Raw genomic sequence first — 55426 nt, 5'->3', positions numbered from 1 at the left:
CGCTGCCGCAGGGGCAGGGGTCGTTGCGGCCGACCTTGGGGCCGCTGCGCGGGCGGGCGCCCAGCTGGCCGTCGACATAGTACCAGCGGCCGTCCTGGTGGGTGAAACGGCTGGTCTCGTGGTGGGTCATCGGCTTGCCGTTCATGCTGAACCGGGCGACGAACTCCACGATGCCGTCGCTGTCGCCGGGCTGGCCGGCCTCGGTCGAGCGGATCTCCACGCCGGTCCACACGCTGTTCTTGGCCCAGGTCTCGATCTCTTCACGGTTGAAGTCGTCGCGGGTGCTGGGCAGCAGCGTGTCGTGCAGGTAGTCGATGTTGCCGGTGGCGAAGGCCGAATAGCGCGAGCGCATCAGCGCCTCGGCCGTCGGGGCGGGCATGCCGGCCAGATAGGGTCCGCAGCAGGCGTCCAGCGGCTTGCCGGAACGGCAGGGGCATTCGGCGGCGGTCTGGGTCGTTTCGGTCATGGCCTGCTTCTCGGGTGATGGCGTGGCGGGTTATGGCGTGGTCCGGCTTTCACTGATCCGGCAAATCGGGGCGCATCCATAGCGCAGCCGCGCTTCGCTTCTCAAGTGCTTGGTTGAGGCAGATCGGCGCGGCCTTGCGCCCGGACTCCGCCGCCGCTATCAAGCGGCCCCATCCCGTCCCCTATCCGGAAGGCCGCCCGCCGATGCCTGCCAAAGCGCCCCGCAAAGCAGCCGTTCCCCGGCAGCGGCCCGACCTGTCGCTGGAGGCCGGCTTCGGCCCCGGCCGCCGCGTCTGCGGCATCGACGAGGTCGGGCGCGGCCCGCTCTGCGGCCCGGTGGTCGCCGCCGCCGTGGTTTTGGCCCCCGAAGGGCTGCCGCCGGAGATCGCCGCCCAGATCGACGACAGCAAGGCGGTCACCCGCCGCCTGCGCGAGGAGATCGAACCGGCGATCCGCGCCCATGCGCTTGCCTTCGCCATCGCCGAGGCGTCGGCCGCCGAGATCGACGAGCTGAACATCCACAAGGCGACGCTGCTGGCGATGAAGCGGGCCTATCTGGCGCTGCCCGGCCCGGCCCCTGACGCGGCGCTGGTGGATGGCAAATTCACCCCCGACATCGCGTGCGAGCGGGTGGCGGTCGTCAAGGGCGACAGCCGCAGCCAGTCCATCGCCGCCGCCTCTATTCTCGCCAAAGTGGCGCGCGACAGCGAGATGTTGCGGTTGTCGGTGCTGTATCCACACTATGGATGGGACCGAAACGCCGGCTATCCAACGCCCGAGCATCTGGAAGCGCTGACCCGCCATGGTGTCACGCCGCATCACCGAGTCAGTTTTGCACCAGTGAAACGGCAAAAGGCACTAAGCGGCTGACCCGCCGTCACTTGGCAAAGAAAGCTGTTGACGGCGACTCGGCCGCGACTCATTGTCCGGCCGAGTCCCAGTTCTTTGCCGGTCGTAAAATGCTCCCTGAAAACCGTATCCTGGTCGGCGATTGCATCGCTCTCATGAACGATCTGCCGCCCGCTTCGGTCGATCTCGTCTTCGCCGATCCGCCCTACAACTTGCAGTTGGGCGGTGAATTGCTGCGGCCGAACCACACCCGCGTCGCCGGGGTGGATGACGAATGGGACAAGTTCGACGATTTCGAAGCTTATGACCGCTTCACCCAGGACTGGATGACGGCCGCCCGCCGCATCCTGAAGCCGGAAGGCTCGCTGTGGGTGATCGGCAGCTATCACAACATCTTCCGCGTCGGCGCCACGCTGCAGAATCTGGGCTTCTGGATTCTGAACGACATCGTCTGGCGCAAGACCAACCCGATGCCGAACTTCCGCGGCACCCGCTTCGCCAACGCCCATGAGACGATGATCTGGGCGGCCCGCGACAAGGACGCGCGCTATCGCTTCAATTACGAGGCGATGAAGAACCTCAATGAGGATCTTCAGATGCGCAGCGACTGGCTGCTGCCGATCTGCAGCGGCGGCGAACGCCTGCGCGACGAGGAGGGCAAGAAGACCCACCCGACGCAGAAGCCGGAATCCCTGCTGTACCGGGTGATCCTGTCCTCCTCCCGTCCCGGCGACGTGGTTCTCGACCCCTTCTTCGGCACCGGCACCACCGGCGCAGTCGCCAAGCGGCTCGGCCGCAAATGGATCGGGCTGGAGCGCGACGACACCTATGTCAAGGCGGCCCAGGCCCGCATCGACGCGGTGGAGGAGGCGCCGGAGGCTGCCATCCTCGACACGCCGCCCAAGCGCAGCGCGCCGCGCATTCCCTTCGGCTGGGTGGTGGAACGCGGGCTGCTGCGCCCGGGCTCGACCCTGTTCGACCAGCGCCGCCGCGTCGCCGCCCGCGTGCGCGCCGACGGCACGCTGATCGGCTCCGGCCCGCGCGGCGACCATCGCGGCTCGATCCATCAGGTGGGTGCGGCGTTGGCCGGGCTGCCGGCCTGCAACGGCTGGACCTTCTGGCATTATGAAGAGGGCGAGGATCTGCGCCCGATCGACGTGCTGCGCGAGCGCATCCGCTCGGAAATGCACTGACTCCGCCCCTGACCTGTCCGTCCGGCATAGGCGTTGGCGGGGACGGCGGCTTGGCAGCGGTGGCGCCGCCGTGTTAGGGCTGTCGCCCATGAACAAGCTCTTCGCCACCGTCACCGCCCCGGTGCCGCGTTCGGCCCCGGCGGCGCTGTCCACACGTTGTTTCGTCCGCGATCTGGTGATGGACGCGCTGATCGGCGTCTATGCCCATGAACGGCTGAAGCCCCAGCGCATCCGCCTGAACCTCGACCTCGACGTGATCGCCCCCGGCGTCACCGGCGAGGACATGGCGACCATCGTCAAGGGCGTGGTCACCCAGGGCCATGTCACGCTGGTGGAAACGCTGGCCGAGCGCATCGCCGAGCGCTGCCTCGCCGACGCGCGGGTGACGATGGCCAAGGTGCGGGTGGAAAAGCTGGACGTCTTCCCCGACGCCGCCAGCGTCGGCGTGGAGATCGAGCGCGCCCGCGCCTGACCGTTTTCCAACTCATCGAAGAGGAAGCCGCCTCCCGTGTCGTCTCTCGCCGTCCTCACCGCCGAACAGACCGCCGCCCGCCTTCCTTTTCCCGCGCTGTGCGACGCGGTGGCAGCCGCCGCCCGCGACTATACCGCCGGGCGCATCACCAGCCCGGAGCGGCAGGTGCTGCCGCTGCCCGACGGCGGCGTACTGCTGTCGATGCCGGCCACTGCGGCGGACATCGCCATCCACAAGCTGGTCAACGTCAATCCCGGCAACGGCGCCCGCGGGCTGCCGACCATCCATGGCGTGGTCAGCGCCTTCGACGCCCTGACCGGCGCGCCGCAGGTGATCCTGGACGGCCCCACCGTCACCGCCCGCCGCACCGCCGCCGTGTCGATGCTGGCGATCCGCACGCTGGCCCCGGCGCCGCGCCACGTCGCGCTGCTCGGCGCCGGCACCCAGTCGGCCGGCCATGTGGCGGCGCTGGCATCGCTCTATCCCGGCATCCGCATCGACATCCACAGCCGCAGCCTGGAGACGGCCACGGCATTCTGCACCAAGCAGGACGGGCAGGGGGTGGAGTTGCGGCCGATGACCGGCCCGGTCGATCCGGCGGCCGAGGTGGTGATCGCGCTGACCACCAGCCTATCGCCCATCTATGACGAGACGCCGCGCCCGGACCGCCTGCTGGTCGGCGTCGGCGCCTTCAAGCCGGAGATGGTGGAGTTCGGCCCGACCGCCGTCCATGGCAGCGAGCTGTTCGTCGACGATCCCGCCGGCGCCCGCCACGAGGCCGGCGATTTCATCCAGGCCGGAGTGGAATGGGGCACCGTCAAGTCGCTGGTCGATGCGCTGGATGGCCGCGCCACGCCGGGTCGCCCGCGCCTGTTCAAGAGCGTCGGCTGCGCGGCGTGGGATTTGGCGGCGGCGCGCTGTGCGCTGGGTCAGGGCGCTTAACCGCGCCCCTCACCGCCGCCCCAATCACCGCCGCAGCGGCACTGCCCGCTTGACCAGCCGGCGATCCATGTCGGCGGCGGCCACCGTCGGCTCGCCCAGGCTGCGCATGACGAAGGCGAAGGTGTCCATCACCCGGTCCAGCACGATCTCGTTGTCGTCCGGGCGGCGGCTGACCGACACCACGGCATAGCCGGCGGCGCGCGCCACCGCCGGTTCGCCGCGCAGGCCGCGCACGCCCCAGCCGGCCAGCGCATCCTTGCAGCGGAACAGCTCTGCGGCGAAGCCGTCGGCCGACTGGGTGCGGCCGACCACATAGGCGGCGGCGACCGCCAGCGGCGCCAGCAGCCCGTCCCAGTCCAGGCAATCCTCCCGGCCGACCCACACCCCGCCGACCGAGCAGGCGGCGGCGCCGATCGCCTCGCCAAGCCCGGCGCGGAAGGCACGCAGCGATTCAACCGCCTCGGCCGCCGGCATCGGTTCCACCCGGCGCCCCTCCGGCATCAGCATCAGCCGGCCCGCCCATTCCGACGAGGGCGGCAGCTGTTCGGTCAGGCGCGCGAGCAGCGCCTCGCGGGCGGCGGCGAAGGGGACGACCTCGGACATCGGGGCCTGCGGCAATGGTGGGGTGGGGAGGCGAGAAGAAGCCTGAGAAGCCCCGAACTGTCAAGAGCAAGCCTGCGCGTCGGCAACCCATGGCTGCGATCCGTGCGCGTTGTCACAGGCCAGGGGCGCGAAATCGGCCTCTTCGGGAAAAAATGCGGAGCTTTGCGTTTTTCCGCTTGCCAGGATTCGTCATCGGCCATATAAGGCGGGCCTCCGTTCCCGGTTAGCTCAGTTGGTAGAGCAGCGGACTGTTAATCCGCTTGTCGCTGGTTCGAGTCCAGCACCGGGAGCCATCGCGCGGGTGTAGCTCAGTTGGTTAGAGCGCCGGCCTGTCACGCCGGAGGCCGCGGGTTCAAGTCCCGTCACTCGCGCCATTTTCTCCTATATCTCCCCAATTCGATGTAGCGGATGATGGCGACTGCCCCACCGGGCGGCTTCGCGCTATCATGCGTTCTTCGCCGCGTCCACGATGCGGCCGATGGCGCCGGTTCCCTGTTGAACGGAGTCCGCGCGCCGAACGGCCGCGCGCATCTCGGACCGCGAATTGCCGGGGAGGAACCGCTCATGCGTTTGTCTGACAAGGTCGCCGTCGTCACCGGCGGGGGATCGGGCTTCGGCGAGGGCATCGCCCGCCGCTTCGCCGCCGAAGGGGCTCGCGTCATCGTCGCCGATCTGGACGAGGCGGCCGCCGGCCGCGTCGCCGACAGCCTGGGCGAGACGGCGCTCGCCGTCCGCGCCGACGTCGCGGTGGGGGAGGATTACGAGGCCATCGTCTCGGCGGCGCTCGGCGAGTTCGGCCGGCTCGACATCCTGGTCAACAATGCCGGCTACACCCACCGCTATGGCTCGATGCTGGACGTGGACGAGGCCACCTTCGACCGCATCTATGCCGTCAACGTGAAGTCGATCTATCACAGCGCCATCCACGCCGTGCCGGTGTTCCGCAACCAGGGCGGCGGCGTGATCCTGAACATCGCCTCCACCGCCGGGCTGCGGCCGCGGCCGAACCTGACCTGGTACAACGGCTCCAAGGGCGCGGTCATCACCCTGACCAAGTCGATGGCGGCGGAACTGGCGGCGGACAATGTCCGCGTCTGCGCCATCGCGCCCGTGGCCGGCGAGACCGGCATGCTCCACCGCTTCATGGGCCAGGACACGCCGGAACGCCGCGAACAGTTCCGCAGCAGCATCCCGCTGGGCCGCCTGTCGACGCCGTCCGACATCGCCAACGCGGCGCTCTACCTGTGCTCCGACGAGGGGAACTTCCTGACCGGCGTGTGCCTGGAGGTGGATGGCGGGCGGTGTATTTGAGGGGACGCTCTTTTGCCCCCTCCCTAACCCTCCCCCGCTTCGCGGGAGAGGGGACTGCCGCCGCCCTGCACCTCACTCCCTCTCCCGCCAACGGCGGGGGAGGGTTGGGGAGGGGGCAATGTCGGCAAATCCCCCGCTTCCACGGACTGCTGAGCCTCCACCACCACCTCCTCCTCCTCACCCACCTCCTCCTCCTCCCGCTTCTCGTCGGGCAGCACGGCGTCCAGCAGGCGGGCGATGTCGTCGGTGGGCAGCAGGGCGCCATAGCCGGGCGCGTTGTAATCCCAGTCATACTCCGCAAAACCGCGGAAGCCGGCGATGACCGGATCGCTCGCCCATGCCTTCCGCAACGCCTGGCGGCGCAACTCCGCCGGCACGTCGGGGCGGAGGAAGCCGGTGTAGTCGCTGCCGGAATCCAGGCTTTCCAGCGAGGGCAGCTCCGGCGCCTCTTCCTCGACGATCTCGGCCTCGGCCGCTTCCGCCGGCAGCATGGCGGGCGCCTCCGGCACCGCCGGCTCGACCGCCGGCTCCTCCGTCCGCGCCTCGCGCTTCAGCCGCGACCAGCGACCGAGGAACCCACTTTCCTCCTCCACCCGCTCAGCCATGCTGCGGACCCCCGGTGCGGCGGCGGAGCGCCAGGGCTTCCGGATCGGCGCGGTCGCGCTTGCGCTTGTGGAAGGGGCGCTCGACATAGTGGCGGGCGACGAAGCCGTCCATCCACAGCACCAGCGGGATCGGCAACGGCAGCGCCTCGATCACGTCGTCGCCGGCTTCGGCATGGGCATCGATCTCGCCGGGGTCGGCGGTGACGGCCAGCAGCCGGATCCCCGGCGCCGGCCCGCCCGGCCGCAGGATGACGTAGGCGCTGGGATTGCCGCCGTCGAGGTTGTGCTTGTAGTTCTCGGCCTCGGTCGGGAACAGGGCGATCTCGGCAGTGCCGGCGTAATGGCGCGTCCAGTCCGGCCCCTCGGCCAGCACACTCCAGTCCGGCAGGGTGGGGTCGGCCGGGACCAGCATCACCGGCTGCCAGCGCGCCTCGATCCAGGGATTGTCGACGCGCCGTCGCTCCACCACCACGCCGACGCTGCGCCGTTCGGCACGGTCGGACGGCGAGGCCGGCGCCGTGGGGTTGGAGATGGAGGTGGGGGAAGACGGGAACTCGCTGGGCATTGTCGGTGTTCCTGATGGGCTGGGACCGGACGGCCGAAGCCGGACTCCGTCCCCGGTACAACGCGCCAATGGCCGATTCGTGCCGCCGCACGCCGTGCTCCGACCGATTCCCCCGACGGTCGCCCAAAGGAAGGATGCGCCATGCGCAAGATCGCCGCCGCCCTGCTCCTGTCGGGGCTCTTGTCCGGCCTGCCGCTGCTCGGTGCCGCCGCGCAGCAGGCGGATCAGCAACAACCTCAATCCGGACAAGACGGGGCGGCCCCGGTGGACTCAGGCTCGAAGGAGTCGGCCGGCGATGCCCTCGCGCGCGATGCCGGGGTTCAGAAGAGCCAGGATCCCCACCCCACGCCGCAGGGCACGAGGCCGCCCAATGCGTCCAGTTCCGCCGCGACCGGCAGCAGCGAATTGCAGCAGGCGCTCGCCGCCGTGCGCAGCGCGCCGCCCGACCTGAACGGCAACCCGGTGCCGCGTCCCAACCAGTGGGCAAGCGAGCCCGATCAGCCGAGCGAGCCGACGCGGTCGCAGAACCCCTCCGACCTGACCAGCCAGGAGGTGAAATAAACGGAGGTCAGCCGGACACCCGGCGGCTGCGGATGCGGATCAGGCCGCTGCCCTCGGGGTCGGCACGGTCCGGCTTCAGCATGGCGTCCAGCAGCCGGGCGTCGCTGGTCCAATAGGGCACGTACCAGTTGCGGTCGGGGTCCATCACCAGCACGCGCTTCGTCGCGGCGTCATAGGCGCCCAGCGGCGCGACGTGGCCGACGCCGACGTCGCCGGTCAGCGTGCCCTGGTCGAAGGCCAGCAGGATGATGTCGTCGGCGCTGCGCTCGTTCCCGGCCAGGATGCGGCGCAGTTCCGCCAGCGTGGCGGGAGAGGCGTCGCGCGGGCGCCAAACCTCCACCTCGGCATCGATGTTGTAGGCGGCGAGGCTGCGGTGGACATAGTCGATCAGCTCGCCGAACGAGACGCCTTCGCCATCCTCGGCGGTGGCGGCGCGCCAATGGTCGTCGTCCAGCCGGTCGAGCAGCTGCTTGCCCGTCACCAGCCGCTCCGACGCCAGGGCGGGCAGGCCGCGCAGAGCGTTCAGCATCATCGTCACGCTGGCCAGCGAGCAGGAGGCGCCGGTCATCTGCGGCACGTAATAGGGGATGAGCGCCCAATAATCCGGCGCTGCGGCGGTGCGGACATAGTCGCTGGCGCGGGTGATCGGCACCGCGTCCGGGCCGAATTTCGGCTTCAGCTCCTCCAACGCCCAGGCAGTCGACGCCGTGGGCGGCGCCATGCAGGCGGTCCACAGCAGAAGGCCGCTTCCCAGGATTTTCGCCAAAGTTCCCGCGGTCCACGTCGCTTGCGTCATCGGAAAACGGTCTCGGTCCATCTGGTCTGAAAGGAAGAGGCGCCCCGGTCCGTCGCCGGGGCGCGGCCTGCATATGGTGCGCTGCAGTGCGGGAGCCAAGCAGCGGAAGGTTCGAAGCGGAGTCCCACAAACGCAGTTGGGCGGAGCCCGCGCCGCCCGATCATCGAGCGAAACAGGCTCCGCCCGTGGAGCGAAACAGGCCCCGCCCATGCCACGGGTCCGGCGCGTCGAAGGCGTACCTCCGATGCGCCGCATCCGGGCCTTGGTCAGACGGCGTCCCAGAAATGCTCCAGCCCGACATGGGCGACGCCCTCGGCGCCCATCTTCGCCCAGGCGAGGTCGTGGATGCCCATGGCGAAGGCCGGCGAGGACGCCTGCAGCGAATAGTCGCCCCAATAGGCGTTGGTGAACATCGGCTTGCCGACCACGTCGTGATCGCCGTATTTCGGCACGTTGTAGACGAGGTTGTTGTCGATGACGAAGTCGTTGGCGCTCAGCAGCTCGGTGTAGTCGTCGAGCGGCAGGGTGCCCATGACCACGTTCTTGGTGATCGTGTTGTTGTGCGGGTCACCGGCGGTGCCATGCACCGGCTGCCATTCGATGCGGATGAAGTCTTCCTTGTTGTTGGCGATGACGGCGAAGTTGTTGGTCACCACGTTGTTGTCGCCGCCATGGATCTGCACCGAGGCCCAGTCGGCATCCTTGATGAAGTTGTCCTTGACGGTGATGCCGCCGGCCATGTCGTCCAGATAGATGCCGAAGCCCTTCTGGCCGTACATCCAGGTATCCTGCGCGCTGGTGGCCAGACCGTTGGCGTGCTCGATCCAGTTGCCCTGGATGACCATGCCGGTGTTGGCGCTGGACCGGCCCAGGATTTCGATGGCGCCGTCGTCGGCGGTCTCCAGCCCGGTGTAGGAGATGTGGTTGTACTGGATGATGTTGTTGTGGTTCACCGTGTTGGTGGTGCCGCCGTAATCCTTGAACGAGATGCCGTAGCGCGCGCTGTGGTCGATGTCGTTGTTGGAGATCAGGTTGTTGTCCACCCCGGTGCCGATGATGCCGGCCACCGCCTTGCGCACTTCGCCGATGTTGCTGATCGTGTTGGCATAGATGCTGTTGCCGTTGCTGCGGCCATCCATCTCGATGCCGTTCTCGGCCATGTGGTTCAGCGTGTTGTGGGCGATCTGGTTGTTGGACGATCCGGCGGTCAGCTTGATCGCCGAGCCGACGTTGAGGAAGCTGTTGTCGCTGATGTGGTTGCCGTCGGCATTGGTCAGCAGCAGGGCGTCGCCGCCGGTGGTGGTGTTCTTGAAGGTCAGCCCGTCGATGGTGACGTCGCTGGCGCCGTTCAGCTTGACCAGCGTGCCCAGCCGCGGCACCTCCACCCCGCTGGAGACGAAGCCGGAACTGGCCGCCTTGTAGAGCAGCTTGCCGTCGGTCGACCGCCACGCGAACTCGCCCGCCTGATCGACGTAGGAGGCGTTGTTCAGCAGCTTGTAGGTGGTGCCTTCCGCGAAGGGCAGGGAGGCGCCGTTCTTCAGCATGATGGTGCGGGTGGAGGCGTTGAAGCTGGCGATGCTGGTCAGCGTGTCGCCCAGCCGTTCGGCGTCCATCACCTGGATCAGCGTGTTCGGCTGGATGTCGGCGCTGGTCACCTCGGTGCCGTGGGAGCGGATATACCAGCCGCTCGGCCCCCCCGAGGCCGCATCGGCGAAATGCCAGCCGCTGGTGACGTCGGCGGCGTCATAGGCGTACTTCTCCGCCAGATGCTGGCGGACGTCGCCGACGATCAGGTCGAGGTTGCTGGCGCTGGCGAGCTTGGCCGAATAGAGGCCGTTGCCCTCGCTGGTGAAGCTCTTCACCACCTCGCCGCCGCTCAGCACCGGCTTCTCGCCGGGATAGTTCTGGAAGCTGTGGCCGTTGTCGAGCGAGGTCAGCTCCAGCGTCTTGGTCAGGTGATAGGTGCCCTCGCGGACATAGGTGGTGTCGATGGTCGAGTTGGACCGCATGGCGGCCTGCGCCTTCTCCAGGCTGGCGAAGGGACCGTCGGTGCCGTCGGCGTTCGGGGCCGCCAGCTTGCCGGACCAGCTATCCTTGCCGTTGGCGGCGACATAGAAGGCCGGCTTGGTCGGAGCGGTCGGCACGGGCGTCTGGTTGATCGGGGCGTCGCCGAACAGATCGGCGCCGGCCTTGACGTTGAGGGCGCCGCCCCAATAGAGCCCTTCCTGGCCCTTGACCACGTCCTTGCCGTCGACCACGCCCTTGTCATAGGTGACGATGCTGTCGGTGGCGGCGACAGTGTGGCCGTTGATGGCGACCGACTTGACGAACAGGTTGCGGTCGACGCCGTTCACGGTGGCGTCGTTGTCGTACCAGACCTGGACGGTGTGGGCCTTGGTCGGGTCGATGTTGGCGGTGAATTTGTAGGCGGCGGTGGTGGCAGCGGCCTTGGCGTCGCCGATCACCTGCCCGTCGACCAGCAGCTTGAAATGCGCCGCCTGTCCGCCGGCCGAAGTGCCGTAGGCGTTGACGACGATGTCCACCGCCTTGCTCGGCGGCGGCGGGGGCGGCGGAACATAGGCGCCGCCGAAATACTCCTCCGGCACGCCGAAGGTTAGGGCGCCGCCCCAATAGAGGGCCTCCTGGCCGCCGACGACATATTTGCCGTCCACCGGGCCCTTGTCGTAGGACGCCATGCTGGAGGTCGAGGCGATGGTCTGGCCGTCGATGTTGATCGACTTGACGAACAGGTTGCGGTCGATGCCGTTCACGGTGGCGTCGTTGTCGTACCAGACCTGGATCTTGTGGGCCTCGTTCGGGTCCACCTTGGCGGTAAAGGTGTAGTCGGCGGCCGAGGTCGCGCTGACCCAGGCGTCGCCCACCACCTGATCGTCCACCAGCAGCTTGAAGTGCGGGGCCTGCCCGCCGGCACTGATGCCATAGGCCTTGACCTTGATGGTCGTGGTCATGCTGGCGGCGGTCTCCGCATCCGGGGAGGTGGCGGCGGACGAGAACAGCGTGGCGGGCAGCGGCACGTTCAGCGCGCCCGGCCAGTACATCTCCGTCTGTCCGCCGATGACGTTCAGGCCGTCGATTTTGCCGGTGTCGTATTTGACCGACGGATCGATCGACAGGATGGTGCTGTCGTTCACCTCGAACGACTTGACGAACAGGTTGCGGTCCACGCCGTTAACCGTGTCGTCGTTGTCATAGACCAGCTGCAGCGCGTGCGCCTTGTCGGCCGGCACGTTGGCGGTGAAGACGTAACGCGACTGGGTGGCGGAGGAGACGGTGGCCTCACCGATGCTGGTGCCATCCAGAAGCAGTTGAAAATGCGGCCATTTTCCATCGGCGGGCGTGCCCCAGGCATTGACCGCGAAGGTGACCTGGATCGTGCCGTCGGTGTTGGTGGTAGCCATTTTGGAACTCCGCTTTATGGGTATCGCCTTGTTCCGCAGGCTCGTTCGTTAGCCTTAATCGGGTACTAACACTTATGGTTAGGAAATTATGAATGAGGGGATTTTCCGTGGCAGGATTGAGACAAAAAAGGGATATCGCCCCTTGGCCATGAATCAGTCAAAAATGGAACTTTGATGATGCTGCGAAGGCGCAGCTAACAGACCGGCAGATTTTTCCCACTCAACTTGAGCTCGGCCGTTTCTGTTCGATGGAGCTGTTGCGAAATAAGCTCAATTGCCGATCTTTTTTGATTCTTTGACTTGGCTTTTCCGGGTTGTCCGCGGCAGGAACGTCCATGGAGTGAATGGAACCGAATGCCCCCATGGCGCGTCTAGAACGAGCATCCCGACGATGCGGAGCGAAGCGGTGGAGGCGGCAGGCGTGGACGGCGGAACGGATGGCGGGCGCTGGGATGACGGCCGGGAACCGGGAGGAGGACGGGGCGGGGCGCGCATCGACCGCGTCAATCTCGCCCTCTGGCTGCTGGGCGTGCTGACCGCGGCGGCATCGCTGTGGGTGCTGCAGGCGGCGGCGTCCATCCTGATCCCGCTGGTGTCCGCCTTCTTCGTCGCGATCGCGGTGGCGCCGGTCGGCCGCTGGGTGCGCGGGCGGGTGCCGCGCCGCCTGTCCTGGCTGGGGCTGACCGCGTCGATGCTGCTGATCCTGGTCATCCTCGCCGCCTTCTTCGGCAGCATGGCCCTGGTGACGCAGCGGGTGGCGGAGGATTTCCCGCAATATGCCGAAGCGCTGGGCAAGCTGTGGGCCAAGGCGAACCACTGGTTCCAGGGCGCCAAGGCCGACCCGACGGCGCAAGGCGGCCAAGGGGCCGGGCAGGGGGCCGGGCAAGCGGCGGTACAGCCGGCGGGGCAGGGCGGCGAGGTGCCGGTCGATCCGATCACCGGATTCGCCAAGACCGCCCTGTCCTCCGCCGGACAGACGATCTCGACCTTGGTGCTGACCGTCTTCCTGTCGCTGCTGATGCAGTTGGAGGCGCCGGTCTGGCGGGAGAAAATCGTCATCACCCTGGGCCGCGAGCGCTGCCGCATGGCGGTGGAGGCGGTGGCCGCCATCGCCCAGCAGTTCCGCCGCTATCTGGTGGTCAGCAGCGTGCTGGGGCTGATCACCGGCGCGCTCTATATCGGCTGGCTGTCGCTGTTCGGCGTCGATCTGGTTTTGCTGTGGGGCTTCCTGGCCTTCCTGCTAAACTATGTGCCGGTGGTGGGGTCGGTGGTGGCCGGCGCGCTGCCCGTGCTGCTGGTCGTGGCGACGCAGGATGCCGGCACCGCGATGGCCGTCGCCGCCGGCCTGCTGGTGATCGAGCAGGTGATGGGCAACTTCGTGGCTCCGCACATGCAAGGCAAGCAGCTGGCCATCTCGCCCTTGGTGGTGACGATCGCGCTTCTGCTGTGGAGCTGGCTGTGGGGAGCCGCCGGCGCGCTGCTGGCGGCGCCGATGGCAGTGCTGATCGCCATCACCCTGAACCACGCCGACGCCCTGCGGCCCTTCGCCATCTTCATGAGCGACAAGAGCGACCGCGAACGCTTCGACGCCCACACCCATCCGGAATGAAGGGCGCGGCGTGAAGGGGGCGGTGCCATATTGCAGCGCACAATAAACACATAAGCAGAATTATGGAAAGATATTGAGCGGGCTATCCTGACATGCGAATGCCGCCCGGCCTTGCGACCGGACGGCGTTCGGAACCTGCCTGCAAAAGCGCCTGAGGATCAGGCGGCGTTCTCGCTCAAGACGCCGCGGCGGATCTGGTCGAGTTCGATGGATTCGAACAGCGCCTTGAAGTTGCCTTCGCCGAAGCCCTCGTTCCCGATGCGCTGGATGATCTCGAAGAAGATCGGGCCGATGACGTTCTGGGTGAAGATCTGCAGCAGCAGGCCCTGGCCCTCGGTCGGGGCGCCGTCGAGCAGGATGCGGTTCGCCTGCAGGCGCTTCAAGTCCTGGTTGTGGCCGGGCACGCGGCTGTCGACACGCTCGTAATAGGTGTCGGGCGTGTCCTGGAACGGGGTGCCCATGCCGCGCATCGTCTCCACCGTGTGGACGATGTCGTCGGTGCCGAGCGCCACATGCTGGATGCCCTCGCCCTTGTAGTCGCGCAGATATTCGACGATCTGCGACTTGTTGTCGGCGGACTCGTTGATCGGGATGCGGATCTTGCCGCAGGGGCTGGTCATCGCCTTCGACCGCAGGCCGGTCAGCTTGCCCTCGATGTCGAAGTAACGAATCTCGCGGAAGCCGAACAGGCGGGTGTAGAAGTCGGCCCACTCCTCCATGCGCCCGGTGTGGACGTTGTGGGTCAGGTGGTCGATGTAGGTCAGGCCGGCGCCCTTCGGATGCTGGTCAACCCCCGGCAGCGGCACGAAATCAACCTCATAGATGCTGCCGCGCTCGCCATAGCGGTCGACGAGGTAGATCAGCGAATCGCCGATGCCCTTGATGGCGGGGATGTTCAGCTCCATCGCGCCGACGCGGTTCTCGATCCCCCAGGCGCCGAGATCGACGGCCCGGCGGTAGGCGAAAGCGGCGTCGGCGACGCGGAAGGCGATGGCGCAGATCGACGGGCCATGCTGGGCGGCGAAGTTGCGCGGGAATCCCGACGGCTCGGCATTGACGATGAAGTTCACGTCGCCCTGGCGGTAGAGCGTGACGTCCTTCGACCGGTGGCGGGCGATGGCGGTGAAGCCCAGCTGCTCGAACAGGCGGCCCAGCGCCACCGTGTCCGGCGCGGTGAATTCAATGAACTCGAATCCATCGGTCTTCATCGGGTTTTCCCACATGTCGGCCATGATCGTCTCTCCCTTGGTTTATTGTGCGATCAGTATGCCGGACAGTCCGTGGAAATAGCTTTCAAAGTGAGGCGGGTACACCTATGATTTTGGCAGGATTTTTCGCCTGTTCCTATCATCCCGGAGAAGTTTGCCGTTGCCCGCCGCGCTATCGGAAATCGACGTCAAAATCCTGGTCGCTTTGCAGGAGGATTCGCGCCTGACCGTGCAGGAGCTGGCCGACCGGGTCGGGACCTCGCCGTCCTCCTGCTGGCGCCGTCTGAAGTCGCTGGAGGAGACCGGCGTGATCCGCCGCTACACGGCGCTGGTCGATCCCAAGGCGGCATCGGTCGGCGAGTGCGTCTTCGCCCATGTGACGCTGGACCACCACTCGGCCGAGACCGCCGCCCTCTTCATCGACGCGGTGCGCAAGCGGCCGGAAGTGCTGGAATGCTATGCGGTGTCGGGGGATGCGGATTATCTGCTGCGGGTCGCGGTGCGGGCCATCGCCGATTACAACCGCTTCCTGGAGGAGTTCGTCTTCCAGCTGCCCTTCCAGGTCCGCATCCGCTCCAACTTCGCCCTGAAGGAAATCAAGTTCGAGACGGCTCTGCCGCTGGGGGGCGGGGCGTAGCTCCCCCCTGCTTCCCTCCCCTACCCCGCCACGCGCCGCTTGGCCGGCACGGCCGCCGCTGCTGCTGCCGGATGCGGACCGGCGATGCGGTCGAGCAGCAGGTCCAGGCCGGTGCGGCTGGTCTCGTAGGCGACCCTCGCGCGGGTCAGCGTCTGGGCCGAGGCGGCGGCGAGCGCCTCGCGGTCGTCGGCCCAGGCCGCCAGGATCGGCAGCGCCGCCTTCACGAAGTCGGTGTTCTGGGGCACCAGCCCGTCGGCCGGAATGTCGGAGCCGATGCAGCCGCGCTCATAGGCCAGCACCGGCACGCCGGCGGCCATCGCTTCGAACAGCACCAGCGGCTGCGCTTCGTTGCGGTACTGGGTAGGGAAGACGAAGACGTCGATGTCGCGGTAGAAGGCCTCCTTGGCCTCGCCATGGACCGGGCCGTGATACTCCACCGCCCCGTCGAAGGCCATCAGCCCGGCGGCGACCATCGCATTGTCCCTCGGCTTCAGCCCCGGTCCGGCCAGCACCAGCTTGGCGTCCACCCCATCCAACTGCAGGGCGCGCAGCAGGGCGAACAGCGTGTCCAGCCCCTTCTCGCCGCACAGGTTCGACAGGTGGCCGATGCGCAGGGGACCGTCACGCCGCGGACGCGGGGCCGCGCCGGGCATGGAGAAGATGGCGTTCGACATGGTCATGCAGGTGCGCGCCGCCGGATAGACCGACTGGAAGCGCATCTGCATCGCCGGGCACAGCAGCACATGGGTGCAGCCGGCGCCGGCCACCCGGGTCAGCAGCCGCATCCGCCAGGTCGGTTTGCTGATGGTGGCGAAGGAGTGATGGTGCAGCACCTGCTCGTAGCCGAACAGCCGCGCGGTCCCGGCGAGCGCGGCGGTGTAGAGCGTGCCCCAGCCGGAATCCACCGGCATGTAGAAGCGGCGGTCCGGCTTGCGCAGCCCGGCGGCGAGCCGGCCCATGGCGCCGAACACCCGCGTCATCTTGCGCAGATGGTAGGCGACGCCGCCGCCGTTCCAACCGGGCGACAGGTCGGCGACCTCCACGCGGCCGCGCCCCCGCATGCGGTCCTGCAGACGCTCCAGCACCAGGGCCGTCACCCGGCTCATCCCGTCCACCGGAGGCGGCAGGCGCCCGGAGACGACCACATGGGTGCGCGCGTTCCGTTCCATCGTCAACTCCCGGTCAATGCCGCTCCGGTCGACCGGCCATGCTGGCCACCCTCCGGATCGGCGGAATAGTCGGACACATAGTCCGTGTCCGCGCTGCGCTCCGCCCTGGGGCCGCCCAGCGCCACCACTGCCTTCTCCACCGACTGGGCGAAGAAGCTGGCGTCGGCCAACGCCTGGAAGGGCCGGCCGTTCAGGCTCAGCCGGCGCCACTCGTCCTCGTCCGCCGCGACCGACAGCATGTAGCGCGCCAGCCCCTCCGGGTTGTCCGGCTCCACGATGTGGCCGTTCAGCCCGCTGCGGATCAGCACGTCGCGCGCGCCGCACTGGTCGGACAGGATGGTCGGCACACCCATGGCCAAAGCCTCGTTCACCACCAGACCGAACTGCTCCTCCAGCGACGGCAGAAGCAGGCAGAGCGTCGATCCCAGCGTCTCGGCGATCCCCTTCTCCTGCAGGAAGCCGCGGAAGATGATCGCCCCGTCCAGCCCGCGCCGCGTCACCTCGGCCCGCAATTCCGCCTCCAGCGGACCGGAGCCGCAGAGGTGGAGCGGACGGGCGGCCGGACCGGCCAACTTCCGGTAAATGTCGTAGGCTTCGACCGCCCGGAACAAGTTCTTCTTCGGGACGAAGCGCGCGATGATGGTGAAGTGACGGTCGGCGAAGGGTACTCCCCCAGGGGCCGGCTCCATCCCGGACAGTCGTCGAATGCGGTCCAGCGACAGCGTGTCATACCCGATATAGAGCCGATCCTTCGGGAGTCCCAACAGGCGGAAGTAATCCACCGTGCGGTGACTTCCGCCGATCCCCGCCTGATAGGGGGAGTAGAAGACGCTCTTGACCATCTCCCGCCACAGGATGCGCGGCTTGTCGTCGTATTTGGAGGCGTTCATGTTGATGACCTTGCGCCCCATCAGCCGCATGGTCAGGGCGAGCGCGAAGACGTCCGGATCCTCGTAATGGCACAGGAAGACATAACGGGCGTCGACGCGCCGGCACTCGCGCAGCAGGGCACGGTACACCGTGGCCGTCGACAGGTCGGCCTTCGACTGGCCGGGAAACAGGGTGATCTTGCGGAAATTCTGACCCGATCCGGTGGAATCCCAGGCGTAGGTGTGCGATTTCGACCCAACCTCCAGCCCAATCACGTCATAGACATGACCCAGCCGGCGGCCAACCGCCTCCAGCCGGTCCATGTGGTAGGGGCCGAACATCTCCCAGCTGAAGACCAGCGCGGGCTTCTTCATGCTGCCTCTCCCAACAGAAGGCGGGCGTAACGGTCGAGCGCCACGGCGCGGGTGGCGTTCGCCTCCACCCAGGCACGGCCGCGGCGTCCCATGGCGGTGGCGCGGGCGGGGTCGGACAGCAGGGCCGCCACCGCCTCGGCCATCGCGCGCGGTTCTTCCGGCGGGGTGCACAGGAAGGCGCCGACCTGCGCCTCCAGCGTGGCGAGCGCCGATCCGGGCAGGCAGGTGCTGACGAAGGGCCGGCCGGCGGCGAGGATGGTCACCGCCTTGCCGGGCATGGCGAAGGCCGCCCCTTCGGGCCGCTGGGGCACGAGATGGACGTCGCCCTCCGCCATCGCCTCGTTCAGCTGGTCCTTCGGTGCCAGCGGCTGGAAGATCACGTTGCTGAGGCCCATGGCGCGGGCGCGCGACTTCAGCTCCTCCTCCAGGCCGCCCTGTCCGCGCAGCTTGATGCGGGCCCGCGGCATCAGCTCCGCCAGATGACCGGCCATGTCCAGCACCTGCTCCAGCCCCTGCTTGCGGGCGAAGGCGCCGCTGTACAGCGCCGTAGGCGGCTGGTCGGGGCGCGGCAGCGGATAGACCGCGTCGGCATCGACATGGGGCGGGATCACATGGATCGGCCGGGTGACGCCCAGCTCCTCCAGCACGCCGCGCATCGGTTCCGACAGCACGACGATGGCGTCGGCGCGGTTCAGCGCCCGGCGCTCCATGGCGCGGATCGCCTTGACCGCCGCCTTGCCGCCCATGCCCAGCGCGCCGGCAAGGCCGGACTGGATGTCGTGGACGATGGCGACGTGGCGCCCGCCCGGCGCCTTGAAGCGGTCGGCGATGCCCACCGACAGGATCGACGGGCAGAGTGACAGCACGGCGCTGTGCCGCCCGACCCGGCCGCGGGCACGGGCGGCGGCGAAGCCGGCATGCAGCACGCCTTCGTGGATCAGCCGGGCCTTCATGCCGCCGCCGGCCGGCGGGATGGTGTGCAGCCGCTCGACCAGCACCCCGTCCACCGTCTTGCTGTCCTGCGACCCGTCGGCATAGCCGTCATAGACCTTGTTGCCGGGATAGTTGGGACGCGCGGTCAGCACGGTCGTTTCGGCCCCGGCCGCCGCGAAGGCGGTGGCGAGGTCGGTCATCATCGGCGCACTGCCGGCCGGTTCCGGCCAATAGCTCTGCGCCACGAGCAGCAGCTCTTCCGGCACGGGCACGTCCGCCAGGGACTGCTGGCCCGGTGATGCCTTGGACGCCGGCCGGTCGAAGACCGGCGGCCGCAGATGGATGGAATCGTCCGGCATCGGGCTTTACTCCGCTGCCTGCTTGGAGGTCTGGAGGCGTTCGGGCGCCGCGTTCTCCAGGAACCAGTCGTAGGTGCGGCGCAGCCCCTCCTCCAGCGACACCTTCGGGCGCCAGCCGGTGGCGAACAGGCGCGACACGTCCATCAGCTTGCGCGGATGGCCGTCGGGCTTGCTCAGATCGTGGGTCAGCGTACCGGTGTAGCCGACGGTGTCGCGGATCATGGCGGCGAGGTCGGCGATGGCGATGTCGTCGCCGGGGCCGACATTGATGATCTCCTCGCTGTCGTAGTGATCCATCAGATGCAGGCAGGCGTCCGCCATGTCGTCGACATAGAGGAACTCGCGCCTCGGCTTGCCGGTGCCCCACAGGGTGACGGTCGGATCGCCCGCCAGCTTGGCATCGTGGAAGCGGCGGATCATGCCCGGCAACGCGTGCGAGGTCTCCGGATCGAAATGGTCGCCGGGGCCGTACAGGTTGGACGGCATGGCGCAGATGGCGTTGAAGCCGTACTGGCGCCGGTAGGCCTGGCACATGGTGATGCCGGCGATCTTGGCGACGGCGTAGGGCTTGTTGCTCGGCTCCATCGGGCCGGACAGCAGCGCCTCCTCCTTGATCGGCTGTTCCGCATGCTTCGGGTAGAGGCAGGAGGAGCCGAGGAACAGCAGCTTTTTCACGCCGGCGCGCCAAGCGGCGTCGATGACGTTGTTCTGGATCAGCAGGTTGTCGCGGATGAAGTCGCCGCCGAAGCGGTCGTTGGCGAGGATGCCGCCCACCTTCGCCGCGGCCAGGATCACATGCTCGATCCCCTCGCGGTCGAAGAAGGCGCGCACCGCCGCCTGATCGGTCAGGTCGAGCTGCGACCGGTCGCGGATCACGAGGTCGGTGTGCCCGGCCTCCGTCAGCCGCCGCAGAACGGCGGATCCGACGAGTCCCCGGTGTCCGGCGACGAAGATACGGCTGTTGCGGTCCATGCGGGCCGTCTCCTGATGAAGAGGTGTCTTGGGGGTGGAAGCTCTCTGCCCCCTCCCCATCCCTCCCCCGCTTCGCGGGAGAGGGGGTAGAACGCTTGCTGCAGTCCTTTCAAAAGACAGCGGCAGTCCCCTCTCCCGCGATCGGACCGGCCTTCGGCCGGCCGAGAGCGGGGGAGGGTTAGGGAGGGGGCAGAGAACGCCCCCTACTCCGCCGCCTGCCCCATGCGCCCCAGATCGGCACGCGCCCGCTCGGCATACCACTCGACCACGCCGGGCAGGCCGGCGGAGAGCGGGATGCGCGGGGTGAAGCCGAGCGCGGTCAGCTTGGCGATGTCGGGGCTGCGGCGGTCGGTACCGCCGGGGGCGGCAGGACCCGGCATCACCTGGGCCTCGCGGCCGAGGCAGGCGACCGTCTGGCGGGCGAGGTCGGCGATGGTGACCTCCTCCGGGTTGCCGATGTGGTAGATGCCGAGATGCTCGCCCTTGTCGATCACCGTGACGATGCCGTCGATGGCGTCGTCGATGTGGACGAAGGCGCGGGTCTGGCGGCCATCACCCTGGATCTTGAAGGGCACCGCCCCGCTCGGGTGGCCGGCGATGGCCTCCACCGCGCGGCGGGAGAATTCCGGCACCACATGCTCCCAGCCCATGTCGGGGCCGTAGACATTGTGCGGGCGGAAGATCGCCACGCGGTCGAAGCCGCTGCGGCCCCAGTTGATCGCCAGCAGTTCCGAAATCAGCTTGGAGCCGCCGTAGCTGTAGCGGGCGTTCAGAACGTCCGGCACCACCAGCGGCACTTCCTCCGGCGTCGGCACCATCGGCGGGGTCTGGTAGGCCTCCGAGGAGGAGGCGACGACGAGGTCGCTCACGCCGTCGGCGCGGCAGGCGTCCAGCACGTTCAGCATGCCGCGCACACCGACGTCCAGAACCACCTCCGGCTTCTCGTAGAAATGCTTGGTGCCGTTGACGGCGGCCAGATGCAGCACGCCGTCGACGCCGCGCACCGCATCGCGCACGGCAGCCGCGTCGCGGATATCGCCCTGGACGAACTCGACATCGTCCAGCACGCCGGCCAGCCGCCCGGTGTGCCCGCGCGAGTTGTCGTCCAGAACGCGGACGCGGTGGCCGTCACGGACCAGCCGGTGGACCAGGGCGGCGCCGATGAAGCCGCTGCCGCCGGTGACGAGATAGTGTTTCATGTTGGTCAAATTCCTCTTCTGGCCCGAAAGACGTCAGGCCACATGCGCGTAGCGGGCGGCACCATGGCTGCCGAGAGCCACGTAGGCGGTGCCTTCCGGCAGGTCGACATCGCGGCTGTTGAAGTTGTTCCAGAAGTCGTAGATCACGCCCGGCCGGTCCATCCGCTGGGCCAGATCCGGCAGCGGCATGGAGGTGAAGACCGGGTGGTTGTTCAGGATGACCGCCAGATTGGCGCCGGACACCGCCTCGGCCATGTTGGCCGCCGGCTCCAGCCCGAAGGAGCGGATGTCGTCCGGACGCACCACCGCGTCGAAGCCGCGCAGGCGGGCGGTCGGGAAGCGCTGGCGCAGTTCCTCCAGCACCGGCTTGGCCATGGTGCCGCGCAGGTCGTCGGTCGCCGGCCGGCCCTTGAAGGCGAGCCCCATCAGGCTGATGGTCGGCGCCTGCGGGAAGCCCTGCATCGAATTGGCGAGCTTGCCGAGGAAGTCGGCGACCTCGATCGGCTGGCTTTCGTTGACCAGCCGGCCGGCGGCGGTGATCGCCATCTCGACGCCGACCTCGCGCGCCGCCTCGATCAGGATGTGGGGGTCCTTCTCCAGGCAGGGACCGCCGACCGGGCCGGGCAGCGGCAGGTTGGTGCGCGGATAGCCCAGCTTGCCGGCGCGCGCCACCTCGACCGCCGATATCTCCATGGCGTTGCACAGCTTGGCGATCTCGTTGGAGAACGCGAAGGTGACGTCGCGGTAGGTGTTGTCGACCAGCTTGATCAGCTCCGCCGTCTCCAGGGTGGAGACCTTGACGGTGGTCGGCGTCAGGAAGCCGAAGATCTGCGCCGCGCGGGTGGCGACGTCCATGCTCTCCGCCCCGACGATCTGCGGCAGCTGGTTCAGCTCCAGCAGCGCCTGCCCTTCCAGCGTGCGTTCCGGGCAGAAGGCGATGTCGAACTGCTTGCCGGTGGCGCGCAGGATCGGCGCCACGATGTTGCGGGTGGTGCCCAGCTTCACGGTGGAGCGCAGGATGACCAAGTCGCCGTCATGCAGGCAGCTGGCGACCTGACGGGTCGCCGCCTCGATCATGTCGGTGCGGACCCGGCCGTCCTTGCTCAGCGGCGTGCCGACCGTGATGATGAAGACGCTGGCGTTGCTGCAATCGGCCTGATTGCGGCTGAAGGTGAAGCGGCCACGTCCGATGACGTGGCGCAGCTTCTCCGTCAGGCCCGGTTCGTGGAAGTGCGGGTTGCCCTGGCCGAGCTTGTCGAGCACGTCCTGCCGCACCTCGACCCCATGCACCTGGAAGCCGGCGTCCGCCATCGCCACCGCCAGCGTCAGGCCGACATAGCCGAGCCCGAGGACGCAGACGTTACGATCGGAAAAAGTCTTGGGAAGCATCGTCGCTCCTGCCGTTTGCTGAGGCCCCGCCACCGGCGGCGGGTTGCCGAGAGTTTGGAGACGCCCCGACTGCCCTGCCCTGTTGGCAAGGATGCAGACGGAGAAACCTCGAAATTCGAAATTGTTTTATTGTTGTGACTTCGCCGTGACGATGAAGTACTCCGTTTCCGGCGTTGTGCAGCGCGAAGTGTTTCAGAAATTACCGTCGGATGAAAAGACTATGATTGCCGATCACCGACGTATTAAGAGTACTAACCCTCGCCGACGCCAAATGAATGCTTGGAGGCACCAACAGAGACGTTCGAAAGTGGTGCAATAGGCGCAATCTGCTTCAGCTGCCGGCATGGATCGGCCCGGCATTGCGAAATTGAGGGTTGCATCCGCCCGCCCTGCCACGACCCGCCCCTCTCAGGCCGTGGCGCTGGTCAGACGGCGCAACCGCTTCAGTTGTACCAGTCCCGTCAGCACCGCCATGGCCGCATAGACCGCGACCATCGCAACGCTGCCGATGACGAAATCCACCAGCGCCGGCATCCGGTCGAACAGCGGGGCGGCGAACCGGTCGAGTGCCAGTGCCGCGGCGACGGCGGCCCCGGCACACAGCAGCGCCTTCGCGGCGATCCCGCCATACAGCTCGCCGACCGCCTGCCGGTGGATCCAGGCGATGGCGACCGTGGCGGCCAGCTCCGCGGTGAAGGTCGCCATCGCAGCCCCCTCGATGCCGTAGCGCGGGATCCACCAGATGTTCAGCAGTGCGTTCAGCGCGCCACCCGACAGCATGGCGATCATGTAGCCGGTCTGCCGATGCCAGACGAGCAGCGGGTTGCCCAGGATCATGTTGGCGTAGACCACCGCCGAGGCCAGCATCAGCAGCCGCAGGGCCAGCGTCGCCGGGGCATAGGCATCGCCGAACAGCGTGCCCAGGATGGACGGCGCCAGGGCGAGGCCACCGGCGATGACCAGCCCGCCGACCGCCAGCATGACGGAGGCATAGGCCCGCATCCGGTCGCGCATCGGCCCCAGCTCGCCATAGGCAGCGGCCAACTGCGGCAGGAAGGCGTTCATCACGATGTTGCCGACCAGATTGGCCAGGGTCTGGATCTTCACCGCCGCGCTGTACCAGCCGACCTCGGTGTGCGGGGCCAGGAAGCCCAGCATCACCACGTCCAGATGGGTGAAGATCGCCCAGGCGAAGACGCCGACCGCCATCGGCGTCGCCGCCGTCAGGATCTCGCGCCACACCTTCAGGTCGACCCGCGGGCGCAGCGTGCCGAAATCACGGCGGAACCGGCTGATCATCACCAGCGCGTTGACGGTGATCGATCCGCCGGTGATGGCGGCTGCTGTGATGGCGTCCTCAGGCCCACGCACCAGCAGAAAGACGAGAAGCATCGAGCCGATGGAGGTGCCGATCTCGCGCGTGGCGATCACCCCCATCTTCTCGGTCGCCTGATAAACAAAGTCGAGCACCAGGGCGTTCCCAAGCAGCTGGACCGCCTGCACCAGAAGAACCGCCTTCACCTCCATTGGCTTATCCAGGGAAAGGATGAAGGCGGCATAGAGGGCGCCCACCACCACTGCCAGGACGGTGCGCAGGGTCAGCACATGCTCCGACAATTCGGCCGCCTGCTCGCGATCGCGGGCGATCTCGCGGATGGCGTAGGTGGACAGGCCCATGTTCACGAACAGCGCCGCATAGGCCATCAGCGAGGTGCCGAAGCCCAGCACGCCGAAACTGTCCGGGCCCAGCACGCGCGCGGTCCAGGCCGCGGTGACCAGCCCGCTCGCCATCGTCGCCATTTTGGCGGCGGCAAGGGCGCGGATGTTCCGGAAGATGCGGTGTCCAGCCGACATTCATGGGCTCTTCAGTGGTTCAAAACGTCACGTTGCGTGGGGCAAAAACTCCTCTCCCGCCATTTCGGGGCGGGAGAGGGTGGCCTTAGTTCGCGTAGTAGCGGCGGTAGCCGTGATAACGGCCGCTGTCCGGGAACTCGTACTGGGCATGGCGGCGGGTATCGACCTGACTGAACAGGACGCCCACCACCTCGCCGCCGGCTTCGATCACCTCCTTCAGACCGGCCATCGCGGTGCCGCGCTTGGTCATGCCCCAGCGGACGATGAAGACGGTCTGGTCGGCGAGCGCCGCCAGCAGCTTGCCTTCCGACACCGCCAGCACCGGCGGCGAATCCAGCACGATGCGGTCATAGTTGACCGACAGGCGCGACAGCAGCTGGTGCATGGCCGACGACCCCAGGGCATCCTGCGGCAGCGACGGACCATGGCCGGCGACGATGACGTGCAGACCGGTGCGCGGATCGACCTGGATCGCGTCCTCCAGAGCCGCGGTGCCGGCCAGAACCTCCGACAGGCCGCGGTTGTTGGACAGGCCCAGCATCTCGTGCAGGCTCTTCCGCCGCAGGTCGCAATCGACCAGGATCGTCCGCTGGCCGGCATTGGCGCAGGTGCGGGCGAAGGCCGCGGCGACGGAGCTTTTGCCCTCGCCCGGAACCGACGAGCTGAACAGGATCACCCGGTGCCGCCCGTCCGGATTGGCGAGCAGCAGCGAGGTCCGCAGGTTCTGCATCGATTCCGCGAAGGCGGAGATCGGCTTGTCGACCACATAGGCGGCCGGCGAGCCGCCGAAGCGCGGGATGCGCGGCACGATGCCCAGGCTGCGCACGCCGGTCGCCAGTTCGAACTGGTGCGGGCTGCGGAAACCGCCGTCGGCCCGTTCGCGCAGCATGGCCAGCAGCACGCCCAGCGTGCCCGACGCCACCAGCGCCAGCAACAGGATCAGCTTGCGGTTGGGCTGCGACGGGTCGAGCGGGATCGCCGCCTCCGACACCACGCGGGCATCGGGCTGACGCATATCGGTCTGCGCCGCGATCTGCTGCGAGCGGGTCAGCAGGGATTCGTACATCGCCTGGGCGGTGCTGGCATCGCGTTCCAGCGTGCGCAGGCCGACGGTCGCCTGCTGCTGCTGGTTCTGCTTGACCTCGGCCTGATCCAGGCTGGCCTTCAGCGCCTGCTCGCGGCCCTTCGCCAGTTCGACCTCGTTGCTGAGGTTGGAGACGATCTTGCCGACGTCGGCCTTGATCTGGCCTTGCAGGTCGCGCAGCTGGCTCTGCAGGGCCTGCAGCATCGGGTGCTTGGTGCCGTAGCGGTTGGTGGCGTCGGCGATCTGGCGCTGCAGATCGACCTCGCGCTCACGCAGGGCCTGGATCAGCGGGGAGCCCAGCACATCGCCGACCGCCGAGGCGCCGCGCGGCGAATTCGCCATCGCGGTGACGTCGCGCAGCTTGGTTTCCGCCTCCTGCCGCTTGGTGCGGGCCAGGATATAGTCGGTGTTGAGCTGGCTCAGCTGCTGGCCGACAACCGTGCTCTCGTTGTTGGACGAAGTGGTCAGGCCATGCTCGGTGCGGTACTTCTCCACCGCGTCGCCGGTCGTCTGCGCCTCCTTGCGCAGGTCGGCCAGCCGTTCCTCCAGCCACTGCGTGGCGCGCTTGGACGCCTTGAACTTCTCGTCCAGCTGGTCGACCAGATAGAGGTCGGCCATGGTGTTGGTGATCAGCGACGCCTTGCGCGGGTCCTCGCTGTCGAAGCTGACGGCGATGACGTAGGAACGCCCCTGCGGCCGGACCGAGGTGTTGTCGAGCACCGCATTGACCACCGAGGTCATCTGGTTGCGCTCGACCTCCTCCGGCGACAGCGGCACGGTGCCGCCGCTCTTCCAGCTGTCGGGGATCCAGTTGCGCGGATTCAGCGCGGCGAGCCATCCCGGCGGCGGCGGACGCAGCGCCGAATTGAACTCCGGATCGTTCATCAGCTTCAGCTTCGCCACCACCTTCTCGGCGAAGGCCGGCGACTTCAGGATCGCGACCTCGCTCTGCAGCGCGCTGATGTCGGGGGTCATGTCGGACACCACGCCCTCGAAATTCAGGACGGTGTTCTTGCGGTGCTCGACCATGATGAGGGTTTCGGCGGTGTAGAGCGGCGTCATCCGGAAGGCGACCACGGCCGCCAGCCCGGTGCCGAGCACGATCACCGTGCCGATCAGCAGCTTGTGCCGGCGCAGCAGGCCGGTTGTCCGGCGCACCGCACTGGCGGCGCTGGCCGACAGATCATAGGAGATGCCGGGGGAGGCGGAACCGGAGCCCCGCCGAGACTCAGGGGTATTGCGTCGGGGTTGTTCCTGAAGTTCCTGGGTGGCCAAAGGGTCCTCCTCGCGTAACGACCAGAAGCGCGGCCATAGGACCGTCCGTTAGCCCGATCCTCCATTCCGGGCAGCTGATGCTGTCCGGCGGGCAAGCTCGGCGGTTCGTCCGATTGGCTGAAACGCAGTGTTAGTCCAGCCGTTGCATCGGCCATCCAGTGCATGAGGTGAGCAATGGGCGCGCAGTGGGTAGCCTTCCTGACCCTGTTGCAGTGCAGTATGGACCGTCGATGCAGGACCGGGGATAATGGGGGTTACTCGGAAGGACAGGTTCCATGACGTTCGATCGTACCGGCCGGCTGGCGGAAATCCCGGCACTTTTCCCGACATTGGCGAAGCTGGACGAGGACTCGGCGACCCTTCTCGGCAACGCCGGGCGGCGGGTGAACGTTCCGCGCGGGACCGTCCTGTTCCGCGCCGGCGACCGTTGTCACACCTTCCTGATGGTTCTCGACGGCGCGGTGCGGGTGCAGATGGCATCGGAGACCGGGCGCGAGATCGTGCTGTACCGCGTCGGCCGCGGCGAGACCTGCATCGTCACCACCGCCTGCCTGTTGACCGACAAGCCCTACAGCGCCGAGGCGGTGGCGGAGACCGACATCGACGCGGTGGCACTGGCGGCCGGCCCCTTCCACGATCTGGTGGCGCGCTCCGCCGCCTTCCGCGATTTCGTCTTCGCGTCCTTCGGCAACCGGCTGACCGGCATGATGATGCTGATCGAGGAGGTCGCCTTCGGCCGCGTCGACCTGCGCCTCGCCCGCTTCCTGGCCGACCGCCGCGACGCGACCGGCGGGCTGGACACCACCCATCAGGCGCTCGCGGTGGAACTGGGCACCGCGCGCGAGGTGGTGAGCCGCCAGTTGAAGGAGTTCGAGCGCCGCGGTTTCGTGACCCTGTCACGCGGGCGCATCCAGGTGCTCGACCCGGCGGCCCTGCTGGCGCTGGATAAATGCGCATCATGATTTCGGGCGTGCGACAAATTGTGACGTATACGTATTTTTAGGCTGTACCGGATAAGCTGAAAGGTATATTATCAATATGTCTTTTGGACGGAGAATTGCGTCATGTCGCACCGTCAGGAATCCGCCACCGTCACCGCGATCAGGCAGATCCGCGACCACAGCCGCGAATGCCACAGTCTGCCGGCCCGTGAGGTGCTGCTGCGGATTGAAAGGCGAATGATCGAGTTTCTTGAAGACGGGCCGGCTCTGCCGACGCACGGTTCGTGGTCAAACTAGGGTCGACGTGTCCCAGCGTGACTGAATCACAGACGAGCCAATGGCTGGGATGTAAAGCAGGCGGTACTGTTCATCCATAACAGGTGCCGCCATGAATTGCCGCAACATGGGCCCGGTGGATCGCGCGTTGCGCGCCATCGTCGGGCTGATCCTGATTTCGCTGACCGTTGTCGGGCCGCAGACCCTGTGGGGACTGGTCGGGCTGGTGCCGCTGCTGACGGCCGTCGTCGGCTTCTGCCCGGCCTACACGCTGCTGGGCATCAAGACCTGCCGGACGGAAGACCGCACCGCCTGACCGATGCGTTAGCCGGACATGCGAACGGCCCGCTCCCTTCCGGGGCGGGCCGTTCGCGTTTCCTGACCAAGAGCCTCGGCCGAAGCCGTGGATCTTCAGGCGCGCGGGGCGTGCTTGTTCAGGATGCGCTGCAGGGTGCGGCGGTGCATCTTCAGGCGGCGCGCGGTCTCGGAAACATTGCGGTCACACTGTTCGAAGACACGCTGAATGTGCTCCCAGCGGACGCGGTCGGCCGACATCGGGTTTTCCGGCGGCTGCGGCAGCGGGCGGCCATCGGCCAGCAGCGCCGATTCCACCGCGTCGGCATCGGCCGGCTTGGGCAGGTAATCGACGGCGCCGGCCTTCACCGCGGCGACGGCGGTGGCGATGTTGCCGTAGCCGGTCAGCATGACGACGCGGGCGTCGGGGCGGGCGTCGCGCAGGGCCGACACCACGTCCAGCCCGTTGCCGTCGCCCAGCCGCAGGTCGACCACCGCGAAGGCGGGGGCGGATTCCTGCGCCACCTCGATGCCGAGCTGGACGCAGTCGACGGCGACGACGTTGAAGCCGCGCTTTTCCATGGCGCGGGCCAGCCGCGTGCGGAAGGGGGCGTCGTCGTCGACGATCAGGAGGCTGCGGGTGACGTCGCCAGTGAATGTCAGTTTGACGGCATCGCCCGACAGCAGGTCATCGGTTGTTTTGAGGGTGTCCACCGTAAAACCTCATTTCTTGGCGTTGATGGTCTTCCAGCGCACGGAAATCCGCGCACCCGTTCCGCCCTGGTTGGCATGCCCGCCGGCGGTCTGGTCGGCGGGCGGAGTGCCGGCCGGCGGATTGTTGGTGTAGCGCACGGTTGCGCCGGTCTTTTCCAGCAGCGTCTGCGCGATGAAGATGCCCAGCCCCATATGGCCGCCGCCCGTCTGCCCCTTCGGGCCGGAGCGCTCGCCGCGCACCGACAGGTACGGCTCGCCGATGCGGCCCAGCAGATGGGGCGGGAAGCCCGGGCCGTCGTCCATCACCGTGATGGTGACGCCGCGGCCGTCCCAGGCGGCGGCGACCGTCACCTTGTGGCGGGCGAACTGGTGGGCGTTCTGGATGAAGTTGCCGATGCCGTGGATGATCTCCGGGCTGCGGCGCAGGAAGGGCTCCTCCGCCTCGCCGACCGGGTGGGGTTCCACGACGAAGTCGATGTGGCCGAGACGATGCGGCGCCGCGGCAGCCTCGATCAGCGTGGTCAGCGGCAGCCGTTCGAACGGGTCGCCGCCGTCGGCCTCGGGCTTGCGCGCCAGATCGGCCAGGATCTCGCGGCAACGCATCACCTGACTCTGCAGAAGCTCGACATCCTCGCCATAGGGGCTGTCGGGCGGCAGGTCGCGCGCCAGCTCCTTCGCCACCACGGCGATGGTGCCGAGCGGCGAGCCCAGCTCGTGCGCAGCGGCGGCGGCGAGGGCGCCCAGCGCGCCGAGGCGCTGTTCGCGGGCGAGCGCCACCTGCGAGGCGGAGAGCGCGTCGGCGAAGCGACGCGCCTCGGCGGCGACGCGGAAGACATAGCCGGCGATGAAGACCGCCGACACCGACAGCGACAGCCAGACGCCGAAGGCATAGAGCGGCGCCATCGAGCGCACCGGTTCCTCCCACGGCAGCGGGAAGTGCCAGAGGGCGAGCGCGGTCAGGCAGATCAGGTTCAGCCCGGTCAGCAGCACCGTGCTGTAGCGCGACAGGATGGCCGCACCGACGGTCATCGGCGCCAGCAGCAGGATGGCGAAGGGGTTGCTCAACCCGCCGGTGAGATAGAGCAGCAGCGTCAGCTGCAGCATGTCGTAGCTGAGATACAGCGCGGCGTCGCGGTCGGCCAGCCGCAGCCGGCCGCCGCGCTGGGCCATCGCCACCACGTTCAGCAGGGCCGACGCGCTGATGGCGGCCAGAACCGGCCCCAGCGGCAGCGGGAAACCCAGGCCGAGATTGACGAAGGCCACCGCGGCCAGCTGCCCCAGCACCGCGACCCAGCGGATCAGGATCAGCGTGCGCAGCGTGATGCGGCCGTCGGGCTGCGCCCAGTGCGGCGGCGAAGCGAGCGGGATCGGTGCGGTCAGCGCGCTGGCGAAACTCACCATGATCCGTTCCCCCAGTCCACCTGCCCAAGGCCTGCATGCATCTGGAGCGCATGCCCCTGGCGGTTGCGGCGGACACCGCCATATTCTGTGCCCATGACCGAACAGATCGCTGTCTTATCGCCCGCCATAAGGGCCGACGGATTGACCAAGCGCTTCCCGGCTCCGGACGGACGGGACGTGACGGCGGTCGACTCCATCACCTTCACCGTGCCGCGCGGCAGCGTCACCGGCCTTCTCGGCGGCAACGGGGCGGGCAAGACGACGACCATCTCGATGCTGCTGGGGCTTTTGCTGCCGACGGCCGGGACGGTGGAGATCCTGGGCGTCGACATGGCGCGCCACCGGCATGCCGTGCTTCCGCGCATGAACTTCTCCTCCCCCTACGTCGAACTGCCCCATCGGCTGACGGTGCGGGAGAACCTTACCGTCTATGCCCACCTCTACGGTTTGACATGCGTCAAAAAGCGCGTCCAAGAATTGGCCGAGCATCTTGACCTGTCGCGTTTTCTCGATCGCCCGTCCGGCGGGCTGTCGGCGGGGCAGAAAACCCGCGTTGCCCTTGCGAAAGCTTTGCTCAACGACCCGGAGCTTCTGCTGCTGGACGAGCCGACCGCCTCGCTCGATCCCGACACCGCCGACTGGATCCGGACATATCTTGAGCGGTACCGCCTTCGCACCGGCGCCACCATCCTGCTCGCCTCCCACAACATGCTGGAGGTGGAGCGGCTGTGCGACGGCGTGCTGATGATGCGGCAAGGCCGGATCGTCGACCGCGGCGCCCCCTCCGCCCTGGTCGCCCGCTATGGCCGCCAGACGCTGGAGGAGGTCTTCCTCGACATCGCCCGCGCGTCCGGCGGCGTTGAATCCGATGGCCGCATCCTCACCGGGGAGGCCGCCGATGCAGCCGAATGAGGTGGCGATCCCGCGCGCCGACTTCTCGCTGCGCCGGGTCGGCGCCATGGTGCTGCGCTACTGGTATCTGCTGCGCGGGTCGTGGCCGCGCATTCTGGAACTGGCCTATTGGCCGACCATGCAGATGATCCTGTGGGGCTACATCAACCAGTTCATGGCCTCGACCAGCGGCGGCGGCAGCGGATGGGTGGCGCAGGGCGCCGGCGTGCTGGTCAGCGCGGTGCTGCTGTGGGACGTGCTGTTCCGCGGCCAGCTCGGCGTCTCCATCTCCTTTTTGGAAGAGATGTGGTCACGCAACCTCGGCCATCTGTTCGTCAGCCCCTTGCGCCCCGGCGAATGGGTGACAGCGCTGATGACCATGAGCCTGCTGCGCACCCTGATCGGCGTGCTTCCGGCGACGGCGCTGGCGATTCCCTTCTTCGGCTATTCGGTTTACGCGCTGGGTCTGCCGCTCGCCGCCTTCTTCGCCAACCTGATCGTGCTGGGCTGGTCGCTGGGGCTGCTGATCGTGGCGCTGATCCTGCGCTACGGCATGGGGGCGGAGGGGCTGGCCTGGATCGTCGTCTTCATGCTGGCCCCGGTCAGCGCGGTCTATTACCCGGTCTCGGTCCTGCCTGCCTGGCTCCAGCCGGTGTCGCTCGCCCTGCCGTCGGCCCATGTGTTCGAGGGCATGCGGGCGCTGGTGTTCGACGGCGTCCTGCGCTGGGACCATCTGGCCTGGGCGGTCGGGCTGAACGTGGTCTACATGGCGGGCGGCATCGCGGTGTTCCTCTATGCCTTCCATCAGGCGCGGGTGCGCGGGGCCTTGCTGCAAACCGGGGAATAGCGGGTAAAGTGTCCGCCCGCTTCCGTCAGCCGCATCGGAGACCGCCCCCATGACCGCCCACACCCGCAGCCCCGACCTGTTCGACCGGCTCGTCGCCGAGGCGCGGCCGGACTGGTCGGCCTATGTCGACCACGCCTTCGTGCGCGGGATGGGCGACGGGACGCTGCCGCAGGCGTGCTTCCGGCATTATCTGGTGCAGGATTACCTGTTCCTGATCCATTTCGCCCGCGCCTACGCGCTCGCCATCTACAAGGGCCGCGACCTGCGCGAGATGCGGGCGTCGCTGAACGGCCTGAAGGCGATACTCGACGTGGAGATGGACCTGCATGTCGGCCTGTGCGCCGGCTGGGGCCTGCCGGCCGCCGAGCTGGAACAGGCGGCGGAGGCCAAGGCGACGATGGCCTACACCCGCTATGTGCTGGAAACGGGCTTGCGCGGCGACCTGCTGGACCTGCATGTGGCGCTCAGCCCCTGCGTCATCGGCTATGCCGAGATCGGCCGCCGGCTGGCCGGGCTGCCCGGCGCGCTGGACGAGTCCAACCCCTACCGCGTCTGGATCGCGGAATATGCGGGGGAGGCCTATCAGGAGGTGGCGCAGGCGGCGCGGGAGAACCTCGACCGGCTGGCGGCGGACGGGATGACGGAGGCGCGCTTCCCCCGTCTGGCCACAATCTTCCGCCAAGCCTGCCGGCTGGAAGCCGATTTCTGGGAAATGGGCATGACCCTGGCGGGGTGAGTCCTCACCCCTGCTTGCCGGCCGCCGCCTTCTCCCGGTCCACCACCTCAATAATCCGCTGCAGCGCCTCGGTGGTCAGTGGCGAATCCATGGTCAGGCCGTCGCCGAACTTGCGAATGGCGCCGATGGCGCGCCGGCGGGCGATGAACTCGTCGTCGCCGGCCTCGAACGGCTCCACCACCGGACCCTTGTAGTAGCCGCCACGGAAGCTCCACTGGCGGCGCCCGTCGGCGCGCCATTCGCTGCCGTCGGACAGGACCATGCAGCGGCCGCCCTCTTTATAGCGCTCCACCGTTGCGATGGATTGCGGAATGGACTGGCCGCTGCGGATCGTCACGCGGTCGCCGACGCGGAAGCTGGCGGCAGTGAACATGCTGTCTCCCTGAATGGCGCACACCCCCGATGGGGCCGGAGCGCCGCAATATTCGTGAAGGCGCTGTTTTCCACCAGATGCCCCGGCAAATCCAGCACCAAGTCCGATCCCGACTCAGCCGGCCTTCTCGGCGGACAGGGGCGGGCCTGCCGGGGCGGAAGCCTTCTTCGTCAGCTGGGCGATGTAGATCCGGGCCAGCGACTTCAGGATCGGCGGCATCGCCGTCACCGCATCCTCGAAGCTGCGCTTGTCGATGACCTCGCAGATGCCGCCGGCGACCGCCACGGCGGTGACGTCGGGCTGGCGGCCCGTCAGCAGATAGATCTCGCCGAACAGGCGGCCGGGCCCGAGGGTCGCGATCTCGCCGCCCAGCGTGCCGCGGCCGGGGCGGAGCGCCACGCGGCCGGACTGGATCAGGTAGGCGGCGTTCACCGGCTCGTTGGGGCCGAAGAAGACATGCCCCTCGCGGATCATCCGGCGGTCGACCACCTTCTGGAAGGAGTTGGTGGAACGGAAATCCACCGCATTGCCGTACCGTTCGACCGCCGGCAGGCCATAGTCGCGGCGGATGGCGGCGATCAGGCTCTGCAGCAGGAACGACGCCAGCGGCGGACTGCGCTTCAGCAGCCCGCGGAAGGCCTCCCGCGTCACCTCGACGCACGCGACCTCGGTCAGCGAGCGCACGGTGGCGCTGCGCTCGCCATCGTCGATCAGCGCCATCTCGCCGACCACCGCCCCCTTGCCGACGACGCTCAGCCGCCGGGTGCCGCCGTCCGGCAGGGTCAGCAGCACCTCCAGCTCGCCGGATTCGATCAGCCACGCCCGGTCGGCGCGCTCGCCCTGCCGCATCATCACGATGCCGGCACCGATGGTGTAGCGCTTGGGGCCGATTGCTGCGGGCTGCGTCATGGAATGGCTCGGGACAGGCGGACGATCATCGCGGCACTCTACCCCAAGGCCACAGGATCGTCAGCCGCCGGTCTTCATCACCCCGCCGCGGTCGCGCGCCGGCCCGCTGCCATGGCCGAGGAACTGGCGCAGGAAGGCGACGACCTCCGGCGAATCCCACTCCACCGCCCCTTCGACGCGACCAAGCTCGCGCCCCTCCGGATCGACCAGGATGGTGGTGGGCAGGCCACGCAAGGACAGCACCTTCATCGATTCCGATCCGGGATCGAGGAACACCGTCAGATGCTCCACCCCCGTCTTCTTGTAGAAGGGCTCCACCGCCGTCCGCCCACCGCGGTCCAGCGACAGCGCCACCACCTGGAAGGCGTCGCCACCCAGCTGGGCCTGCAGGCGGTCGAGCGACGGCATCTCCTTGACGCAGGGCCCGCACCAGGTCGCCCACAGGTTCAGCAGGATCACCCGGTCCTTGAATTCGGCCAGATCGACGCGCCGCCCTTCGGCATCGACGAAGGACAGCGGCGGCATCGGCTTCGGCTCCGCCCCCTTGAACTTCTCCAGCTTGTCGGCGCCGGTGGAGGCGACCGGCGTGGCGGCATCCGCAGCGCCCAGCCGCACCACCTCGGGGGCGCCCGAGCCGGGGTTCGGCGCCGCGCCGGCGCTCCACCACAGGCCGGCCCCGGCCATGCACACACAAACCGTTGCGACGGCCGCCAAAGTCCGCATACTCACGCTTCCTCGCTCCCCTTCACCCGAATGCCCCGGTATCCGTCCCCATGAGCGCCGATCAGACCCCGCCGAATTCCGCCGCCCCCACGGGCTCTGCCGCACCCGCCGCCAGCCAGATGTGGGGCGGGCGATTCGCGCGCGGTCCCGCTGCCATCATGGAGAAGATCAACGCCTCCATCGGCTTCGACAAGCGGCTCGCCGACCAGGACATCGCCGGGTCGAAGGCCCATGCCGCGATGCTGGCCAAGCAGGGCATCATAACCCAGGCCGACGCCGATGCCATCATCGACGGCCTCGACCGCGTGAAAGCAGAGATTGACGCCGGCGCCTTCACCTTCAAGGTGGAGTTGGAGGACATCCACATGAATGTGGAGGCCCGGCTGGCCGAACTGATCGGCGAACCGGCCAAGCGCCTGCACACCGGCCGCTCGCGCAACGATCAGGTGGCGACCGACTTCAAGCTGTGGGTGCGCGACGCCATCGACCGCACCATCGCCGGCCTGACTGCCCTGCAGACCGCGCTGATCGATCTGGCGGAGCAGCACACCGGGACGGTGATGCCCGGCTTCACCCACCTGCAGGCGGCGCAGCCGATCAGCTTCGCCCATCACCTGCTGGCCTATGTCGAAATGTTCGGGCGCGACCGCAGCCGCTTCCGCGACGCCCGCTGCCGGCTGAACGAATGCCCGCTGGGCTCGGCGGCGCTGGCCGGCACCCCCTACCCCATCGACCGTTTCATGACGGCGGAAGCGCTGGGCTTCAACCGGCCGACCGCCAACTCGCTGGACGCGGTGTCCGACCGCGACTTCGCGCTGGAATACCTGTCGGCGGCGTCGATCTGCGCCATGCACCTGTCGCGCTTCGCCGAGGAGATCGTGATCTGGTGCTCGGCCCAGTTCCGCTTCATCAAGCTGACGGACGCCTTCACCACCGGCTCCTCCATCATGCCGCAGAAGAAGAACCCCGACGCGGCGGAGCTGGTGCGCGCCAAGGCCGGCCGCGTGATCGGCAGCCTGAACAGCCTGCTGATCGCCATGAAGGGCCTGCCGCTGGCCTATTCCAAGGACATGCAGGAAGACAAGGAGCCGGTGTTCGAGGCCGACGACACGCTGGCGCTCTGCATCGCCGCCATGGAAGGCATGGTGCGCGACATGCAACCGAACGTCCCGGCAATGCGCGAGGCGGCCGACCGCGGCTTCCTGAACGCCACCGACCTCGCCGACTGGCTGGTGCGGGAGCTGAACATGCCCTTCCGCGAGGCGCACCATGTCACCGGCCGTGCCGTGAAGGCGGCGGAGGACCGGCGCGTCGGCCTGACCGACCTGACGCTGGACGAACTGAAGGCCATCGAGCCGCGCATCACCGAAGCCGTCTACCCGGCGTTGAGCATCGAAGCGTCGCTGAACAGCCGCACCAGCTTCGGCGGCCCGGCCCCCGTCCGCGTGCAGGAGGCGGTGAAGGCCGCCCGGGAGCGTTTCCTGTGAACCGCAGCGTTACTTTGACCGTCGTCGCCCTGGCCGGCGCCCTGGCGCTGGCCGGCTGCGGCAAGAAGCCGAAATTCGTCGACAGCCCGGTTCCGGAGGGGCAGGTCGATCCCTTCCCGCGCACCTACCCCAACCCCTCACAGGACCCGAAGCCCGCCAAGCCGGCCGGTTCCGGAGTGCAGTTCCCATGAACGCCGCCCGCCCCGGTTCTCCCAACGGCTCGCCGATGAGCGTCTTCGCCTACCGCAACGGCGTGCTGCATGCCGAATCCGTGTCGCTGGAGGATGTGGCGCGGGAGGTGGGAACGCCCTTCTACCTCTATTCCACCGCGGCGCTGGAATCGCACTACAACGCCTATGCCGGCGCCTTCGCCGGCCAGGATGCCGGCGTCTGCTATGCGTTGAAGGCCAACTCCAACCTCGCCGTCATCCGCACCCTGGCGAAGCTGGGCGCCGGCGGCGACGTGGTGTCGGTGGGCGAGATGAAGCGGGCGCTGGCCGGCGGCATTCCGGCCGAGCGCATCGTCTTCTCCGGCGTCGGCAAGACCCGCTACGACCTGCGTGCCGCGCTTGAGGCCGGCATCCACCAGATCAACGTCGAATCGGTGCCGGAGCTGGAGGCGCTGAGCCAGATCGCCTCGTCCATGGGCGTGGAGGCTCCCATCGCCTTCCGCGTCAATCCGGACGTCGACGCCAAGACCCACGCCAAGATCGCCACCGGCAAGAAAGAGAACAAGTTCGGCATCGATTATGACCACGCGCGCGAGATCTACCGCCGCGCCGCGGCCCTGCCGGGCATCAAGCCGGTCGCCATCGCCGTCCATATCGGCTCGCAGCTGACCGACCTCGCCCCCTTCCGGGCGGCTTACGAGCGGGTCGCGGCCCTGCTGCACCAGCTGCGCGAGGACGGCCACGACATCCAGCGCCTGGACCTCGGCGGCGGCCTCGGCATCACCTACAAGAACGAGGCGCCGCCCGATCTCGCCGACTATGCCGCGATGGTGCGCTCGATCACCGGCAATCTCGGCTGCCGCATCACGCTGGAGCCGGGCCGCTCGCTGGTCGGCAACGCCGGCATCCTGGTCAGCCGCGTCATCTATGTGAAGCAGGGGCTGCACCGCCGCTTCGCCATCGTCGACGCAGCGATGAACGACCTGATCCGCCCGTCGCTGTACGACGCCTATCATGGCATCGTCCCGGTGGCGGAGCCGGCTGAGGGCGTCGCGCAGGAGCCGTACGACGTGGTCGGCCCGGTGTGCGAGAGCGGCGACACCTTCGCCGTGCAGCGCCCGCTGCCGCCGCTGGCCGACGATGACCTCGTCGCCTTCCTGTCGGCCGGCGCCTATGGCGCGGTGATGGCCTCGACCTACAACACCCGCCCGCTGGTGCCGGAGGTGCTGGTCAACGGCGACCGCTTCTCCGTCATCCGCCCCCGCCCGACGGTGGAGGAAATGCTGGCGGCCGAGCGCGTGCCTGATTGGCTTTAGAAAACGCTGGCTGTAACGGTCGGCGGCGCGAAGGGAGTATGCGGCTGGCCGCCGCGGTCGATGGCCCTAGGTCAGGCTCGACCGGTCCCCGCGATGGCGGTGGGCCGGTCCGACCATGACCAGCAAGGGGAGACATCACCATGGCGATGCGGCAATCGGATGCCGAATGGCGCGGCGACCTGAAATCGGGCAGCGGCAAGATGCGGCTGGGCAGCGGCGCCTTCGAAGGCAGCTACTCCTTTCCCTCGCGCTTCGAAAACGGCCAGGGCACCAATCCGGAGGAGTTGATCGCGGCGGCGCATGCCGGCTGCTTCTCCATGGCGCTGTCGGCCGGGCTCGCCCAAGTCGGACACACGCCGACCCGCGTCCACACCACCGCCAAGGTGCATCTGGAGAAGGCCGGCGCCGGTTTCGCCATCAGCCGGATCGAACTGGAGTGCGAAGCCGAAATCCCCGGCATCGACGAGGCCACCTTCCAGGAACAGGCGAACGGCGCCAAGGCCAACTGCCCGGTGTCGAAGGCGCTGGCCGGCACCCAGATCAGCCTGACCGCCAAGCTGGTCTGATCCGTCCGACAGGGGCGCCGCCCACCGCTGGGCGGCGCGTTCCCTGCACTCATGCCTGTAACGATAATAATAATCACTGCCAGCGAGCGACTTGCCGCGATGGCACTGGTCTTCCGTACCCGCCGCTCGGCCAAAGGGAAGATTGACCCCGCCGGTTCCCGCCACCCATAGTGCCGCGTTACGCGCACGGGAGCCCAATCTTCCGTCCGCCGATCCAATCAAGCGACGGCCAATGTCTTCCGCAGTTCTCCGCCTATTCGGTCCGATCCTGGTTTTTCTTGCCCTCGCGCTTTCGCTTGCGGCGGCCCCGGCTGCTGCTGCCGGGCAGACGGAGCAGGACCTTCCCGGGGAGCCGGTGGTGCTGGCGCTGGACGGCGAGTTCGGGCTGACCAACAGCACCTCGGCCGAATCCATCCAGCGCGGGATCCTGACCGCCATCGACGACATCAACCGCGGCGGCGGCGTTCTGGGCGGCCGGCCGCTGACGCTGATCACCCGCGAACACCGCTCGATCTCCGCCCGCGGCATCAAGAACATCCGGGAACTGGCCACCATCCCCGGACTGGTCGCCGTGTTCGGCGGCCGGTTCAGCCCGGTGGTGATCGAGGAGCTGCCGGTCCTGGAACAGACCCGCACCCTGTTCCTGGCCCCGTGGTCGTCAGCCGACGACATCGTCGACAACGGGATGGAGCCCAACTACATCTTCCGGCTGTCGTTGCGCGACAGCCTGGCGATGCCCTTCCTGCTGAAGCGCGCCACCGACCGCGGCCTGACCCATGTCGGGCTGCTGCTGACCAACACCGCCTGGGGACGGTCCAACCTGGAGGCCGCCAACAGCTACCTCGCCGGGCACAAGACGCCTGATCTGGTCGGCACCGCCTGGTACAACTGGCGCGACCGCTCGCTGATCGACAAGTATCAGGCGCTGGCCGATGCCGGCGCCCAGGCGATCCTGCTGGTCGCCAACGACGACGAGGCCGCCGTGCTGGTGCGCGAGGTCGCCGCCCTGCCGCCGCAGCGGCGGCTGCCGATCCTCAGCCATTGGGGCGTCACCGGCGGCGATTTCGTCGGACAGGCCGGACCGGCCCTGCAGGAGGTGGATTTCAGCGTGATCCAGACGGTCAGCCCCTTCCGCATCCCCAAGGACCGGCTGGCTCCGGTGCTGGAGACCGCCGGACGCCTGTTCGGCATCCACCGGCCGGAGGACATCGTGTCGCCGGTGGGCTTCCTGCACGCCTATGATCTGACCCGCATCCTGGCGCTGGCGATCGACCGCGCCGGCACCACCGACCGCGCCGCCGTGCGCGACGCGCTGGAACAGGTCGGCCCCTATCACGGGGTGACCCGCGACTACGACCGTCCCTTCGCCCCCGGCCGGCACGAGGCGCTGGGGCCGGACGACCTGCTGATGGCCCGCTTCCGCGCCGACGGCGTGCTGGTTCCGGTGGATTGAGAACACGGATGAGCGAACCCACTCCCACCGGCTCCACTCCCGACGGCACCATCCCCCGCGCCGCCCAGCGGATGCTGACCTCCGGACGGCTGGCCCGCCGCTTCGCGATGGTATCGCTGATGCTGGGCGTGCTGATCGCCATCCTGATCGGCGCCAGCCTGTATCTGGTGTCGAGCCGCCATCTGGCGCGCCAGCACCATGCCAATGTGGAGGCGAACGCCAGCCTCGCCGCCCGCCAGACCGAAGGACTGCTGAACACGCTGGTGACGACGGTGCGCGAACTGGCGGAAAACAGCGTGCTCGCCACCGCCCTGGTCGATTCCGCGGGGAAGGAAACCTACCTGATCCCCTTCCTGGGCAGCTTCAACCACATCGCCAGCATGCCGGTGGCGCTGGTCTTCACCGATTTCGAAGGAGAGCCGGTCGCCGACAACGGGCGTCATGCCGCTCCGCTGGCCATCGCGCCGGCCGACATGGTCTGGCTGCGCGCCGCCATCGCCGCCGGCAAGCCCGCCGCCCGGGTGGTGCAGCAAGGCGATACCAAGTTCCTGCTGGCGGCGGAGATGCTGATCTATTCCCGCACCACCTCGCCGGAAGGGGCGCTGCTCTACAAGGTGCCGCTCGACTCCCTGGTCCTGCATCCGGAGGCGGAGCTTCTCCACGGCAGCGGGCCGCCTCCGCCGGTGCCGGCCGACATGATGGCGGTGACGGTGCCGCTGACCGTGCCGGAACGGCTGGCGAAGCTTGGGTTGAAGCTGCGGCTGGAGGCGCCGGAAACGCCGACCACCGCGCTCCTGTCCTGGATGCTGCCGGCCTATGGTCTGGTGGCCGTTCTCGCCCTGCTGGCGATCTACATCGGCAGCCGCGCCGTCGGCAACCACATGACCCGGTCCCTGCGCGAGCTGGAACGGCTGGCCGGCGCCATCGCCACCGACGGCTTCACCGGACAGCGCGCCCGGGTGCGCGGCAATGACGAGGTTTCGGCCCTGGCGCGCGGCTTCAACGCCATGCTGGACCACATCGCGGCGATCCAGCGCGAGCGCGAGATGCGGGCGGCGGAGGAGATCACCATCCAGCGCACCCTGGCCGAGCGCGCTGAACAGGCCCGCGCCGAGGCGGAAAGCGCCCGCAACGAGGAGGAACGCTCGCGTCAGGAAGCGGTGATGGCGCTGATGGTGGCGGAGCGCGCCAACGCCGCCAAGACGCATTTCCTGGCGGCGGCCAGCCACGACCTGCGCCAGCCGGTGCAATCGCTGGTCCTGCTGACCTCCGCTCTGGCGATCCGGCTGGGCGACCACCCCGCGGCGTCGCTGGTCGGCAGCATCGAGGCGTCGATGGACGCGCTGTGCCGCCTGCTCGACGCCATCCTGGACATCTCCAAGCTGGATGCCGGCACGGTGTCCCCCAACATCCAGGCGGTGTCGCTCGGCACCATCTTCGCCCGGCTGGAGGGCGAATACCGGCTGCGCGCCGCGGAGAAGGGCGTCGCCTTCCGCAGCGTCCCCACCAACGTGACGCTGAACGCCGACCCGGCGCTGCTGGAACGGATCATCCGCAATCTGGTGGAGAACGCGCTGCGCTACACCGACCACGGCCGCATCCTGCTGGGCTGCCGCCATCGTCCGGGGGCCTTGCGCATCCAGGTCCACGATACCGGCATCGGCATCCCGCCCGAGCATCTGGAGCGGATCTTCCACGAATTCTACCAGATCTCCAACCCCACCCGCGACCGCGGCAAGGGGCTGGGGCTGGGGCTTGCCATCGTCGACCGGCTGGCGCGGCTGCTGGGCTACCGCGTGCATGTCGCGTCCCGGCCGAACAAGGGGTCCTGCTTCACGCTGGACATCCCCACCTCCGCCCTGCCGGCGGTCGCGGCGGCGTCCGGGGCGCCCGATGCGGAACAGGCGCCGGAGCCCGGACGCGGCACCGCCCTGGTGATCGACGACGATCCGCTGGTGCGCGAGGGGCTGACCCTGCTGATCGAGGATTTCGGCTGGCGCGCGACCGCGGCCGACAGCGCGGCCGATGCGCTCCGCCTGCTGCGGGACCAGCCGCGCCCGCCCGATCTGGTGATCGCCGATTACCGGCTGGAAGCGGGCGCCACCGGGCTGGAGGCACTCCGCGCGGTCGAAACCGCCCTGCGGGAGCGGGGATTCCCGGCCCCGGCCAGCGTCGTGCTGACCGGCGACACCGCGCCCGAACGCATCGCCGATGCCGAGGCCAGCGGCTACCGCATCCTGCACAAGCCGATCGCCGCCAAGGAGGTCGCGCAGTTGTTGAGCGATTCCCTGACGGATGCACCCACCGGCCGGCAGGAGGCCGGCGACCGGCGCAATTCGACCATCCTGCAGGACTGATCGCGCCGGTCCGCCCGCACCGGTGCGTCAGCCGCGACTGTAGGGACCGGCGGCGTTCACCTGCAGGGCGAGGCGCTCGATGAAGCGCACCGCCATCTCCTGACGCCGGATTACCGGTTCCGGCATTTCCTGTCGCAGATGGGCCGCGGCGGCGTCCTCGAGCACGCCCCGCGCCTCCTCGACCGTGAGGAGGCCCTTTTCGACCATGGCGATCACCAGCGATTCACAAATCGAGAGAGCGGCCATACCCGCCGCCTCTTCCTCCGACGTCATCATGCCCCCCGTTCGATTGGTTCTCCACCCCGCCCGGCCAAACCCGCCGGTAGGTCCAATTGCATAGGGAACAACACACGGGTCGGCTGCGCGTCACAGACCGTTCGAGAAAAATATTCAGCCGATTAACCTATGTTGTGGCTGCCTCGCCTGAAAACCCTAAACGTTCGAGACAACGCGGAACCGGTTCAACGGCGCGACCGTTTATCGAAACGCCAATATTTGGACAAAGAAGGCAAAGTGACGACCATGACTCGCGCCCTGGCGAGCCGCGCCCTCGAACCGACTCCATTGTGGCTCAAATTGAGCAGCTATCTCATCCTGTCGGATGAGGAAAAGATGTATCTTGCCGAATTGGAAAGGACGACCGACCGCGTGCCGCCACGCACCGATCTTCTCCAACAAGGCGAAAGGTATCGCGACGTCCGCATCATGCGGGACGGCTGGGCGATCCGCCACAAAGCCTTGCCGGACGGACGGCGCCAGGTCGTCAATTTCGTCCTGCCCGGCGACATCATCGGCATGTATTGCACCCTGTTCGAATCGGCCGACCACAGCGTCACCACCCTGACCCCGGTCGAGGTGGCGAGCTTCCCGCCGGAGCGGATCGGCGAGCTGTTCCGGTCCTTCCCGCGCCTTGCCGCCGCCCTCGCCTGGTCCGGCGCGCGGGAGGAGGCCATCGTCGCCGAGCGGCTGCTCAGCCTGGGGCGCCGGACCGCGCTGGAGCGCACCGCCCATCTGATCGTCGAGCTTCTGCGCCGCCTCAGCATCGTCAACATGGTGACCGACGGGCATTTCGTGCTGCCGGTGACGCAGGAGATCCTGGCCGACGCGCTGGGTCTCAGCATCGTCCACATCAACCGCACCCTGCGGCGGCTGCGCGACAGCGGCCTGATCGAGCTGAACGGCCAGCGGATCACCGTCAACGACGTGCGCCAGCTCGCCTCCGTCGGCCAGTTCGACGAGCTGTACCTCCACCTGATCCGCGCGCCCCGCCGCCTGGAACGCGCCTTCTCCGGCACCCACCACCACAACGGCGCCAAGATGGACGGCGAAATCCGCCCGAAGGCGTGACGAGAGTCCGGTGCGGTGTGAGGTGGGGGGCCGGCGCCTTCCACCCCCCGAAATTCCCCCGCCACCCCCTGGCCCTGCCTGCGACCACGCGCCATCATCCCCGTCGACCAACAGCCACGACCGACAGCCAATGAAAGGCCCGACGCGATGAAACAGGTGATGTTCGTGGAACTCGGCATGGGGGTGGATCTGCATGGCCAGGACGTGACCAAGGCCGCCGTCCGCGCCGTGCGCAACGCCATAGAGCGCAACTCCATGCCCGGCATGCGCACCCTGGTCGACGGCGACACCAGCAAAATGCAGGTGCGCGTCCACCTCGCCGTGCCGGCCGATGCCGACCGGCTGGACCACGAGGCGGTGAAGGCCGTCTTCCCCTATGGCGCCGTCAGCATCCACGTCACCACCGGCGGCATGCTGGCGCCGAGTGGCATCTTCCTCGCCGACAAGAACGACCGCAACGAGCAGATCTATGTCGTCAACGCGGCGGTGGAGGTCGGGGTCTGAACCGGCGCCGTCAGCCGCGGCTGTTGCGCATTCCGGCAACGACGCTCACGTCCGTACGGCGGCTCAGGTCGCGGTAGGCGTCGCTCTCGGCCCCATAGGCGGCGACCCGGCCGTCGCCGTCATGGTGCAGGCCCCAGCCATACTGCTTGACCAGCGGCGATGCCCGCAGGCAAGCCTGCGGCTTGCCGAAGAGCCGGTCGCGCGCCGCCTCGCGTTCTTCCGGCAGAATGCCGTTGCGGATCATGTGGACCTCCAGCAGCAGTTCGTCGCTGGTCATCGCATAGGGCCGTTCCAACAGCAGCGAGAGCTGCAGCGCGCCGATCGTACCGGCTTTGGACGGAACGGTGCCGGTCTTTGCCTTGCAGTCGGCCGCGGCGGTGATGAAGGTGTTGACGTAGTTCGTTGACATCCCGGCACCCCAAATGCCCCCAGGCAGCCCCCCAAGCGACGGTGCTGTCGGGACAATATAGACGGTGCGGATGCCGGTTGCAGCCCTGCCGCCGCGCATCCGCGCGGGCGACGGGCTGAACCGCCGGCAGTGTGCCGCGAGCGGCCGCACCCGTTCCGGCCATGGGTAATTTCATTCAATACCCGCCCCCGCCCGATCCACGACAGTCCCCCGGCCTGACCGTCATCCAACAAAGGGAAAGCCGGACGTGACACGCTGTGCCTTCATCATCGACCGCGCCCTGCCGCCTGGGCTGATCGCCAACACCGCCGCCGCCCTGTCGATGACGCTGGGGAAGCTGCGGCCCGAACTGGTCGGCTGCGACCTTCAGGATGCCGACGGCATCGGCCATCCCGGCATCACCACCATCGTGATGCCGATCCTGGTGTCCGATGCCGAGGGCTTGCGCGCGCTGCGCCGGAGCGCGGCGGAACGGGAAGCCGACGGGCTGGGTGTGATCGGCATGACCGATGTCGCCCAGCGCGCCAAGAGCTACGACGACTACCGCCAGCGCCTTGCCACCACCAGGCAGGAGGGGTTGCGCTATCTCGGCCTCTGCCTGCACGGCCCAGCGGCGCTGGTGCGCTCGCTGACCGGTTCGCTGCCGCTGCTGAAATAGGACGGCGGCGATGGTGATGCTTTACCTGTCGATGGCCGGCTTCGCGCTGGCCGCATCGATTTCCCCCGGCCCGGTCAATGTGGTGGCGCTGTCCAGCGGAGCCTCCCACGGTCTGCGCGCCACCCTGCGCCATGTCGCCGGTGCCACCCTGGGATTCGTCCTGCTGCTGGTGTTGGCCGGGCTCGGCCTGGCGGAGCTGTTGCGCGGCTGGCCCGCCGCCGCCACGCTCACCCGTTGGGCGGGCGTGGCCTTTCTGCTGTGGTTGGGCTGGAAGCTGTGGAGAAGCGACGGCGGGATCGCCGACGGCGAACCGCCCCCGGCACCCTCGGTGCTTCAGGGCGCCGCCATGCAGTGGCTGAACCCGAAGGCCTGGGTCGCGGCGCTGGCCGGGGTCGGCGCCTATGCCGGGGACGATTCTGCCCGGCTCTGGATCTTCGCCGGGCTGTATTTCGTCATCTGTTATCTGTCGGTCGGCTGCTGGGCCTATGCCGGCGCCCGGTTGCGCCATCTGCTGGCGGATGGGCGGCGGATGCGGCTGTTCAACCGTGCCATGGCCGCCCTGCTCGTGGCGAGCGCCGCCCATATCGGCATCGCCGCCTGATCGCCACGCCCGCCTTCGTGGCGGCCTTTCACTCCCGCCGCATGTACTGGCCGGGGGTGGCGGCGACATGCCGTTTGAAGGCGCGCTGGAAATGGGCCTGATCGGCGAAACCGGCATCCAGCGCGACCTCCACGATCGACCGGCCGCGTTGCAGCTCCCGACGGCCGAACTGGATGCGGCGGTTGATCTGGTAGGCATGTGGGGTCAGCCCATAGCGGGCCTTGAAGGACCGCACCAGATAGGACGGCGACAAGCCCGACACCGCGGCAATCTCGGCCAACCGCAGCGGCTGGGTGCAATGGGCGGAGATGAAATCGGCGGCCCGGTCCAGCGCCGCATGCTCGCCGCCGGGCCGGCCCTCCCCATGCCGACCGGACGATACACCGCCCAGCGCCTGCCTCAGCGCGATGAAGAAGGACCGGACTGCCGCCTCTTTCTCCGCGCTGTCGGGGAGCGGATCGAACAACAGGCCAAACAGCCGGCCCAGCCTGTCCGCCAGTTCCGGATCGCGGCTCAAATGCGGCGTGTGGGGCCGGAATGCCGCCTCCCCCTCCAGCGCCGCCAGCCACGCGGCATCGGCATACAGCATGCGATAGGACCAGGGCTGGCCGTTCAGCGGGTTACAGACATGCGCCTCGTCCGGGTTCATCAGAACGACCGTGCCGACAGCGATCCGGTGGCCGTCGGCGCCGATGCGGAAGTCGCTGACACCACCGGTCACCAACCCGATGGAAAAGGTCGGGTGGCTGTGCCAGCCATAGCTGACCTCCTGCCCATCCTCAATGCTCCGCGCCTCAAGATGCGGAAGCGCGGTGTCCCGCCAGAAACGGTGACGATTCCTCGATGCGCGCGCCATGTCCGCCCTGTCCTGCGCCGGTATATCCCGGAACCGATCTTATGACGGGAGGCTCACGACTGCCATCCTTCAGCCCCTCCCGTCGCGCATCTTCGCCGGCGACGCGCCGAACCAGCGGCGGAAGGCGCGGCTGAAGGCGCTGACCTCCGAATAGCCGAGCAGGGCGCCGATGTCGGCGATGGGGACGTGGCGCTGGCGGATATAGACCGCCGCCAGATCGCGCCGCACCCCCTCCACCAGATCGGAGAAGCTCAGCCCCTCGTCGGCCAGCCGGCGTTGCAGGGTCCAGCGGGCGATGCCCAGCCGGTCGGCGATGTCCTCGACATAGGGCGGACCTTCCGGCAGCCGCGCCCGCACCTCCGCCTTCACGCGGTCGAGCAGCGGCGGCGTGCCGGTGCCGCGGGCGATGTCGATCAGCGTGCCGCACAGCCCGGTCAGCCGCGCCATGTCGCCGCCGGGCATGCGGCGGTCGAGATGGCGGTCGCGCAGCAGGATGGCGTTGGTGCGCTGGCCGAAATGGGCAGGCGCGTCGAACAGCGCCTGATGCTGGCGCCAGGCCTCCGGCTTGGGATGCTCGAAATGCACCTCCTCCGGCATCCAGTCCGGGCCCAGGCAGGCGCGCACCACATTGGCGAACATGCCCATGGTCAGTTCGGCATCCTGCCGCCGCTCGACGATCTGGCCGTCGAGGATGCGGTATTCCAGCCGCAGCAGTTCGCCCTCGCGGACGAAGCGCGTCTCGGTCGCCTGCTGGTGGAAGGGAAACAGCCGGGCCAGATGGTCCAGCGCGGCCCCCAGCGTCGGCGCGGCCAGCGCGATGGAGCCGATCAGCCCCAGCATCTCCGGCTGGAACTGCCGGCCGTAGAGCAGGCCGAAATTGTCGTTGCCGGTCTCCGCCGCCGCCACCTCCATCATCGCCACATAGGCGCGGAGGTCGAGCGCCACCGTCGGCTGGCCCAGCGCCCGCTCCTCCACGCCGGCGCGGTGGAACACCCGGTCGGGACAGCCGCCCTGCGCGGCGATGAAGTTCGACACCCCGGACGCGGCGGCGGCCAGAATGTTGTGTTGCACAGAACCTGTGCGCCGGTCGCCGGATCGGTCGCCAGTCTGCCCAATAGTCGGTCGGTGCGGCGTCATGACACAGCCCCTCACAGCCGTTTTGCCGCAGCGCAGCAAACATCATGCCGGACTTCAGGCTGCCAGAGACTGTTCGTGTAGGAAATTGTACGATGGAGCTATGAATGGGTGTGGACTGACGATGCCCCCTCCCTAACCCTCCCTCTCTCTCAGCGGACCTACGGTCCGCCTGTCGCGTCAGCACAAAGCGAGGCTTTGTGCGAGAGCTTCGAGGGAGAGGGAACTGCCGCCGCACTGCATACTTACCCTCTACCGCCGAAGGCGGGGGAGGGAGGGACCCGCTCGCAAGAGCGGGAGGGAGGGGGCATCCCGCAATACCTCATACAGGCCCCCTCAAACCGCCGCCGTCATTCCCCCACCGGTCTCCCGATGGCAGTGCCGCAGCCGGAAGGCGGTCACCAGCGCCAGCACCCCGAAGGCGATCAGGTACGCCGCCACCCCCCAGGCGAGCGCCAGCAGCCCCAGTGCCGGCAGCACCCACATGCTGAGCCCGAACAGGATCGACAGCACGCCGGCCACGCCCCAGGCCCATTTCCCATGGGTGCGGTCCATCCGCCACGCCCCCATCACCTCGGCAAAGCCGGTGATGACCGACCATGCCGCGATCAGGAACACCAGCGCGAACAGGCTGGCGGCCGGCCACAGGGCGGCAACGATGCCGGCGATCAGGCTGACCACACCCTCCAGGATGAAAGGCAGCGACCGTTCATGATGACGGGAGGCACGGATGCCCGCCAGAATCGCGAAGACGCCGTCCAGCAGCAGATAGGCGGCGAAGGTCAGCGCCAGCGTCGCCACCGTCACGCCCGGCATCAGCAGGGCCAGCACTCCCAGCAAGATCGCCGCCGCTCCGCGCAGGGCCAGAGCCCACCAGTTGCGCGCCAGCGCCCTGTTCATGCTGTGCAGGCGGCCCGCCGGCTCGATCTCTGACCGGCCGGTTCCAGTCTGATGTGCCTGATCGGTGGACATGGAACGCCTCCTGTTGCCGGTCCCGCGACATGACAACAGGAGGTGAAGGGCTTTGTTGCCAGAGCTTTATTTCCCGTTCGCGGCGGGGCCGATCAGTTGCCGCGGCCGAAATCCGATCCGCGCTGCGGCTCCTTGAAATAGAACATGTCGCGGTCGAAGGTGACGTCGGTGCGCGGGTTCAGCAGCGCCACCTCGGTGGTCATGCCCTGGGCGTCCAGCACCCGCCATTTGCGCAGTTGGAACGGATGATCCTCGAACACGAGGGTCAGGGTGCCCTTGCCGGGGTCCTTGGTCTCCAGCAGGCTGACCTCGATCACGCCGGGGGCCTGGAACACGTCGGTGACGGTGACGTCGCCCGCCAGGCGGATGTTCTTGCGCAGGATGAAGTCGGCGAGCGTCGAGCCGATGGGGGCGCTCGACTGCTGGCGCATCTCGCCGTCCCAATAGAAGACGAAGCTGCCGTCGGCAACGATGAAGTCCTTCAGCGGCCGGTCATATTCCAGCCGCATCCGGCCGGGCCGCCACAGATAGAAGGTGCCGGTCGCCTGCCGCCCGTTGGGCGCCACCTGCAGGAACTTCGACTGCAGGGTGGTGATGCCGTTCAGATACTCCTCCACCTTGGCGACGACCGCCTGATCCTGCGCCGACAGCGAGACCGGGGTGGCCGGCGCGGCAGCGGCGGGCGAGGCGAACAGGGCCGGCAGCGGAGCCAAAAGAGCGGCGGACAGCAGGGCGCCGGTCAGCAGAGAGCGGGAAAGGCGGCGAAGCACGATCTTCATCCTTGGTCGGAGTGGCCCGAACAGCTTGACCGGGCGATGAGGCGGACATAAGGCGTTCGTCCCCCGCTGCCAAGGCGCACCAATGGCGGGACCACCGAAGTAAAATCAGGCGGGAAGCGTCAAAGCGGCTGTCCCTTGATCATCCGCGGCAGGTCGCCGACCACGCCCATCGCGTGCTTCATGAAGAAGCGCTTGACCGGCGGCAGCCGGTTGATCACCGCCATGCCCAGGTCGCGCGCCAGCTTCACCGGCGGGATGTTGTTGGAGAACAGATGGACCAGCCCGTCGCACACCGCCGCCAATAGCACCGTGTCGAAGCGGCGCCAGCGCTGGAAGCGGGCCAGCACCTCCGGCCCGCCGACATCGAGGCCGAGGCGATAGGCGTCGACCACCACCTCCGCCAGCGCGGCGACGTCGCGCATGCCGAGATTCAACCCCTGCCCGGCGATCGGGTGGATGGCGTGCGCCGCCTCCCCCACCAGCGCCAGCCGGTCGGCGATGAAGCGGTCGGCCAGCAGAACCGACAGCGGCCAGGCCTCGCGCTTGGTCAGCAGCGTGATCTCGCCGAGATAGCCGCCGGAGCGGCGCTGCAGTTCGTCGACGAACTGGTCGTCGGGCAGCTTCAGATAGGTGTCGACCAGCGAGGTCTTCTCACTCCACACGATGGAACAGCGGTTGTCCGTCATCGGCAGGACGGCGAAGGGACCGTTGGGCAGGAAATGCTCCACCGCGACGCCCTTGTTCGGCTCGGTGTGGCGGATGGTGCAGATGATGGCGCTCTGGTCGTAGGACCAGCGCCGCACCTTGATCCCCGCGCTATCGCGCGCCATCGACCGCCGCCCGTCGGCGCCGACCAGCAGCCGGCCGCGCACCGTCCGCCCGTCGGCCAGACGCACCATCACGCCCGACCGCGTCCGCTCCACCGTCACCGCCTTGGCCGGCGCCAGATGGACAAGGCCCGGAAGCTCGGCGGCGCGGGTGAACAGGGCGCGGCGGATGTCCTTGTTGTCCAGGATCCAGCCGAAGGGCTGGTGCGTGCCCTCCATCGCAAGTTCGGTGTGGTCGTAATGGATGAACAGGGGCGAGAACTGGTCGGCGATGCGGATATCCAGCATCGGACCGGCCTGATCGGCCATGTGGTGCCACACCCCCGCCGCCTCCAGCACCATCTTGGAGGCATAGGAGATCGCGGTGGTGCGGATGTCGAAATCGCCGCCGCCCATGCGTTCGGGGCTGTCCTGGTCGATGCAGACCACCGGCACGCCGGCACTGGCCAGCGCCGCCGCCATGGTCAGCCCGGCCAGACCGCCGCCCAGCACCACGACCTCCGTGGTGATGTCGCCGCCCTGCGGCGGGACGGTCGCGTTGCCCGATTCGGTGCCCGGTACGGCCATGATGCTCGCTGCCCTCTCGCCTTCGATGCCTGTGGCGCGGTCGCCGGCTGGGCTTGAGCCTTATCCCCAGGCCTTGCCGGCGCCGCCGCGCGGTCAAACAATTGTCGCACGGGCGCGTCCTGTCCAGTGTCCTGTCCCGGACCGGTCGAGGCCGGCCACCGGACAGATTGTCGCTGGACGATTTTTAGGCAGATGCCGCCCTTTTGGGCGCCCATTCGACAGGCATATTCCCATTCTTTCAGCGCAATTCAACCGGCACGATTCTTGTAATCGTTGATTTTTGCGGTCGACGCGAACAGGCTTGGGCCATCGGCGGAAGGACGGTACGGTGACGGGCCGGACTGGAACCGCAACGGGGCGGCCACAGCCTTACACGCGGCCGGAACAACGCTTTAAGGGGAAGCCACATGAAACTGGTTATGGCCATCATCAAGCCGTTCAAGCTCGACGAAGTGCGCGAGGCGCTGACGTCGCTCGGGATCCAGGGCCTGACCGTCAGCGAGGTCAAGGGCTTCGGCCGCCAGAAGGGCCAGACGGAAATCTATCGTGGTGCCGAATATTCCGTGAGCTTCCTGCCCAAGGTGAAGGTCGAGGTCGCCGTGTCCGACGACCAGTACGAGCAGGTGGTGGAGGCGATCCAGAAGGCCGCCAACACCGGCCGCATCGGCGACGGCAAGATCTTCGTGCTGGAGATCGCCCAGGCTGTGCGCATCCGCACCGGCGAGACGAACTCCGAGGCGCTGTAAGGCTTCCGGCCTCAGACTGCCGGCCACGGCGGGTCCGCTCCTTCCGGCGGGAACGGACCCGATGGGCGCGCCTGTCGCGCGCCTTCTCGTTTTTCAGCCGCCTTCGTTCAGGTTGACCAACGCCTCCGCCGCCAGCGCACGGACATAATCGCGCAGATCGGCCGGCCAGACCGCCGTCAGCGCGTCGAACCGGGCGCGATCCGCAGCATAGAGCGCCCGCACCGCCTCCTCGTATCCCGGTCGGTCGCCGGCCAGTTCCAACATGACGCGATAGGCGGCCTCCTGCGCCCGGCGCACGCGGTCCTTCGCCTCGCTCCCTTTGCGCGCCTCGTCGACCAGCTTGCGCAGCGCCACCGACGCCCCGCCCGGCTGGGCGTTCAGCCATTCCCAATGGCGCGGCAGCAGCGTGACCTCCCGCGCCACCACCCCCAGCTTCGGCCGCCCCGGCCCGCGCGGCGGCGGAGAAAGACGCCACGCGACCTCCTCGTCGCTTCCCCGCAGATCGAGGTCGACCGCCTTGCCGGTGGCATCCTCGAACACCAGCACCGGCTGTCCATCCGGCTCCGCGGTCAGCGCCGCCCGCAACGCCCGGGCAACGCTCAACGCATCCCCGGCGGCAAGGCGACGCTCGCCCCGGAAAGCGGTGCAGAGGGTCTCGGCGGTGACAGGCATGATCGGGACTCCGGATGTGAGGCCGGCTTTATACCCGGATAAAATAGGCGCGTCAATATCACCCGGGTGAAACAGAGGGGCCCCCTCCTCCACCCCCCTGTGACCGTTCGGCCACCGGCCGCGCTCAGCCGCGATCAAAGGCTTTGTGAGCTTGTGCCCCCCGTGTCGCGCCGATAGGATCGGCCCTTCACGAGACGTGGCCGCCTCCCCGCGCCGGGGTGCGGCATCCGGGGTGCGAAGAGGGTTGCGGTCGCCATGGTCCTCACCGATTTCAGCGTCAACAGCGGTGCCGTCTTCACCGAGGCGATCGGCAACGACCGGCTCGACCTGCTGACCGACTACCCGTTCACCCGGCTGGCCAACCTGCTGGCGCCGATCACTCCGCGCGCCAACGTCGCCCCCATCCTGCTGACGGTGGGGGAGCCGCAGCACACCCCGCCCGCCATCATTGAGGAGACGCTTCGCGCCACGGCGTCGGGCTGGAACAAGTATCCGCCGGTCGGCGGCACGCCGGAGTTCCGCGCCGCCGTCGGCGACTGGCTGACCCGCCGCTACGACCTGCCGGCCGGTCTGTTGCATGCCGACAGCTCCGTCCTGCCGCTGTCCGGCACGCGGGAGGCGCTGTTTATGCTGGCGCTGCTGGCGGTCCCGACGCAGAAGGCCGGGCGGCAGCCGGCGGTGCTGATGCCGAACCCCTTCTACGCGCCCTATGAAGGGGCGGCGGTGATGGCGGGGGCGGAGCCGGTGTTCCTGTCGGCAACGCGCGAGACCGGCTTCCTGCCCGACCTCGACGCCCTGACGCCGGAGTTGCTGGAGCGCACCGCCCTCTTCTATCTCTGCACCCCCGCCAATCCGCAGGGCGCGGCGGCGACGCCGGCCTATCTCGCCAAGGCCATCGGGCTGGCGCGGCAGTACGGCTTCGTGCTGGCGGTCGACGAATGCTATGCCGAGATCTGGCTGGACACCCCGCCGGTCGGCGCGCTCCAGGTCGCCGCCTCCCTGCCCTACGTGGACGGCAAGCCCTGGGCCAACCTGCTGGTCTTCCATTCCCTGTCCAAGCGGTCGAGCGCCGCCGGCCTGCGTTCCGGCTTCGTCGCCGGCGACCCGGCGCTGATCGGCCGCTTCTCCCGCCTGCGCAGCTACGGCTGTGCCGGCATGCCGCTGCCGATCCTCGCCGCCAGTACCGCGCTGTGGCGCGACGAGGCGCATGTGGAGGAGAACCGCGCCGCATACCGCGCCAAGTTCGCGGCGGCGGAGGCGGAGTTGGGCGGCCGCTACGGCTATTACCGGCCGGCCGGCGGCTTCTTCCTGTGGCTGGAAGTCGGCAACGGCGAGGAGGCGGCGAAGCGGCTGTGGGCGGAGGGCGCCGTCCGCGTCCTGCCCGGCGCCTATCTGTCACGCAACAACCCCGGCGAGCCGAACCCCGGCGACGCCTTCATCCGCGTCGCCCTGGTGCAGGACACCGACACCGTCGCCCAGGCCTGCGCGTCCATCGTCCGCATTCTCGGCTGACCGGCTCCGGCCAGCCCCTTTTATCTTCGGTTTCTACAGCACGAGGTTCCCGCCCCATGGCCCGACCCGCCGGCCCCTCCTCCGCGCGCCCCCGGCCCAGCCTGGGACGGCCCGCCCCCAGCCCGCGCAAGGGGGCGCCCCGCGACGGCATGAAGGAACCGGGCAAGGACCGCATCCGCGCCGGCCGCGGCCGGCAGGAGAAGCCGCCCTTCTTCTCGCCCGCCATGCGCGCCTTCGTCGTTGCCCGCGCGCGCGAGGCGATGGGATTCGTGCTCGGCCTGTTCGGCCTGCTGCTGATGGTGCTGCTGGGCAGCTACGACCCGCATGATCCCTCGCTGAACTCGGTCCCCGCCAATGCGGAAAGCGCGCGCAACCTGTTCGGCACGCCCGGCGCCTATGCCGCCGACCTGCTGATCCAGTCGCTGGGCTGGGCCGCCTTCGTCATCGCGCTGGTGCCGATGTTCTGGGGCTGGCGCCTCGGCGCTCAGCGCAAGCTCGGCAACCCGCTGTTCCGCACCGTGCTGGCTCTGTGGGGCGTGTTCCTGGTGTCGATGGCGCTGGCCGGCCTGACCAACGCCTCCACCGATCCGCTCGCCCCGCTTCCCGGCGGCAGCGTCGGTCAGGTGCTGCTGCGCGGCGTCGGCAACCTGTTCGGGGCCGAGCCGATGGTGGCGACCGCCGCCGCCATCGGCGGCGGGCTGGTGCTGTTCCTGGCCGCCGGGCTGACCATCGGCGAATGGATCGCCAGCGTCCGCTCGCTCGGCCGCGGCACGGTGAACGGCCTGCGCATGATCCGCCAGGGTGCCCGCAACGGCGTCGATGTCCTGCGCCGCCACGGCCGCACTGCCGCACAGGCCGCCTCGGTCGCGGTGGACGACGCGTTGCGCGGCGAGGAGGCGGCGAAACGCAATCGCCCGCGCTTCGACGAGGCCGTCCAGGTGACCCCGCTGCCCCCGGCCGGCCTCGACGCCGGTCCGGTTCCCCTGTCCGCCGGCCCGGCTGCCGCCTCGAACGCAGCCGACAAGCCGGTCCGCGCCGTCCCGATCATTGCCCCGCCGAAATCCGCCGCATCGGAGCGCGAAGCCGCAAAGTCCGACCCGCGCCAGAGCCGCCTGCCGCTGGGCGAGGAGGACGGTCCGCCGGGCTACGAGCTGCCGCCGCTCGACTTGCTGCAGATGCCGCCCACCGGCATCCGCGGCGAACAGCTGGACGAGGCGGCGCTTCAGCGCAACGCCGGCCAGCTGGAAGGCGTGCTGGGCGATTTCGGCGTGCGCGGCGAGATCCAGAAGGTCCATCCCGGCCCGGTCGTCACCCTGTACGAACTGGAACCGGCCCCCGGCACCAAATCCTCTCGCGTTATCGGCCTTGCCGACGACATCGCCCGTTCGATGAGCGCCGTGTCGGTCCGCGTCGCCGTGGTGCCCGGCCGCAACGTCATCGGCGTCGAGCTGCCCAACGCTAAGCGCGAGACCGTGCTGCTGCGCGAGCTGATGGCGGCGGAAGGCTTCGACAAGCATGGCGGCAAGCTGGCGCTGGCGCTCGGCAAGGACATCGGCGGCCAGCCGGTGGTTGCCGACCTCGCCCGCTTCCCCCATCTGCTGGTCGCCGGCACCACCGGCTCGGGCAAGTCGGTGGCGATCAACACCATGATCCTGTCGCTGCTCTACCGGCTGCC

55 protein-coding genes and 2 tRNA genes (1 of these 57 cut by a window edge) are annotated in these 55426 nt (G+C 68.4%); 29 read left to right on the top strand and 28 right to left on the bottom strand.

Annotated features, from left to right (window positions below; translation table 11 throughout):
• Positions 1 to 466, bottom strand: partial view of a YchJ family protein gene (locus tag TSO5_RS23775; protein ID WP_109153942.1) — the 5' portion only. It extends 32 nt beyond the left edge of the window; the window shows 466 of its 498 coding nt (coding positions 1–466); the start codon lies at positions 464 to 466; its stop codon lies beyond the left edge, outside the window.
• Between the two features lie 203 nt (positions 467 to 669).
• Here TSO5_RS23775 and TSO5_RS23770 point away from each other — a divergent pair, with 203 nt between their 5' ends.
• The 4 genes from TSO5_RS23770 (at position 670) to lhpI (ending at position 3921) form a co-directional block, all read left to right on the top strand.
• Positions 670 to 1335 carry a ribonuclease HII gene (locus TSO5_RS23770; protein WP_109153941.1) on the top strand — a complete coding sequence of 222 codons (666 nt, stop codon included), beginning with the start codon at positions 670 to 672 and terminating at the stop codon, positions 1333 to 1335.
• A gap of 89 nt (positions 1336 to 1424) precedes the next feature.
• Positions 1425 to 2507 carry a site-specific DNA-methyltransferase gene (locus tag TSO5_RS23765; RefSeq protein ID WP_109153940.1) on the top strand — a complete coding sequence of 361 codons (1083 nt, stop codon included), beginning with the start codon at positions 1425 to 1427 and terminating at the stop codon, positions 2505 to 2507.
• Between the two features lie 88 nt (positions 2508 to 2595).
• Positions 2596 to 2979 carry a dihydroneopterin aldolase gene (locus TSO5_RS23760; RefSeq protein ID WP_109153939.1) on the top strand — a complete coding sequence of 128 codons (384 nt, stop codon included), beginning with the start codon at positions 2596 to 2598 and terminating at the stop codon, positions 2977 to 2979.
• A gap of 36 nt (positions 2980 to 3015) precedes the next feature.
• Positions 3016 to 3921, top strand: a complete 906-nt coding sequence (gene lhpI, locus TSO5_RS23755) for a bifunctional Delta(1)-pyrroline-2-carboxylate/Delta(1)-piperideine-2-carboxylate reductase (RefSeq protein WP_109153938.1) — start codon at positions 3016 to 3018, stop codon at positions 3919 to 3921.
• A 24-nt stretch (positions 3922 to 3945) separates the two neighbouring features.
• Here the strand turns inward: lhpI and TSO5_RS23750 are convergent, their stop codons facing one another.
• Positions 3946 to 4524 carry a hypothetical protein gene (locus tag TSO5_RS23750; RefSeq protein ID WP_109153937.1) on the bottom strand — a complete coding sequence of 193 codons (579 nt, stop codon included), beginning with the start codon at positions 4522 to 4524 and terminating at the stop codon, positions 3946 to 3948.
• A gap of 217 nt (positions 4525 to 4741) precedes the next feature.
• Between TSO5_RS23750 and TSO5_RS23745 the strand changes: the two genes are divergently transcribed.
• From TSO5_RS23745 to TSO5_RS23735, 3 genes are all read left to right on the top strand, one after another.
• Positions 4742 to 4817: transfer RNA gene (locus TSO5_RS23745), tRNA-Asn, on the top strand.
• 4 nt (positions 4818 to 4821) lie between these two features.
• Positions 4822 to 4898, top strand: a tRNA-Asp gene (locus TSO5_RS23740).
• A 190-nt stretch (positions 4899 to 5088) separates the two neighbouring features.
• Positions 5089 to 5835 carry a glucose 1-dehydrogenase gene (locus TSO5_RS23735; RefSeq protein ID WP_109153936.1) on the top strand — a complete coding sequence of 249 codons (747 nt, stop codon included), beginning with the start codon at positions 5089 to 5091 and terminating at the stop codon, positions 5833 to 5835.
• Between the two features lie 23 nt (positions 5836 to 5858).
• Here TSO5_RS23735 and TSO5_RS23730 read toward each other — a convergent pair whose 3' ends face one another.
• Complete coding sequence (locus TSO5_RS23730; protein WP_247870930.1) at positions 5859 to 6440, bottom strand: DUF3306 domain-containing protein; 582 nt, start codon at positions 6438 to 6440, stop codon at positions 5859 to 5861.
• Positions 6433 to 7005: a DUF3305 domain-containing protein gene (locus TSO5_RS23725; protein ID WP_109153935.1), complete on the bottom strand. Its 573-nt coding sequence runs from the start codon at positions 7003 to 7005 to the stop codon at positions 6433 to 6435. The genes TSO5_RS23730 and TSO5_RS23725 overlap by 8 nt, the downstream gene beginning before the upstream one ends.
• A 141-nt stretch (positions 7006 to 7146) precedes the next feature.
• On the opposite strand from TSO5_RS23725, the gene TSO5_RS23720 reads away from it, so the two are divergent.
• Positions 7147 to 7566: a hypothetical protein gene (locus TSO5_RS23720; protein WP_109153934.1), complete on the top strand. Its 420-nt coding sequence runs from the start codon at positions 7147 to 7149 to the stop codon at positions 7564 to 7566.
• 7 nt (positions 7567 to 7573) lie between these two features.
• Here TSO5_RS23720 and TSO5_RS23715 read toward each other — a convergent pair whose 3' ends face one another.
• Together TSO5_RS23715 and TSO5_RS23710 are read right to left on the bottom strand one after the other, a co-directional pair.
• Positions 7574 to 8287, bottom strand: coding sequence for a phytochelatin synthase family protein (locus TSO5_RS23715; RefSeq protein ID WP_247870929.1), 714 nt, complete (start codon positions 8285 to 8287; stop codon positions 7574 to 7576).
• Positions 8288 to 8628: 341 nt separating this feature from the next.
• Positions 8629 to 11781 carry a carbohydrate-binding domain-containing protein gene (locus TSO5_RS23710; protein ID WP_109153932.1) on the bottom strand — a complete coding sequence of 1051 codons (3153 nt, stop codon included), beginning with the start codon at positions 11779 to 11781 and terminating at the stop codon, positions 8629 to 8631.
• 391 nt (positions 11782 to 12172) lie between these two features.
• On the opposite strand from TSO5_RS23710, the gene TSO5_RS23705 reads away from it, so the two are divergent.
• Complete coding sequence (locus TSO5_RS23705; RefSeq protein WP_109153931.1) at positions 12173 to 13390, top strand: AI-2E family transporter; 1218 nt, start codon at positions 12173 to 12175, stop codon at positions 13388 to 13390.
• Positions 13391 to 13548: 158 nt separating this feature from the next.
• Here the strand turns inward: TSO5_RS23705 and hppD are convergent, their stop codons facing one another.
• Positions 13549 to 14622: a 4-hydroxyphenylpyruvate dioxygenase gene (hppD, locus tag TSO5_RS23700; RefSeq protein WP_109153930.1), complete on the bottom strand. Its 1074-nt coding sequence runs from the start codon at positions 14620 to 14622 to the stop codon at positions 13549 to 13551.
• Positions 14623 to 14758: 136 nt separating this feature from the next.
• Here hppD and TSO5_RS23695 point away from each other — a divergent pair, with 136 nt between their 5' ends.
• Complete coding sequence (locus TSO5_RS23695; protein ID WP_109153929.1) at positions 14759 to 15235, top strand: Lrp/AsnC family transcriptional regulator; 477 nt, start codon at positions 14759 to 14761, stop codon at positions 15233 to 15235.
• 20 nt (positions 15236 to 15255) lie between these two features.
• Here the strand turns inward: TSO5_RS23695 and TSO5_RS23690 are convergent, their stop codons facing one another.
• The 8 genes from TSO5_RS23690 to TSO5_RS23655 form a co-directional block, all read right to left on the bottom strand.
• The gene (locus tag TSO5_RS23690; RefSeq protein ID WP_109153928.1) at positions 15256 to 16404 is read right to left on the bottom strand and encodes a glycosyltransferase family 4 protein; all 1149 of its coding nucleotides are present in this window, start codon (positions 16402 to 16404) and stop codon (positions 15256 to 15258) included.
• Positions 16405 to 16406: 2 nt separating this feature from the next.
• Positions 16407 to 17648, bottom strand: a complete 1242-nt coding sequence (locus tag TSO5_RS23685; protein WP_109153927.1) for a glycosyltransferase family 4 protein — start codon at positions 17646 to 17648, stop codon at positions 16407 to 16409.
• Positions 17645 to 18940 (bottom strand): glycosyltransferase family 4 protein, encoded by a 1296-nt coding sequence (locus tag TSO5_RS23680; protein ID WP_109153926.1) that lies wholly within the window; start codon positions 18938 to 18940, stop codon positions 17645 to 17647. The genes TSO5_RS23685 and TSO5_RS23680 overlap by 4 nt, the downstream gene beginning before the upstream one ends.
• Before the next feature lie 6 nt (positions 18941 to 18946).
• Positions 18947 to 19912 (bottom strand): GDP-L-fucose synthase, encoded by a 966-nt coding sequence (locus TSO5_RS23675; RefSeq protein ID WP_109153925.1) that lies wholly within the window; start codon positions 19910 to 19912, stop codon positions 18947 to 18949.
• 203 nt (positions 19913 to 20115) lie between these two features.
• Positions 20116 to 21111, bottom strand: a complete 996-nt coding sequence (locus TSO5_RS23670; protein WP_109153956.1) for an SDR family NAD(P)-dependent oxidoreductase — start codon at positions 21109 to 21111, stop codon at positions 20116 to 20118.
• 33 nt (positions 21112 to 21144) lie between these two features.
• Entirely contained in the window at positions 21145 to 22500 is a 1356-nt protein-coding gene (locus TSO5_RS23665) for a nucleotide sugar dehydrogenase (protein WP_109153924.1), read from the bottom strand.
• 408 nt (positions 22501 to 22908) lie between these two features.
• Positions 22909 to 24354, bottom strand: a complete 1446-nt coding sequence (locus tag TSO5_RS23660) for a flippase (RefSeq protein WP_109153923.1) — start codon at positions 24352 to 24354, stop codon at positions 22909 to 22911.
• A gap of 85 nt (positions 24355 to 24439) precedes the next feature.
• Positions 24440 to 26713, bottom strand: coding sequence for a polysaccharide biosynthesis tyrosine autokinase (locus TSO5_RS23655; RefSeq protein WP_109153922.1), 2274 nt, complete (start codon positions 26711 to 26713; stop codon positions 24440 to 24442).
• 275 nt (positions 26714 to 26988) lie between these two features.
• Here TSO5_RS23655 and TSO5_RS23650 point away from each other — a divergent pair, with 275 nt between their 5' ends.
• The 3 genes from TSO5_RS23650 (at position 26989) to TSO5_RS23645 (ending at position 28246) form a co-directional block, all read left to right on the top strand.
• Entirely contained in the window at positions 26989 to 27675 is a 687-nt protein-coding gene (locus TSO5_RS23650) for a Crp/Fnr family transcriptional regulator (protein WP_109153921.1), read from the top strand.
• 102 nt (positions 27676 to 27777) lie between these two features.
• The gene (locus TSO5_RS33035) at positions 27778 to 27951 is read left to right on the top strand and encodes a hypothetical protein (RefSeq protein ID WP_199230992.1); all 174 of its coding nucleotides are present in this window, start codon (positions 27778 to 27780) and stop codon (positions 27949 to 27951) included.
• A gap of 91 nt (positions 27952 to 28042) precedes the next feature.
• Positions 28043 to 28246 (top strand): DUF2892 domain-containing protein, encoded by a 204-nt coding sequence (locus TSO5_RS23645; RefSeq protein ID WP_085092153.1) that lies wholly within the window; start codon positions 28043 to 28045, stop codon positions 28244 to 28246.
• A gap of 95 nt (positions 28247 to 28341) precedes the next feature.
• On the opposite strand, the gene TSO5_RS23640 is transcribed toward TSO5_RS23645, so the two are convergent.
• On the bottom strand, positions 28342 to 28911 hold the full coding sequence (locus tag TSO5_RS23640) for an ActR/PrrA/RegA family redox response regulator transcription factor (RefSeq protein ID WP_044553362.1): 570 nt from the start codon (positions 28909 to 28911) through the stop codon (positions 28342 to 28344).
• 36 nt (positions 28912 to 28947) lie between these two features.
• On the bottom strand, positions 28948 to 30339 hold the full coding sequence (locus TSO5_RS23635) for an ActS/PrrB/RegB family redox-sensitive histidine kinase (protein WP_109153920.1): 1392 nt from the start codon (positions 30337 to 30339) through the stop codon (positions 28948 to 28950).
• 93 nt (positions 30340 to 30432) lie between these two features.
• Between TSO5_RS23635 and TSO5_RS23630 the strand changes: the two genes are divergently transcribed.
• Genes TSO5_RS23630 through tenA form a run of 3 tightly spaced genes read left to right on the top strand, consistent with a single transcriptional unit; the run spans position 30433 to position 32813 of the window.
• Positions 30433 to 31251, top strand: a complete 819-nt coding sequence (locus TSO5_RS23630; protein ID WP_109153919.1) for an ABC transporter ATP-binding protein — start codon at positions 30433 to 30435, stop codon at positions 31249 to 31251.
• Positions 31238 to 32077 carry an ABC transporter permease gene (locus tag TSO5_RS23625; protein ID WP_109153918.1) on the top strand — a complete coding sequence of 280 codons (840 nt, stop codon included), beginning with the start codon at positions 31238 to 31240 and terminating at the stop codon, positions 32075 to 32077. Before TSO5_RS23630 ends, TSO5_RS23625 begins: the two co-directional genes overlap by 14 nt.
• A gap of 49 nt (positions 32078 to 32126) precedes the next feature.
• Positions 32127 to 32813, top strand: a complete 687-nt coding sequence (gene tenA / locus TSO5_RS23620) for a thiaminase II (RefSeq protein WP_109153917.1) — start codon at positions 32127 to 32129, stop codon at positions 32811 to 32813.
• A gap of 4 nt (positions 32814 to 32817) precedes the next feature.
• On the opposite strand, the gene TSO5_RS23615 is transcribed toward tenA, so the two are convergent.
• From TSO5_RS23615 to TSO5_RS23605, 3 genes are all read right to left on the bottom strand, one after another.
• A complete protein-coding gene (locus TSO5_RS23615) occupies positions 32818 to 33186 on the bottom strand; it encodes a hypothetical protein (RefSeq protein WP_109153916.1) in 369 nt (122 codons plus the stop codon).
• A gap of 114 nt (positions 33187 to 33300) precedes the next feature.
• Positions 33301 to 34095, bottom strand: a complete 795-nt coding sequence (locus tag TSO5_RS23610) for a cyclic nucleotide-binding domain-containing protein (protein WP_109153915.1) — start codon at positions 34093 to 34095, stop codon at positions 33301 to 33303.
• Between the two features lie 60 nt (positions 34096 to 34155).
• Positions 34156 to 34779 carry a TlpA disulfide reductase family protein gene (locus tag TSO5_RS23605; RefSeq protein ID WP_247870928.1) on the bottom strand — a complete coding sequence of 208 codons (624 nt, stop codon included), beginning with the start codon at positions 34777 to 34779 and terminating at the stop codon, positions 34156 to 34158.
• An 89-nt stretch (positions 34780 to 34868) separates the two neighbouring features.
• Between TSO5_RS23605 and argH the strand changes: the two genes are divergently transcribed.
• The 6 genes from argH to TSO5_RS23575 all read left to right on the top strand — a co-directional run bounded on the left by argH (position 34869) and on the right by TSO5_RS23575 (position 42167).
• Positions 34869 to 36305: an argininosuccinate lyase gene (gene argH, locus TSO5_RS23600; protein WP_109153913.1), complete on the top strand. Its 1437-nt coding sequence runs from the start codon at positions 34869 to 34871 to the stop codon at positions 36303 to 36305.
• A complete protein-coding gene (locus TSO5_RS23595) occupies positions 36302 to 36496 on the top strand; it encodes a hypothetical protein (protein WP_109153912.1) in 195 nt (64 codons plus the stop codon). Before argH ends, TSO5_RS23595 begins: the two co-directional genes overlap by 4 nt.
• Before the next feature lie 35 nt (positions 36497 to 36531).
• Positions 36532 to 37791 carry a diaminopimelate decarboxylase gene (gene lysA, locus TSO5_RS23590; protein WP_109153955.1) on the top strand — a complete coding sequence of 420 codons (1260 nt, stop codon included), beginning with the start codon at positions 36532 to 36534 and terminating at the stop codon, positions 37789 to 37791.
• Positions 37792 to 37931: 140 nt separating this feature from the next.
• Positions 37932 to 38357 (top strand): OsmC family protein, encoded by a 426-nt coding sequence (locus TSO5_RS23585; protein WP_109153911.1) that lies wholly within the window; start codon positions 37932 to 37934, stop codon positions 38355 to 38357.
• 358 nt (positions 38358 to 38715) lie between these two features.
• On the top strand, positions 38716 to 39810 hold the full coding sequence (locus tag TSO5_RS23580) for an ABC transporter substrate-binding protein (RefSeq protein ID WP_247870927.1): 1095 nt from the start codon (positions 38716 to 38718) through the stop codon (positions 39808 to 39810).
• Between the two features lie 8 nt (positions 39811 to 39818).
• Complete coding sequence (locus TSO5_RS23575) at positions 39819 to 42167, top strand: ATP-binding protein (RefSeq protein ID WP_109153909.1); 2349 nt, start codon at positions 39819 to 39821, stop codon at positions 42165 to 42167.
• A gap of 27 nt (positions 42168 to 42194) precedes the next feature.
• Here the strand turns inward: TSO5_RS23575 and TSO5_RS23570 are convergent, their stop codons facing one another.
• Complete coding sequence (locus tag TSO5_RS23570; RefSeq protein ID WP_109153908.1) at positions 42195 to 42443, bottom strand: hypothetical protein; 249 nt, start codon at positions 42441 to 42443, stop codon at positions 42195 to 42197.
• Between the two features lie 246 nt (positions 42444 to 42689).
• Here TSO5_RS23570 and TSO5_RS23565 point away from each other — a divergent pair, with 246 nt between their 5' ends.
• Positions 42690 to 43514: a Crp/Fnr family transcriptional regulator gene (locus TSO5_RS23565; RefSeq protein ID WP_247870931.1), complete on the top strand. Its 825-nt coding sequence runs from the start codon at positions 42690 to 42692 to the stop codon at positions 43512 to 43514.
• 147 nt (positions 43515 to 43661) lie between these two features.
• Complete coding sequence (locus TSO5_RS23560; protein ID WP_109153906.1) at positions 43662 to 44018, top strand: Lin0512 family protein; 357 nt, start codon at positions 43662 to 43664, stop codon at positions 44016 to 44018.
• Between the two features lie 10 nt (positions 44019 to 44028).
• On the opposite strand, the gene TSO5_RS23555 is transcribed toward TSO5_RS23560, so the two are convergent.
• Positions 44029 to 44427 (bottom strand): DUF6157 family protein, encoded by a 399-nt coding sequence (locus TSO5_RS23555; RefSeq protein WP_109153905.1) that lies wholly within the window; start codon positions 44425 to 44427, stop codon positions 44029 to 44031.
• Positions 44428 to 44674: 247 nt separating this feature from the next.
• On the opposite strand from TSO5_RS23555, the gene TSO5_RS23550 reads away from it, so the two are divergent.
• Entirely contained in the window at positions 44675 to 45085 is a 411-nt protein-coding gene (locus tag TSO5_RS23550) for a DUF2000 domain-containing protein (protein WP_109153904.1), read from the top strand.
• A 10-nt stretch (positions 45086 to 45095) separates the two neighbouring features.
• A complete protein-coding gene (locus TSO5_RS23545; protein ID WP_199230991.1) occupies positions 45096 to 45686 on the top strand; it encodes a LysE family translocator in 591 nt (196 codons plus the stop codon).
• A 28-nt stretch (positions 45687 to 45714) separates the two neighbouring features.
• Here TSO5_RS23545 and TSO5_RS23540 read toward each other — a convergent pair whose 3' ends face one another.
• From TSO5_RS23540 to TSO5_RS23520, 5 genes are all read right to left on the bottom strand, one after another.
• Positions 45715 to 46542, bottom strand: coding sequence for an AraC family transcriptional regulator (locus TSO5_RS23540; protein WP_109153903.1), 828 nt, complete (start codon positions 46540 to 46542; stop codon positions 45715 to 45717).
• Positions 46543 to 46611: 69 nt separating this feature from the next.
• Positions 46612 to 47613 (bottom strand): AraC family transcriptional regulator, encoded by a 1002-nt coding sequence (locus TSO5_RS23535; RefSeq protein ID WP_109153902.1) that lies wholly within the window; start codon positions 47611 to 47613, stop codon positions 46612 to 46614.
• A 399-nt stretch (positions 47614 to 48012) separates the two neighbouring features.
• Positions 48013 to 48648, bottom strand: a complete 636-nt coding sequence (locus TSO5_RS23530) for an HdeD family acid-resistance protein (protein ID WP_247870926.1) — start codon at positions 48646 to 48648, stop codon at positions 48013 to 48015.
• A 92-nt stretch (positions 48649 to 48740) separates the two neighbouring features.
• Positions 48741 to 49427, bottom strand: a complete 687-nt coding sequence (locus TSO5_RS23525) for an outer membrane lipoprotein carrier protein LolA (protein ID WP_109153901.1) — start codon at positions 49425 to 49427, stop codon at positions 48741 to 48743.
• A 119-nt stretch (positions 49428 to 49546) separates the two neighbouring features.
• Positions 49547 to 50821, bottom strand: coding sequence for a UbiH/UbiF/VisC/COQ6 family ubiquinone biosynthesis hydroxylase (locus TSO5_RS23520; protein ID WP_109153900.1), 1275 nt, complete (start codon positions 50819 to 50821; stop codon positions 49547 to 49549).
• 407 nt (positions 50822 to 51228) lie between these two features.
• On the opposite strand from TSO5_RS23520, the gene glnK reads away from it, so the two are divergent.
• Positions 51229 to 51567 (top strand): P-II family nitrogen regulator, encoded by a 339-nt coding sequence (glnK, locus tag TSO5_RS23515; protein ID WP_014189833.1) that lies wholly within the window; start codon positions 51229 to 51231, stop codon positions 51565 to 51567.
• Positions 51568 to 51660: 93 nt separating this feature from the next.
• On the opposite strand, the gene TSO5_RS23510 is transcribed toward glnK, so the two are convergent.
• Positions 51661 to 52239 carry a DUF2239 family protein gene (locus TSO5_RS23510; protein ID WP_109153899.1) on the bottom strand — a complete coding sequence of 193 codons (579 nt, stop codon included), beginning with the start codon at positions 52237 to 52239 and terminating at the stop codon, positions 51661 to 51663.
• A 255-nt stretch (positions 52240 to 52494) separates the two neighbouring features.
• Between TSO5_RS23510 and TSO5_RS23505 the strand changes: the two genes are divergently transcribed.
• Together TSO5_RS23505 and TSO5_RS23500 are read left to right on the top strand one after the other, a co-directional pair.
• Entirely contained in the window at positions 52495 to 53751 is a 1257-nt protein-coding gene (locus tag TSO5_RS23505; RefSeq protein ID WP_109153898.1) for an aminotransferase class I/II-fold pyridoxal phosphate-dependent enzyme, read from the top strand.
• Between the two features lie 56 nt (positions 53752 to 53807).
• Positions 53808 to 55426, top strand: a 1619-nt coding sequence (locus TSO5_RS23500; protein ID WP_247870925.1) for a DNA translocase FtsK 4TM domain-containing protein, incomplete at its 3' end; no start/stop codon positions are given.

This window comes from Azospirillum sp. TSO5 (assembly GCF_003116065.1).
Classification (GTDB): Bacteria; Pseudomonadota; Alphaproteobacteria; order Azospirillales; family Azospirillaceae; genus Azospirillum.
This window is presented reverse-complemented; position numbering and strand designations above follow the sequence as displayed.

Coding starts and splice junctions, on each gene's coding strand:
- tenA (WP_109153917.1), top strand. CDS start 32,127: ATGACCGCCCACACCCGCAGCCCCGACCTGTTCGACCGGCTCGTCGCC.
- TSO5_RS23565 (WP_247870931.1), top strand. CDS start 42,690: ATGACTCGCGCCCTGGCGAGCCGCGCCCTCGAACCGACTCCATTGTGG.
- TSO5_RS23615 (WP_109153916.1), bottom strand. CDS start 33,186: ATGTTCACTGCCGCCAGCTTCCGCGTCGGCGACCGCGTGACGATCCGC.
- TSO5_RS23555 (WP_109153905.1), bottom strand. CDS start 44,427: ATGTCAACGAACTACGTCAACACCTTCATCACCGCCGCGGCCGACTGC.
- hppD (WP_109153930.1), bottom strand. CDS start 14,622: ATGGCCGACATGTGGGAAAACCCGATGAAGACCGATGGATTCGAGTTC.
- TSO5_RS23770 (WP_109153941.1), top strand. CDS start 670: ATGCCTGCCAAAGCGCCCCGCAAAGCAGCCGTTCCCCGGCAGCGGCCC.
- TSO5_RS23720 (WP_109153934.1), top strand. CDS start 7,147: ATGCGCAAGATCGCCGCCGCCCTGCTCCTGTCGGGGCTCTTGTCCGGC.
- TSO5_RS23705 (WP_109153931.1), top strand. CDS start 12,173: ATGCGGAGCGAAGCGGTGGAGGCGGCAGGCGTGGACGGCGGAACGGAT.
- TSO5_RS23630 (WP_109153919.1), top strand. CDS start 30,433: ATGACCGAACAGATCGCTGTCTTATCGCCCGCCATAAGGGCCGACGGA.
- glnK (WP_014189833.1), top strand. CDS start 51,229: ATGAAACTGGTTATGGCCATCATCAAGCCGTTCAAGCTCGACGAAGTG.
- TSO5_RS23645 (WP_085092153.1), top strand. CDS start 28,043: ATGAATTGCCGCAACATGGGCCCGGTGGATCGCGCGTTGCGCGCCATC.
- TSO5_RS23665 (WP_109153924.1), bottom strand. CDS start 22,500: ATGCTTCCCAAGACTTTTTCCGATCGTAACGTCTGCGTCCTCGGGCTC.
- TSO5_RS23585 (WP_109153911.1), top strand. CDS start 37,932: ATGGCGATGCGGCAATCGGATGCCGAATGGCGCGGCGACCTGAAATCG.
- TSO5_RS23680 (WP_109153926.1), bottom strand. CDS start 18,940: ATGCCGGACGATTCCATCCATCTGCGGCCGCCGGTCTTCGACCGGCCG.
- TSO5_RS23670 (WP_109153956.1), bottom strand. CDS start 21,111: ATGAAACACTATCTCGTCACCGGCGGCAGCGGCTTCATCGGCGCCGCC.
- TSO5_RS23575 (WP_109153909.1), top strand. CDS start 39,819: ATGAGCGAACCCACTCCCACCGGCTCCACTCCCGACGGCACCATCCCC.
- TSO5_RS23690 (WP_109153928.1), bottom strand. CDS start 16,404: ATGGAACGGAACGCGCGCACCCATGTGGTCGTCTCCGGGCGCCTGCCG.
- TSO5_RS23725 (WP_109153935.1), bottom strand. CDS start 7,005: ATGCCCAGCGAGTTCCCGTCTTCCCCCACCTCCATCTCCAACCCCACG.
- TSO5_RS23530 (WP_247870926.1), bottom strand. CDS start 48,648: ATGTCCACCGATCAGGCACATCAGACTGGAACCGGCCGGTCAGAGATC.
- argH (WP_109153913.1), top strand. CDS start 34,869: ATGAGCGCCGATCAGACCCCGCCGAATTCCGCCGCCCCCACGGGCTCT.
- TSO5_RS23685 (WP_109153927.1), bottom strand. CDS start 17,648: ATGAAGAAGCCCGCGCTGGTCTTCAGCTGGGAGATGTTCGGCCCCTAC.
- TSO5_RS23610 (WP_109153915.1), bottom strand. CDS start 34,095: ATGACGCAGCCCGCAGCAATCGGCCCCAAGCGCTACACCATCGGTGCC.
- TSO5_RS23760 (WP_109153939.1), top strand. CDS start 2,596: ATGAACAAGCTCTTCGCCACCGTCACCGCCCCGGTGCCGCGTTCGGCC.
- TSO5_RS23520 (WP_109153900.1), bottom strand. CDS start 50,821: ATGGCCGTACCGGGCACCGAATCGGGCAACGCGACCGTCCCGCCGCAG.
- TSO5_RS33035 (WP_199230992.1), top strand. CDS start 27,778: ATGTCGCACCGTCAGGAATCCGCCACCGTCACCGCGATCAGGCAGATC.
- TSO5_RS23540 (WP_109153903.1), bottom strand. CDS start 46,542: ATGGCGCGCGCATCGAGGAATCGTCACCGTTTCTGGCGGGACACCGCG.
- TSO5_RS23675 (WP_109153925.1), bottom strand. CDS start 19,912: ATGGACCGCAACAGCCGTATCTTCGTCGCCGGACACCGGGGACTCGTC.
- TSO5_RS23525 (WP_109153901.1), bottom strand. CDS start 49,427: ATGAAGATCGTGCTTCGCCGCCTTTCCCGCTCTCTGCTGACCGGCGCC.
- TSO5_RS23660 (WP_109153923.1), bottom strand. CDS start 24,354: ATGTCGGCTGGACACCGCATCTTCCGGAACATCCGCGCCCTTGCCGCC.
- TSO5_RS23545 (WP_199230991.1), top strand. CDS start 45,096: ATGGTGATGCTTTACCTGTCGATGGCCGGCTTCGCGCTGGCCGCATCG.
- TSO5_RS23635 (WP_109153920.1), bottom strand. CDS start 30,339: ATGGTGAGTTTCGCCAGCGCGCTGACCGCACCGATCCCGCTCGCTTCG.
- TSO5_RS23650 (WP_109153921.1), top strand. CDS start 26,989: ATGACGTTCGATCGTACCGGCCGGCTGGCGGAAATCCCGGCACTTTTC.
- lysA (WP_109153955.1), top strand. CDS start 36,532: ATGAGCGTCTTCGCCTACCGCAACGGCGTGCTGCATGCCGAATCCGTG.
- TSO5_RS23715 (WP_247870929.1), bottom strand. CDS start 8,287: ATGGCGCCGCCCACGGCGTCGACTGCCTGGGCGTTGGAGGAGCTGAAG.
- TSO5_RS23625 (WP_109153918.1), top strand. CDS start 31,238: ATGCAGCCGAATGAGGTGGCGATCCCGCGCGCCGACTTCTCGCTGCGC.
- TSO5_RS23570 (WP_109153908.1), bottom strand. CDS start 42,443: ATGATGACGTCGGAGGAAGAGGCGGCGGGTATGGCCGCTCTCTCGATT.
- TSO5_RS23505 (WP_109153898.1), top strand. CDS start 52,495: ATGGTCCTCACCGATTTCAGCGTCAACAGCGGTGCCGTCTTCACCGAG.
- TSO5_RS23765 (WP_109153940.1), top strand. CDS start 1,425: ATGCTCCCTGAAAACCGTATCCTGGTCGGCGATTGCATCGCTCTCATG.
- TSO5_RS23560 (WP_109153906.1), top strand. CDS start 43,662: ATGAAACAGGTGATGTTCGTGGAACTCGGCATGGGGGTGGATCTGCAT.
- TSO5_RS23710 (WP_109153932.1), bottom strand. CDS start 11,781: ATGGCTACCACCAACACCGACGGCACGATCCAGGTCACCTTCGCGGTC.
- TSO5_RS23605 (WP_247870928.1), bottom strand. CDS start 34,779: ATGGCCGGGGCCGGCCTGTGGTGGAGCGCCGGCGCGGCGCCGAACCCC.
- TSO5_RS23510 (WP_109153899.1), bottom strand. CDS start 52,239: ATGCCTGTCACCGCCGAGACCCTCTGCACCGCTTTCCGGGGCGAGCGT.
- TSO5_RS23735 (WP_109153936.1), top strand. CDS start 5,089: ATGCGTTTGTCTGACAAGGTCGCCGTCGTCACCGGCGGGGGATCGGGC.
- TSO5_RS23750 (WP_109153937.1), bottom strand. CDS start 4,524: ATGTCCGAGGTCGTCCCCTTCGCCGCCGCCCGCGAGGCGCTGCTCGCG.
- TSO5_RS23730 (WP_247870930.1), bottom strand. CDS start 6,440: ATGGCTGAGCGGGTGGAGGAGGAAAGTGGGTTCCTCGGTCGCTGGTCG.